This is a genomic window from Pseudomonas sp. 14P_5.3_Bac1, assembly GCF_025466135.1.
GTDB lineage: Bacteria > Pseudomonadota > Gammaproteobacteria > Pseudomonadales > Pseudomonadaceae > Aquipseudomonas.
The window spans coordinates 1-52,736 of record NZ_JANLOF010000017.1 but is presented as its reverse complement, the minus strand read 5'-3'; the positions used below and the strand labels follow the sequence as shown (position 1 = coordinate 52,736).

The window sequence follows — 52,736 nt, the reverse complement described above, 5'->3', positions numbered from 1 at the left end:
GGTCACGGCGTTTGGCAGCAGGCCGAAAATCACGTCCGACGGCGCGGTATCGGTTACCAGTACCGGCTTACCCAGGGTGCCCGGCAGACCGCCGTAGATTACGACGCCAGCTTCTTCATAGATCTTGTTGGTGATGGCTTCGTCGACGATGTCGAAGTAGGCGCTGGAGTGCATGACCCACAGAGCAATACGGCCGAACTTGTCGCCGAACTTGCGCATACCGCGAGTCAGCGTCTTCTTCCCATCGGTTTCGATGTTAGCCGAGACCACCATGTCAGCGTTGGAGCCGATGGCCGCACGCAGGCCAGCAGTTGCGTACTGGATGAAGCCTTCCAGGGTCGCATCAGCAACGTCGGCACCGACGATCTGGGAGAACTCCTCGACCGGACGACCGCGGCGCTTGAACGCCTCTTCGGTGGTCTGGTACGGGCCGTACTTCCAGGGAGCTTTGACGCCGACAGCTTCGCCGGCGCTGATCTTCTTAGCAGTTACCTTGCCGTCGGAGTTGACGTCGCGATGCTCCAGAGAGCCGTTCAGCTTGTAAAGCGCGCGCTTGCGGAAGTCGCCTTCGATCAGCTCGTTGTCCAGCACCATCGCGCCGTTGGACGATGCGTTGAACACGTCCAGGTTGTCCTGGACACGCTCCAGGTATGCGGTTTGCGCCTCATCGTTGTAGATGATCAGGTCGCTGTTAACGGTTGTAGCCATGGGTCAATCCCCTTACTTGGGCAATGCGAGATATGCGGTTTGGCCGTGCTTGCGCTGGAAGTCGCGCTTCTGCTCGGAGGTCATTTCGGAGCGCTTGAATGCAGCCTTGCCGCCACCCCCGCCCGGGGCAAATGTCCCTGAAGCCCTTGGCCACAGATGAGGTGCGCTTTCGCGCAGAGATTCCGCCCATTCGAGCGGAGTCAAAGGGGTTTTGCCGTCTTTACCGAGGATGACCTGACCGGATTCATCAACGGCGACTGCATCGCCATCTTCGTTAAGGGTGAACACGCCTTTGGCGCGCAGAATGATGTCGTCTGTTGCTTCCGGCAGAGCGCCGGCCTTCAGTGCCGCACCGCGTACCGAGTCACCCAGAACCTTGCCCTGGAACTTGGCAGCAAAGGATTCGGCCTTCTCGGCGCGCTCGCTGATGGTCTTCAACTGCTTGTCGTAGTCGCTACGCAGGCGCTCGGTGCGGCGGTTGAATACCTCGTCCACCTTGCCCTCGGTCAGCAGCTTGGTTTCTTCGTCCTGCCCGGCGCGACTGAGCAGGCCTTTGACGGCGTCGATATCGATGCCTTCAAACTGGGTTTCGAACTGGGTCAGCTTGCCGGAGGTTCCTTCAGCTTGCCCAGCAGTTCCGAGTTCTTGGTTTTCAAACCGGAAACGGATGCTTCAACGGCAGTCGCGATAGCGGCCTTAATTGCCGGGTTTTCCAGGTCGATTTCGTTTTCTTCTGCCACGTTGATGCACCCCTTAGGTATGTTTAGCCCGCTTTGCAGGAATAAAAAAACCCGCCGAAGCGGGTTGTTTGAATTTTGGTTTTCAATACCAGTGCGTCATGTAATAAAAATCTGCATTTGAATAATCGTTAATGAACTCCAATAAATGCTCAGCTCTGCTGTGAAGTTTACCCAGGGAGTTTGCACAATCGATTCCCGACCCTCCAACAATCAATGGTTTCGCCTCCGTATAAAATATCTGTTCAATTTCCGGGATTGAAAAAATTGCATTTAGAACCTTGTCCACCTCGGCGTATGAATTACCGCGAAGTGAAAGCACAAATTCATCAAGCTCAGACAAGGCCAAGTGAAACTCAGCGTCGGTGTCCTGCTCCCTATCACTGATACCGACCTCCAACAAACTACATAAAATACGGCATAGGCAATCTGATTCTTCATCCGTGAGACTTGAGAGCATCTGACTCTTCCCTGAATATGCGAGCTATCAGGTTACCAATCCAGCACGTTCAAACGCCAGAGGCTCAAGCTCTTTCATCTGCGCCAGAGTCAGCGGAGCAAAGTTGCGATCAAGCTGCAGCTCGGCGAAGCGCTCGACGGTCAACCCGCCCTCCCTGAACAGCTTGGCCCGGACAGGACCGATGGCAACGTCCTGGAACGAAGCCGGCTGCTGCTGGAGCCAGTGATAGTAATCAAGGTCGGCACTCACCTGCTGGCCGCCGTCTGCACCTACCGAGGCACGCGTTGCGCCCTTGGCGAACATCGCGCTGAGCTTGGTCAACAGAATGAAGGTGGTGCGGCAGTTAGGGTGGAAAGGCGGCCTTGGGCCGGAGTCCACCGGAAACTTACGCTTGTCCATTGAGCGGCATTGCTGGCTGGTCTTGCTGTCCAGCGTGGCCACCATCTGGATCTGTTCCACGATATCCGTATTGGCCTTGGCGACCTCCATGCGCGCCTGGGACGACACATGCTGAATCGCGGTGCGCACGACCGTGCTGGCATTGCGGTTGGTAGTGGCCAGGATGCCGTCTTTGTATCCTGCCGCTTTGGTGCCGCGAATGTTGCGGATGATCTGGAAGTTCGTCTGACCTTCGAAGAAGCCCTGCCGGATGGTGCCGGTAACTCGTTCACGCTCTGCACCGGTCCAACCCTTGATGAAGGCCTTCAGCAGCTTCCCGCCGCCTGTGCCGCGCACGCTGAGCGGATTCGTCAGCACTGCGGTGCGGATTACAGCGGCCGTCGGAGCGACCACATCCAGCGACACGCCAACCGGCGCCGACCTGGCAAGGCTGGTCGCCTCAAATTCGGCCTCGTAGTTGGCGATGTCCACCAGGTCGAGGTTCAGTTGCGCGCTGTAGCGGTCGAAGATGCCCAGCAGCAGGCTATCCACCTCCTTCAGCAGCGCTTCCAGACGCTTGACGTTGTACTCGGTCAGGTCCGACTGGGTCAGCCGATCCCGTATAGACCGGTCAATCTCCTTAAGGAAAGGAGCAAATTTGCCCACCTCCCCCGCCTTCAGCTTTTCGAGAAAGACCGCGTGCCGGATCGTGGCATCAAGTACTGCCGGATTTACCGCCATTTGGTTTGTCCTCGTCGTCTAAGCCCAGGCCGTCGCCCTGCTCTTCCAGTTCGCCGTCGATCTGCAGGTCAGTACGCTCTGGTGCGATCAAGCCGAGCTTGCGCAGGTATGCCCGAAGGTCAGCTTTCGCAAAGCCGCCGTTCTGCCACAAGCCAACCAAGGCTGTGATCATCTGTGGATCAGCCGAGAGCTCTACGAACTCTTGGTTGACCTGGTAGGCGACCTTCTTGTCAGCGATGCCCATGTAGGCACAGCACCACATGATCGCCCTCGTGTATGCCTCGCTGACGTTCGCCACGCAGCCGGCGAGCACCGAAGTGGACGCCGATTGGTCGCCGCGGGCCTCGGTCGCCGTCTTGGACGACAGAGACGCAACCACCATCCGCGCGCCCAGCTCAATCATCATCTGGTTCTTGTCGGCCATGGCCTCCTTGACCAGAGTGTTCGGCAATGGCTGCGCGTAACCGAACTGGCCGCCGGCCGGCAGCATCATTGGCGCCCTGGAGCCGACGTAAACGCCGTTTTTCTCCATCCAGTCGCGCCATTGCTCATCCAAACCACTGATCCACGGCTGGGCCTGGCCGCACCAGAACACACTGTCTTCGTAGTCAGCGCTGTTCCGGTAATGGCCCAGGTTGATCATCGCGATGTCGTACAGCGGTGACTCGTCGATGCTTGGGTCGTTGTTCTGCGCGCCGACGAAGGTGAATGGGATCTCCTTGAGGCGACCGGTTACGCCTTCGGGCTTGAACTCGTCGATGACCGCAAGCGGCCCGCCACCTTTCGGACCGGACCGGCGCCAGACGCGGCAAACAAAGCCGTCATCCTCAAGCGCCAGCTCCCGGTACTGCTCAGCCGTCTTGTAGCCGAAGCCGTCAGGAATCTCCGGCGACTCGCGCAGGACCACCAGCGTTAGCACGCTGTGACCGTTCACCATGCCCGTGCGCCAGTTGATTATGTCTTCAGCGCAGTAAGACAGGATCACCGAATGCCCGCCGATGCCGTCGTCCTGGTGATAGTCGACGTACAGACCGTGGCGACCAGCTTCAAGCACCTTTTCAAGCGTGCCCTGGGAGTGTTGATAGATGCTCACTCCGGAGCCGTTGGCGTTGTCTTGCAGGTATTCCAGCTTCTTCGGCACCGTGAGCGTGGGGTCTTTATGGAAGGCCAGGCCCAGCAGCCCGTTACGGGTGTGCCCGGTGGCGTTCTTGAACACCGCTCGCTCGCGGTAAGCCCGATTCCGGTCTTCGTTCTCCGGGGACTTATCGTGTGTGTTGATGTACGGCAGTCGGTCGACAACCCGGTGCTGACCGGCGCAGACGTCGCGGACGGTAGCCCAGCGATCCAGCACTGCCGTGTATTCCGCCCGCTTGAAGGAGATGTCGGTGCTCATCGGGCGTATCCCATTTTGATAGAAGTGACGATCGCTTTGATCGGATAGCGTTTGGCGATGAAGTAGCCGGCGGCGTCGTTCATATGGTCGTGACCCTTTTTCGGATCTTTGTCCGGCTCGCCCTTGTCGGTGTAGGTCTGTCGCTCCAGGCACAAGGTGAGCTGAGGGCACTGGTCGATGTTGACCTTCATTCTTCGCTCGCCGTAGGCATTCAGGAACATGGCGTTCACCGAGTTCACGCGGTCTTTCACGCCAGGGTTTGTGGAGTCGACGATCACCGTAAATTTTGCTTTCTTCAACAGCGACAAGTCTGACTCGCTCGCGTTCTTGCTGCTGGTGTTCTGCCCGCTGGCGTCGGGATAGACCGCCACCGAGTGCCCAGGGAACCGTGTCTGGATTTTCTCGATCATCTCCGGCGTGTCCCGAACACCGTGAAACTCATCCAGGGCCATCGGCAGATCGTTACGCACGACATAGACGACAGCGGCCATTTTCATGACGTTGAAGTCCATACCGATGTGCAGCGCTTCGCCTGGCTTGATTCGCTCGCTGGTTCGGCACTCATCGCGATTGAATGTGTAGTAGACGACGCCCGCGTAGTTCTCGAAGCCAGCTTCGTACTCTTGCCGGAAGGTACGCGGGTCCATCTTCCGGCGAGCCGCTTCCAACTCTTCAGGGGGGACGTTACCGCCCTGCAATGACGTGTACTGCCAGCTCTTGTGATCCGGCTCGCCACCTGGCTTGCCATCCAGATACGTGTCGTAACAGTGGTTGAAGCCCTTCGGCGTGCCAATACGCAGCGCGTGGCCGCCCTTTCGCACCCCGACATCCGGAATCGTGTACTGGCAGGTCGAAAGCATCGGCCTCAGTACCTCTTCCCACGCGGCCCACGGGCAGTCCGCCCATTCATCCACCAGGACGAAGAACAGACCGGAGCCACGCAGGTTGTCGTAGTTGTCGAGTCCCACCACGCGCATGACGTGGCCGGACTTGAGTGTGATTGAGCATTCAGTCTCATTCGGGCGGTGTGCACGCCATGCTTCGGGGATAGCCTGCTTCAGCCGACGCCAGAACACGCGCTTGGCCTGCTTGAAGGTCGGCGCGCCGTACCAGATCTCATCCTCAACGCTCACGCCCCACTCAGCAGCCAGACGTGCGGCGCGGCGCATCTCGGCCTTGCCCAAGAACGTCTTGCCGAACCGGCGACCACACACCGCATCGCGGAATCGAGCCTCAGGCTGAAATCCCCAGCAGTAAATGTTCGCCTGCTTGGGGGTCAGCTTGACCGGAGGATCAAAGGTGCGGGGAAGTCGGGACATTCTCATCAGGCTCCAGGGTGTACTCAGCAACGGCGTGCTGCTGGTCCGCATGGGAGCCAAGTGGCTTTTCAGGTTCGAGGCGGCGATTCACGTAGACGTCGCCTACCTCTTTGGCGGCTTGCTCGTACAACTGAGCGGTCAGCGCCAGGTTGCGCATGTTCTCGGCCTTCTCAGCCATTCGCCCCAGGCCACGTAGCCGGAAGGCGCGGTTGGCAATCGGGATCTCTGCGGTCTCTTCTCGGAACCGCTTCCTGGTGTCGTGGAAAAGGGTCACCCACTTCACCGCCAGACCCTTACCTGCGGACTTGGTTGGGTCGTGCGTCTCCACCTGCTGGCGGCTCACCACAACCCCGTATTCGTTCTTGACGGCTTCCACCACCTGGGATGGGGTGTCAAAGCACGCCAGCGCCTGAACGATGAAGCTCTTCACCTCATTTTTCAGGGCTGCCATAAATTCTCATCCGTCTAGAGCCTGTCAAGAATCAGGCCGATCTGAGCAGACAGGTTCCGCAGGCCCTCGATATGTTCAATTTCCCCACCTCGGCAGGACTATTTGCAGCATCCACCAATGCTTGAACGTCAGGGCTCGCACCATAGCGGCGAACGACTCCGACGAACTCTTCAACGTCGTGGCCCTGCAGCTTGATCTTCGGTGCGCCGTCTTGGGTAAATGCTGGCTGACCGTACTTGTCGGTCGCGTGAGCCAAGTGATAAAGCTCGTGTTCTATCAGTGCGCAGAACTCAAGATCGCTACACTGGGCGCAGTAGTCAGCCGCCAGGGTGATGATGAAAGCCGGCACTTCGCCAAACCAATCACGCATCTGTTGCTCCATCCGGGCTTTCTGCCAACCGCCGGCGCGGAACGCTACCTGTTCGGCCTGGCCAAGAACTGTGAGTCCCTGTTTCTTGAAGCTCGACGACGCCCACATGACACGGATATCTGCATCCAGCAAATGGGCATGGTCTTCGTTGTAAAGGCTGCCGGTGTCGGCAAGTATCTCGGCTTGTAGCCAGTCCCATACCTGCGGCGCTGGTGTTAGGCGAATTAGGAAGTCTGGCAGATCGGCCAGATGAAGCGCTGAGGGAGGGGGTCTCGGCCAACTCAAAATCACACCTTTCCAAACTTGAAATAATTAGCTAATACCTGCAAATATGTGACTCGCATAGCTAAGGAGCAGCAAATGGTGATGTCATGCCATGACCCCCGAAGACTCGTTAAGCATATTGAAAATGCATACCCTGATGCCAGTCGGTCTGCGGTCAATGCGGTCGGAGCCCTACAGTTTGTATTTCCTGATGGCATGGTAATCAACATCTATCCAAAGGGAACCATTCACTTCCAAGGGAAATCCAGCGCCATTCGGGCGAAAGTGGAAGCTCAAATCTCATTTATTAACAGACGATAGCGAGCAGTATCGGTGTTGATTCACCGCTGGCTACTTCAAAGTCACAATCGATCAGGCCGTTTTAGTGGGCAATGGTATCCATTGAGATACCATCTCATAGGCCTGCATGGTGACCATGGAGCAATCCAATGATCAAGCCTTTAGCAACGCTGGTAGACAACGCTGCCGGGGCATCGGCAATAGCCTTGTCGATAGCGCTTACCGCAGAATTGATATCCGGGATCACTGGCGTACTGTGAAGCAGTCGGATGAGGTTGCTCAGTTGCAAAGCCTCGCGCCACGTTTGGGCGCATTCGAAAAATGTGGCGCGTGGGGTACGGCGTACCGTTAGCCGCTCGTCACACCAATTAAACTTTCTGAGCGCCAGTGCCGACATATATTTAGGTGCAAATAAAAAATTTGGAGCGCTAGTGAATAAAGAAGAAATTGAACGAGAGCTTGCCCATGCCGCAAATAATTACAGGCAGCTGGCAAGTACCCTCGCAATGATCAAAGGCACTCCACTTGCTCAAGATCCATCTTTCATAGACCAAATTGAGCACCTCAAAGGTGCAATGATTGCTCTTCAAGCGCAAGTTCGCCGGCTGAGCGTCCTCGATGGAGCAATGCATAGTCCTGCTCGAAAAGGGAAGCACGCGCTGCACCTCGTCAAGCGATAAACGTATAGAGCGATGTCGCACTCACTTACTCTTGCTTATGACGATCTGAGCGTTCATCTAGCCTGCTCAGGCGTCCAGCAACCTAATCTGCTTAACTCAGTAAGCAGTGCACCCGCAGTACGCCATCACTGGGGTGCTCGGTTTAGGACTTCGTCCGCTTTGTCGGCAGCTTTGGCAGCAGTCGTCGCAGCCTTCGTGGCTTGGTCGGCGGCGGTACCGGTTTGGCGGCTCAGCTGTTCTAGGCGCTTGTCGCGCTCAGTCATGGCGGTGTCGTAGGCTTTTCGCATGTCGGTCACTTGGCTGCTCTGCTTATCAGCGAGCGACCAGTATGCGGCTTGGTAACCCAGTACTGCCCCACCACCCACCAGCACTACAGCAATGGACCAAACTTCAGCCCGGCGCCACCAGCGGCGTGCGATAAATTCCAATGCGCATCTGTCCATTAGGCGATTCCTCCCAGCTTGGTGCGAAGGCGGGTGATCTCATCGCTCTGCTGCGTCACGCGGTCAGTGAGTTGAGCTACCTGGCTGGTGAGCGCCTCGATCTTACCTTCCATGCGCCCAACGGCAGCTGCCAGGTCATTCCGCTCCTTCGCGAATTGATCGGCGCGGGCCTCGGCTTCTTTGCGAGCGGCGCGCTCCTGGTTCAGCAACTCGTTTAGTCGCTTCAGTGTGCCGATATCGGCGCTGTCCATTGCTCGGTCAGTCGCATCCTTAGAAAGAAACCGGCGCAGCCATAGCAGGCCGCCCAGTACCACGGTGGCACTACCGCCCAGCCAGGTAGCTGTGCCTGGGCCTAGGTCAGTAGGGTCCATCTTCACTCCAAACCGCATTTATTCCCATTCTGGGATTCAATAATTGCATGTTCCGCATCATTCAGAAGCGGAGACAAAAAGATATTTCCACACAAAAAATCAGATAATTCCTACATCAATTTTACTTCGGATAGGGAATATTGACGTCGAAATGAGTAATTGAGCAGAGAGGATCGCCTTTTGTTAGTCATTACTAGAACTCCCAATAAGCGCTTGCGTATAGGCGACGAAATCCAAATCAACGTGGCTAAGGTCGTTGAAGATACGGTGTATTTAGCCCTCAGCGCACCCGAACGCATATCAATCAAAGCGGAGAGTGGTATTCACGACGATGAAATACCCAAGCGTCCGAACGGCGCAGTAGAACTTGCTTGAAACGGGGTTAGCAAGCTGCACTCCCTGCTCAGAGCGAGGGGTGGCAGGGCCGAAAATGAAAAAGCCCAGCGCGACGGCTGGGCTCTATTACGCAGGAAGATAGACGATCATGGAGTACAGTAAGCAATCTTGCCGCCTGCACCAACAGCTATAAACTTGCCGTTGCCGTAGGCGACGCTCCGGATATCGGTTCCTGCGAAAGTGTTGGCTTGCTGAACCCAGCCGATCCCATCCTCGGAAACGGCTGTCTTGCCGCCGTCGCCGACAGCTACATACTTGCCATTACCGTAAGCAATGTCGCGGATGATGGTTCCACCGAAACTGGTATCTTCAACAGCAGTCCAGCTAAGCCCATCGGATGAATATGCAATCTTGCCATCCGCACCTACGATAAACATTTTCCCGTTGCAAAGCTTCATGGAAAGGATGGTGCTAGTGCCGAAGGTGCTGGTTCTGGGCGTGAATGTTTGCGGGTTATCCGTCGCAATCTTCACAGCGCTAAGCAGCTTCCCATTCGATCCCGCAACCAACACAAAACTGCCAATGACGTTGACGCAGTACACAGTCTCGCTAGAAGTGAAGGTCGTAGTACGCTCCACCTGGCCTGACCAATCGCCATAACGGGAAAAAACTTTACCGCTAGACCCGACCAGTATCCAGGTGTAGTTGTTGCCGGAAGTTGGCTGATAAAACACAATGCCTTACAGGTCTCCGGACGCACGAACAGTTGCCGTAAGGTCTGTCCAAACCCTTTCAGGGCGTGCTGCGTCGCCGTTGATCAGATTGCCGGATTGAGAAAGGGCTTGAAGCGCTACCCCAATACCGTTCCAGTACAGCTCGTTGAGGACCTTTCCGCTGTCAGAAGTGACGGCGCCCTTAAGCTTGGTCCACGCTGTACCAGTTGCGCCTCCGCTGACAACCTGAGTGGTTGTGGTAAGACCGTTGCCACCAACCGCATAAAACTTGCCTTGCGCAAAAACCACGCGCCTAAGCATGCCGGTGTTATCCACCGGTTGTACTTGAGTCCAAAGATCTTGCAAGGTTTGAGACGCTGAGTTTGCGTTTTCCATTTTAAACTCCGTTACTGAGCTGATTTAAGTTCAGGCCTCTATATTGGGCGTATGGCGCTCATGGGCGATTGCTCGAGGCTCGCGGCCTTCACATGATTCAGCGTCCCACATCGGGAACATTTGATCTGGAGCTCTGTAAACCCACCCATTCGGGCGAGAAGTCTTTTGCAGTCACCGCATCTGAATTCTTTCAACATCTGCAAATTCCTTTTGCTGAATCGCCCTTCCGTGGGCAATAAAAACCCCGCTCTAGGCGGGGCTTCATAAAAACTTTAGTCGCTTGATTTTTGAGGGACTGGAGCCTCGTCAATGCTGATGCAGTGCCCAATGTCCGTTATTTTCTTCAGCGCAAGTTCGGCTGTTGAATAAGCTCCGAACATTCGGCCCTGATAAAAAACAAGCCACGCAACTGAATATTCGCGTTGCCAGCCTGCCCTACGTTCAACCTCTTGAACCGTTCCGCCAAGTCGTCGAGATGCGTCTGTGCCATGCCACGCAAAACCATGACGCTGTCCCAACTTATAGTCGGAAGCTCTATTTCCAACCTTGCACAAACTGAGCGCAATAAAAAGCCCGACATATGAGCCGGGCTCCGCAGTGTAAACTCTTAACGCGCAAGATCGATAGGATGAACAAATCATCTCTCATTTTCTCACTCAGTGCAACATTTTTTGGGTATCAGAATTTTGCATGTAGCTCCGCCGATTAAAACCTATCCAGGGCTCTCCAAATTTCTGCCAACACCCTTTCGAACGGCAAAACAGTAGTATCCGGGGCATGCGCATACGTGTGATTGGGTCTAACCTATTGGAGCGATAGGTAAAAGGAGTCGTAGGCCTACAGGGGATCTGATACCGTTTAGCCATATGGTCGTGATACACGAGGTTAGTCATGGACGTAAATACCCACTTTCCTGAGTACGAAGCAGAACGCTTAAAACGCGTTGAGACCCTCTGCCCGCAAAGTGAACAAGACGACGAAGTCTTCGAAAAAATGATTTCAATGACTTCAGAATACTTCAATGCACCCATCGCCCTGATTTCTATCGTCGAAAAGCACCGCCAATGGTTCAGAGCGCGGATCGGGATTGACCAGCAAACTACACCTCGGGACGTTTCGTTCTGCGCACACTCTCTACGCGACAGGAAGGCGTTAGAGGTTTTGGATGCGCAGGATGATGAGCGTTTCAAAGATAACCCCATGGTCACCGGCGCGCCCTTCATTCGCTATTACGCTAGCGCGCCACTTCTCACAAGTGATGGTTTCTCTCTGGGTAGCCTATGCATAATAGATACTTCACCTCGAGAACCAATGAGCAAACGAGATGCAGCGATGCTCGTTTATTTCGCTCAACTCGTTGTCTTGCGGATTATCGGTTTACGTTCCCGTAATTTTATTGATCAGCCTACCGGCCTTTTCAACCGACTAAGACTGGAGGAAGATATTCGACTAGCAAGTTCTAGTGGTATTCAGCACGATCTATTTGCTGTGGACGTCATATCTCCAAAATTTTTGAATGACGTAGTAAAAGCACTTGGCTACAGCTTTTCTCAAAATTTAATGCTAAACGTTAAGGATAGACTTCAGTCTTTATTACCTAAGAATTCTCTTTTGTACAAAATCAGTCCAACGCGTTTTGGGTTTCTCTTAGAAGGTGGCCAGCCGGTGGAAGGTCTCTGCCTTGAGATTCTTTCAAATTTTGACGAACCGGTTGATTGTCAAGGAATCCCAATACTCATGCAGACAGGTATTGGAGTATTGAGAATCGCCGATGCAGAAGAGAGGGACTGGTTACGGTTAGTGGTAGGGGCAGCTGATGACGCCAGGGTCCGAAACTTGGGCTGGGCGACGTATCAACCTGAATTGGACGCAGCTCAGCAGCGAGCGTTTGCCTTACTGAGCTCCCTGTCTGATGCAGTTCGCTCTGAAGATCAGCTGAGCTTGGTTTTCCAGCCAAAAGTCACATTACCTACTCTAGCATGTGAAAATGTTGAAGCATTGATTAGGTGGAATCACCCTACACTCGGGCCTATCAGTCCCGCAGAATTTATCCCACTTGCAGAGAAAACTGCGCTGATGCATTCAATTACCCTCTGGGTACTTGACGCCGTAGTTGACCAAGCTAAGGAGTGGTTCGGCAAGGGTATTGAATTACGAATTTCCATGAATGTCACTGTCAGTGATCTTGAGAGCTCTAAGTTCTTAAATAACGTTACAGAATACATAAACAACGGCGCCCTTCTGCCGCAAAATCTAGAGCTTGAATTCACGGAAAGCATGCTCATGTCAGACCCGAAGACAGTTATTGAGCAGCTTGAGCGCGCCCGCGCGTTAGGCATTGAAATTTCCGTGGACGACTTCGGCACTGGCTACAGCAACTGGACATATCTAAGGCAACTGCCTGTGAGTACGGTTAAATTAGACCAATCACTAATCAGCAACCTCAACACCAACGAAAAAGATAAACGGCTAGTTAAGACACTCATCGAGCTTGCTAGAGGATTAGGCTATAGAGTCGTAGCAGAGGGCGTCGAAACCCAAAGCATTCTGGACCTAATCACGCTCTGGGGGTGTTCAGAGGCTCAGGGATACCTGATAACAAAACCCCTGAAAGCGGAACCATTAGAAAAATGGCTGGCGCAAGGTGGTTTCAGCGCGGCATGTGATGGGACTAGAACGCCAGGCACCGAGTCCTTGTAGTCCATCAAAACCTGTCGGCGGGAAGCTTGTTATCACCTCCCGCCCCTCTCAAAGCTGATGTCGTACAGCTCATCTGTCCAGTTCATTGCTGCGGCAATTACGATGCCATGACGTTCTCCATAAGCCCCTCGGCGTCAAGGATCTCTTGAGCGACCATCAGCGCCTCATTCAGCTGGCCATCCAAAGAATTTCGTATGGATGAACGCCAACGATACCGAGTTGAATCTGGCTTGCCGTCATTGTCCCAATTGGCAATGTCATACCAGGCCGCAGGGAGCACCGTGGCGGAACGCTTGCCTTCGGCACCGGCCACCTGTGGAATCGCCCAAGTCAGGACTGCACATTCACGGAAGCGCTTCGGCGCCGGCGTCTTTACCGAGTTGAGCAACTCCAAAATAGCGCCGTGTTTTCGCTCCTGGTGCGTCGAGTACTTCGCCACGAGTACGCGCCAATGCGCCGGGGTGAGCGCCTTGTGCAGCCGGCCGAACACCCAGCAGTCTTGGAGAAACGCCGCCTCCTTGCCGACGATCTCCCCCTTCTGCTTGGCGCACTGCACCTTGGGCTCGAAGTCGCAGCCGCCGGCGGAACCGATAGTCTCGGCCGCAAGGGCGCGCACTACTGCTGAAACAACGTTGCGATAGGTCATGCGGCTTCCCCTTTTTTCAGCTCTCTGGTCTTTGCCCGGTAGTCGGCGGTCATCGCCTTCAACTCTTCGACGGTGTACTTCTTGGCCTCATGAGGACCTTCCAGCCACTCCAGAGCCTCGGCGCCGATACGCTTCACCAACTCAATCCGGTAATTCACGATGTTCCCGGAAAGCCGGGTATTGCACGGCGAACACTGGCGGTGGCAGTTCATCGGCTCGAAGCGCAGCGCCGGATTACTCCCCACCGTCCGATAATGGCCTGCGTCATACTTGCCCTGGTGGTGCCGGCCGCAGCTGACGCACGGCAGCGCCGCATCACGGGCGCGCACCCAGGCGTTGAAGGCCTGCTGTGTGTCCTTGAGGTGATCCGCCCTGCTCTTCAGCTTCTCCTTCCGGACCTTGATCTCGCGGCGCCCTACTTCTGCCAAGGCTTTCCCAGCGATCGCTCGGCCCTTCTCGGATTTGCCGTATGCGATAGCGCACTCGATCTCCCCGCACACAGCCTGCGATTCTCTGGAGCGCGTGAACATTACTCGGCACTCTGGGCAGCGTTTGCGCCGCGGTCCGCCGGACGTGAGCGGGGTCTTGCGCTGTAGTGGGGTGCGCTTCATGCGGCCTCCTTGAATGCTTCGAACTCCGCCATTTCGGTCAGGCGCTCTTCCGTGAGCGTCGGCCAGTCATGCAGCACCAGGTACGCGCAGCACTGGCGCCAAAAATCTTGGAATGTCTCCTCCCCCATCGAATCGTAGGAAAGGCTGCGGGGTGTTTTGCGGGTGAGCTGGCCCAGCCCAGGGATGTCGAACGCTTCCTCGTCGCAGTACACGCCAGACTCCAACTGCAGAGCCTTGATCGCGTCGTGGGACTGCTTGCCGGAGAACCGATCGATGTTCTGGCTCAGCACCCGACCAAGGCCGTGAACTAAGCCGTTGAACCGTGGATTGCGCGGTTGCTTGAGGTCGGCGCGGATCTTCGTGTTTATCCGGAAATCCCGCTCGCGAAGGATTGACCGGTCAGCATCGGAGGAAGGCACGAACGCGGCGACATCCTTGCCCGTGGCCGGATCGACGAGGCGGCGCAGGACCAGGTACACAGGCATTGGGCGGGGTTTCGCTGGCTTGGTCATTGCACTGCCCTCTTCTCTTCCAGATCCTGCGCCTGCTTGATCAACAGCGCGCGGCGATCCGCCAACTCATTGGCAGCGTCAATCCGCATTTCGAGCTTGCGCTCTTCGCTGGCCTTCCGCATTTCCAGCATTGAGTTCTTCACGATCTCGAGCTTTGCGCGCAGCAGCGGCTTTGGCCGGGTGACGGTGCCTGTGAGCAGTCCCGCAATCGCACGGCCATCCTCGGTAACTGGAACAATGCTCAGGTCAGCCAAGTACTTCTGGCCGTGCTCTTGGGGAATGCGCTTCAGCTCCATCGCCTTGGTCACAGCCTGCACACGCCGGTTAGCGTCGAAGCCCACGGATACGTGCCAGTTGACCGGCTTCGCATCTTCGCGAGCCTGGCCCACGAACCGCTGGTAAGCGTCGATGAACGCCATGCGCGCGCCGATTTTGTCGCCGCCATCCAAGATGGGTTTCGCGGCTGCCAGGGCCAGCTGGATCTCGTCGGTCAGCACTACAGTTTCAAATTCATCGTTGGTGGTCATGGCGATGGCCCAGGCCTCGTCCTTGCCCGGGCGCCCGTCGGAGGACTGGACGCGTTTCAGGATGTCGGCCATCGCCAGCTTGCCCTTCACCTCGAAGCGGCAAGCCTTCAGTGCGCCTTTCACGACAGGCACCGGATACGCACAGAGGTCTTCAGCCATCATCGCGGCAGTGCCCGGGTTCATTTCCTGGCCCATGGCCTCGGCGGTGGCGCAGATGGCGGCGGCCAGCCCGGCAACCTGCTGGTCATTCATTTCAAAGGTATTCATTGCGGTCACCTGCTTGGCGTTTGGCCAGGACCATCTGGGCGGCCTGCTCCGCTGCGGAGTGGTTCGCCTCAGTTCGCTCCATCTGGCGGGCGGTGGTGCCGTTGATGCGCTGCCCGGTCACCCACTGGGTGTGATAGCTCTCGGCGTTGGCCAGCAGCTCGTTGAGGCTGTGGCACTTGCGCAGCACAGCGGCATCGCTGGTTTTCAGGAAGTGGGCGGCGACGTGGTGGGCGACATCGGCGCCGAGGCGGTCGACCAGTTGGCCGAGCTGGCCGCCGACTTTGGCGTTCCATACCGGCCAGGCGCCGTAGCGCTTGCGGTAAGCCATCGCGTAGTTCGCCCAGACCTTGAAGGTTTTGCAGGTCTGGTCTTTGGGGCCCGGCATGTCGGCGGGAATCTCGACCCGGGGAGTATCGGTGCGGTCAACCACCAGCACCAAGCCACGGGACTGAGCCGGCAGAACCGCGGCGGGAGCCGGGGGTGTAATTGGTTCAATGACGGGTTCCATGACTGGTTCAAGAGAGTTACTGATTCTGGGTGCAGCTGCTGCACTACCCCCTGGTGCAGGAGATTCACTAGGGGGTGAACCTGCTGCACTACCCGGGTGAATCTTCTGCGCTACCCCTGGTGCAGGAGGTGCACCACCCCCGTCGAGGGTCAGGAAGTAAACGTTCGACGAATTCCCCTTTGGGCCACCCTTCCGGATTTCCTTGCGCAAAAGTCCCGCCTCACACAGGGCGGTGATGTGGTTCATAACAGAGCGCTTGCTGATCTCGCACTGATCGGCGATGTGCTGATAGGACGGCCAGCACTCGCCTACGTCGCTGGCGTTGTCGGCCAACTTGATCAGCACCAGCTTACGCAGTGGATTACCGACGCGAAGTTTCATCGCGGCGACCATAAGGCCCATGCTCATGCTGCACCTCCGGCGAACGCGCGGAAATCAATCGTCCGCACGCCCTTCCAGCTATTGCAGGACATGCAAAGGGTCTGGAGGTTGCCCAAAGAAGCCTCTCCACCTTGGCTCTCAGGTAAGACTTGATCAGCCCTCAAGCGCATCAGCACCGAACAGCCGCAGCGCAGGCAAGCGTGACCATCGCGAGCGAATATTTGCGCGCGCAGTCCAGAAGGGACGGGTTTCTTTTTCGTCCGGCGCCGAGGCAGGAGTACGGTAGGCTGGAGGGCGGTGACGTGGCCCATGCGATTCGGATTCCACTCCAGCGCCTTTACTTGGTTAATCGTGACGGTGTATTGCATGTCAAGCCGCCAGCTCAACTGAATGAGGGCTAATGCGCGCCACGTTTTCAGATTGCGAAAAGCGTGGCGCGAGATTGTTGAGGCTATTGATCGATTGGCTTGTGCTATGCATATAATTGGCCTCACAGTGTGTTAACAAACCAGCCGACCTCGACCGTCGGCTTTTTTGTGCCTGGGTTTCAGATCCGCTTAATTCATAGTGCGAACCCGATGGGCACCGATTTCCGCGCATGCGCGGGAATTCAGGAAACAGATTTCAAATTTCGTTGTGCCGAAGCGAGCAATTGCTCCGCGCGGCGCCCCAGCTCCCCCGCCTTCGCCTCAACCTGGCGGCACTGCTTGGCGAACGCTGGCAGATGCGGCAGGTCTTGCTCGCACATCACCTGGTCATCAAACACTTCACTGCCGGTGTCGATCACATCGCCCAGCGCGCGGATCAGCGCACCGAAGCTTTTGTTCGCGCATTGGTCGCTAGTCATCTGACGGGCGCCGGTCAGACCGTGGCGGCTTGCCAGCTCGTTTACGCAGTGGTCGCGGAATTCAGGCTCAAGGGCGTTGACCCATGACTCTTCCAGCCAGGACGGCATTTCTTGGTCTCCGGACAGCCAGCGCTGTACACGCTTGAGCCAGCGGCCGGTCGCCTTCACAAACTCATTTACGTCGGCGGTCAGTTCCGCAGAGTTGAAGTCAGGAACGTCTTTCTTCTGGGCGCGCTCCGGGATCGACAGGTGCAACTCGCGGCTCAAAGCCTGGGCGAAGTCGTCCTGGCTCAGACTGGTGCGTGCAATCTGGTTTGCAGCGTGGGCGACCAAAACCTGATCACGGGTTTGTATGGTGTGTCTGGAACTGGACGTTTGCATGGGGCCTGCTCTCTTCTAATCTGGCTTCAATGGAACGGCGGACTGGGATGTCAGGCGGCAGAAGCAAGCTCTGGCCAGATCAAATTCCAATCAGCGGGGCGTAACGACCGGCGACTTAGGGCGCCTGCCGATTCACGCTCAAGCGAAACCGCAAGCGCAGCGGAGGCTTGCTTGTTCCCGTAGGCAATTTGTTTCAGGTAGCCGCGAGAGGTCCCGGTGCGCTCGACGGCATCGTCGGAGGCGCTTTTGAGCCACTCCAAAAGCTGGGTGTGCTTAGTTCGCATCACGGTTCTCCTCTGTGACGCGCAATTATTACCGCACGGTAACCACTTAATCAATACCTAATGGTCATTTACCAATGAGTAATGACCCGTAGAGAATCGCAAGATGGATATTCGCGAAGTGCGCAGGCACAACCTAAAAAAGCTGATGGACACCGAATACGGAGTTGGCGCTCGCGGCGCACAGTCGCGCCTCGCAGAAAAGCTAAAGAAGCCTCAGAACTTCATCTCCAGATGTCTTTTTGAGCGGAAAAAAAACGGCGCAAAAACCATTGGAGAGGACTTCGCACGGGAAATAGAAAGCGAATTCGGCCTCGCCAGATACGCGCTAGATGCACCGATTGGTGAAGGCCACGCCACGGAGAGCAGCGCGATTCCTATTGATACGCGAAGAAAGTCTCAGGACGCCAACTTCATAACCATCCCCCAGCTCGATGTAGCTGGCTCGATGGGGGCCGGAAGAGTGCCGCCTGACCATATTGAGGTGATCAGAGATATTACCGTTCACCTTGACTGGCTTAAGACTCAGGGTTTGTCGTATTCCAAGCTAGAGAACCTGGCCATCATCGATGGCGATGGTGACAGCATGGAGGGCACGTTCCGTAATGGCGACGCCCTGCTAGTAGATCGCGGCATAACCGAGATCCGAACCGATGCGATCTATGTCTTCACGCTTGAGGGCGAGCTTTTCATTAAGAGGCTTCAGCGCCTGACAGGCGGCTCCCTGCGCATGATTTCAGACAACCCTGTGTACCCAGCAATCATGATCGAGGGGGATATGCTCGCCAAAGTGCATATCCAGGCTCGCGTTCTGCTTGCCTGGAATGCTCGCAAGCTATAACGACCACAAGGAGGTGGTGAATGGGTATGAGATTTCAAAAGCGGATTCAAATACTCCCCTGGGTTTGGCTAAACATCAGCAAGTCCGGCTTCAGCTTTTCGTTTGGTCCGCCAGGGCTGATCATCAACAAGAGCAAGAAGGGAGTGAGGGTCACTACCGGCCTTCCAGGGACAGGCCTATCAGCTAGCCATCTGATCAAAGGCGAGCCCGCCAACGAGCAGGAACATGAGCGAGCCCTGGCGGAGGCGCTGGCGAGCGCTGATCAAACAATAGCTGATCTAGATGTTCTTCTTTCCGAATGCAGATTCGGTGGCTGGCTGGAAAACTACCTGGATCCTGACAGCTACGCTGCTGACCCTATGTACGGCAGAGCGGTTATTGCTGCCCTAACAGGGAAGCACCTAAGCGCAGCTTTTGTTGCTCGCCATCTGAATGTGGGCATTGCTCGCGGCAAAAAGCTCGTCGAATTGATGGAGGCTGATGGAATTGTTCCAGAGGAGCCTGGCTCGATTAGCCCGAAGTCGCCGCTGGATATTGTGGCACTTAGAGAGTCTTTTGATAGGTACGAGGCGGAATCTGGTGAATGGCAGTCCGCGCACTGAGTTTGGAGCCCTAAATGTCTGAATCGCCCCGGGTTTCGTAGACACCTCCATGCCTTAAAATGAGGCCAATCAGGAGGTGCCATGAGCAACCCGCGTTATCCCGAAGAATTCAAAATCCAAGCAGTCAAATCAAGTGACCGAAAAGAAGCTGCCTGTCGCTGAGGTAGCGGCCCGTCTCGGCGTGTCGACGAATAGCCTCTATGCCTGGATAAAGCGCTACAGCAAACCTCAAGAAGAACGGCAGCAGGATGATGATCAGCACGCTGAGCTACGTCGTCTGCGAGCGGAACTCAAGCGGGTGACTGAGGAGCGAGACATATTAAAAAAGGCCGCCGCGTACTTTGCCAAGGAGTGCGGTTGAAGTACGCCTTTATCAAACAGCACGAGGGCGACTATTCGATTCGACGGCTTTGCATGACGCTGAAAGTCCATTCCTGTGGGTATTACGCCTGGTTGTCTGAGCCGCAATCTGCACGCGCCAAAGACGGCCAGCGACTGCTGGGTTTGATCAAGCATTCCTGGCTGGAGAGCGGCGGCGTTTATGGCTATCGCAAAATCCACGACGATCTGCGCGAGGTCGGAGAGGATTGTGGTCGTCATCGTGTGGCGAGGCTGATGCGTCTTGAAGGTCTGCGTTCTCAGACAGGTTATCGACGCCCCCCTGGAAAGTACGGCGGTAAGCCAGCGGTCGTCTCACCCAATTTGCTGAAGCGCCAGTTCGATGTTGTGGAACCCAACAAGGTTTGGGTAACCGACATCACGTACATTCGTACGTATGAAGGCTGGTTGTATTTGGCGGTGGTACTGCATCTGTATTCTCGGCAGGTCGTTGGCTGGTCAATGAAGTCGCAGATGACCAGTGATTTGGCTATTGATGCGTTGTTGATGGCGGTTTGGAGGCGTAAACCGAAGCAAGAGGTGATGGTTCATTCCGACCAAGGCAGCCAGTACAGCAGCTCCGATTGGCGCAGCTTTTTGGAGGCAAACAATTTGATTGCCAGCATGAGCCGCCGAGGCAACTGTCATGACAACGCCGTGGCGGAGAGCTTTTTCCAGCTTCTGAAACGGGAACGAATCAAGCGAAAAATCTACATCACGCTGGAAGATGCTCGGAGTGATGTGTTTGATTACATCGAGATGTTCTACAACGTAAAACGCCGCCATGGTTTCAACAATCAGCTGTCACCGGTAGAGTTTGAAAAGCGTTACGCAATGAGCTTGCACGGTGTCTAGAGAATCCGGGGGCGATTCAACCAGCGCACCGCCGCTGATGTCAGACAAGCAACTGGCCCAGGCGATCGCAACTTCCCTCTGACAGCCACTTCCTAGCCGTCCACGGCGCCGGCCTTCTTGTATCTGCCTTGCCCTTCAGCAATCTGGCGATCAGCGGCCATTACTCCGCATTCCCATGCACTAAAATCGAACTGAGCTATGGAGGGAATGCCCATGGAAAAGTCGAAAACCGCAGAAGAGATTAGAGCGCTTCTGCTCTCGCAGCGTCCTGACCTGAAAGACGAGCTTGCGAAGATTTCAGACCTTGAGCTTCTGCAGTGCTTGCTCCGAGCTTACCAATGCGCGATTGATATTAAACAAGCGGACTTGGTGGAGGTCGAGAAGCGCCTGGACGAGGTTGCGAGGGCGCTGTTCTCCCCGGTGCCACACTGACATCACCGCCCCTACGGCATCAGCCCTACCAATCTGAATTCGCAGCCCGCCACCGAGCGGGCTTTTTTGTGGGCGCCACAAATTAATTACCATACGGTATTGACTTGATTTATTACCACCCGGTAATGTTCACCCATCGCAGCGACTCACAGCCACTGCGAAGGGCATCACAGCCCGCCGCTCTTTAACAACATGCGCCATACACGATTACCGGCGAATCGCTGGGAGGTCAGCCCCGGCTATCACCTGTGGGGCGAGAGGAAGTCAGGTGAACAAAACGCGCTGCCACTACTGGTGACCGGCGACAGACAGGCCCGAAAGCCTGCCAACGATGGGATACCCCATACGGCTGTCGAGGTGTTGACCGAACTGGCGAATGACCTGGTAAGCGGCGCGGGAAGCACCCACAGATTTACTGATGCCGCTTCGATGAGGCGGCATTGGAAATCAACGGAGGGCAACTCGATGTTCAACATGGCAACCATGGCGGCTGACGAATGCCGCGAAGACTCGTCTGCACTGGCTTATCGCGACTGGCTGAACAGGGCTGGAAATGTGCTCGGGCATTACGTCGCTGAGGGCTCGCAGGAAGAAAGCGACCTTTTCGATTTGTATTCGGATGGCTGCATGCCGCGCGAGGCGGTGACTGAATTGCGTGCGCAACAGGCACTGACTGCTGCGTGACGGACATTTTCACTGATGCCCATCCAGAGCGGTGGGCATCGGGAAAATAACCGGAGCATGACCATGAACAAAGAACAGATTTACGACGCTCAGATCAGCCCGCTCATGCGGCAGGTCATCGCGATCTGTAAGGAACACGGCATCGCGATGATGGCGAGCTTTTCCATTGGCCACGATGGCGACGGCCCGAACGGTGAAGACTGCTCGAATTTGACGTGCAACACGCTGCTGCCTGATGGAGCTGGCGAGCCATACCCTGTTTTTGCACAGGCGAACGCATTGATCCGCCGTAATGGACGGCCGGCTCCGCTGACGTTCACCGCGGAACACGGCGACGGCTCCAAGACCATGACGGCAGTTATCTGAACAACCAGCGCGACGATAGCCTGTCGTTAAATGCCCGGTCACCTGCATGACAAAATTTTCGTACTTTATGGAGCCAATACAATCTAGTAGCTTAGAACTGAAATCCTAAACGTGAAACGGCATACCGCCGCTGCATGATGAACACCTTAAGGTCTCGTAGAATGAGTGTGACAAAAAATTGGCTGAGTCTGTCCTTTGCGCTTTTGTGGCGCGCGTTTCTATTGTTCCAAATTTTCGGTTTGGTATTTGGTGTACTGCTTGGAAAACTCCTACTGCCTAGCTCATTCGTCATATTGATTAAGCCTACAATTTTGTACGGATCATTAGCTCTGGTAGTAGTTATCGCTGAAGCCGGTTTCAAGCTCAATCTACTTCAATGCATTTTCGGAAAACGTTTAAATCTGTCAAAACCACAATGGCGCATGTGTGCACTTTCACTGGCGTTGCTTTTCGCAACTATGGCAGTGTTGAACGTTGCGGTCGCTTTTTCCACGCCATTTGATTTGTGGCTTCACTACAAAGTTTTCGGCAGTCCGGTGATATTTGTGGCTGGCATATTCGCTATTTCTTGGATTGCCATCAGCACGACCAGCATTCACTAGTAATAGCACCTCCCCTAGTGGTGGCTGACTGCTCTGAACAGGGCCTCAGCTCCACCATTCCTACAGCAATGCATTGAGGACTCCCTGTCCTCTCATATCAATCCGATTTTTCGGATTCCCACCTCTACCCGTCAGCACTCCTCCCCCGCGCCCATCGGCAACCAGCGGGAGGCATGAGTGTTGACGAATACAGGTGAACAACCCGCCACCTTGGAGGTGACCATGCACCACAGCATCCAATCACGCCGCGAAATTGTCGACGGTTTGCGTCAGCGCTCTCGTATCGCCACTGCCGACTTCTACCGGCTGATTGGGCGGCCGGAGCCCGTGGTCCACTTCAGGATGACAGTGAAGCCGGCGGGACGTGACTTCTTCCATGTGGTTGATACCCGGACCGATAAAGTGATGGGTTTCCGCCGCGATCACAACGAAGCCTGCGCCCTCGCCCGGAGCCTGGAGACTCGCCATGCCAACCAGCTACGCGGATAGCGCCCAGGCCAGGGAATCCGACAGGCGCTGGGATTTACCGAATTTCGGGAAGAAACAGCACGTCGACATGTTCCACGAGTACACGGCTGACGAGCTTGCTGAGCGCGAGGCTCGGCGAATCAAAAATCGCGCTAGCCTCAAGCTGCGCATAGGTGCCGCCATGGCTCATATGGAGCTTATCTGCCCGCCAGTAGGTAGTGTTGAATGAACGTAGCACAGAGAGACCATCAGATAGCCGTGGCCTGGATAGACGCCGAGATCGAAAACCTTCTCCACGACGTAGGAAAGCCCAACGCGAGTGCGGCCGCAAGGTCATGCATCACCCTGGCGTTCATGCTGCGTGCCATCGACGAAGCTGAGCACCGCCATTACCAAGCGTGTATCGACAAGATCTTTGCCGACTACAACACCTCGCGTGCTTCCGCCGCATAACTCCAATCACTCCCACTACTTTCAATGCTGCGCCTGGCGCGGCGAGGGATCGTCATGTCCAAAAATACCAACCAAGCACCCGCACAAGAATCGCTTGAAGCGAGCAAAACCAATGAATCCAAGAAGTCCGTTGCCCCCGCTGTCGCCGTCACCGACATCGCGGAGTATCGGCCGCACGAGGAGCAAATCGTTCGCCTAGAGACAACCTACGGGAAACTGGTGGTTGACTGCTCGACCAGCGAAGGCTTGGCGAATGCAAAGGAGGTTCGCGTCGATATACGCGACGTGCGTTATGCCCTGGCCAACACCACCAAAACGGCACTGGCTCCCTACCAGCAGGCGGTTAAAGACGCCCAGGCTCGCGTCAACCAAGTAAAGGAGTTCGGCGAGACGCTGAAAGATCGAGTCTTGGCAGTCGAGACTCCTGTTGACGAAGCAATCAAGGCCGAAGAAAAACGCGTAGCTGATGCCAAGGCAGAGCGCGAGCGTATCGAAGCGGAGCGTGTCGAAGCCATCCGGGCCAAGATTACCCGCTTCAGCTCTGTCGCTGCCGCATACGCAAGCCGCAGCGCTACGGACGTCGCAAGCGTTCTTCAAAGTGTCAAAGACTCGGTGATTCTTCCCGAAGAATACGGCGAATTTGAAGCCGAAGGCACCATTGCTCGCGATAACGCCATTGAGCAGCTTGAAACGCTTCACAGGGCTGCAGTTGACCGTGAAGAGGCTGCCGCCAAGCTGATGGCCCAGCAGAAAGAGCTCGACGAGCTGCGCGAGAAGCAACGTATCGCCGACGTTGAGGCTGAGGAGCTGCGCATACAGCGCGCCGAAGAAGACCGTCAGCGCTTGAAGAAACAGCAGGACGAGCTGGACCAGCAGCGCCGTGACATGGAAGCGCAGCAGCGCCAGCAGCGTGAACGTGACGCGCAGTATCAGCGCGACCAGGAAGAGCTGGCCCGTCTGCGCGCCCAGGCTGCTGCGCCCGCTCCAGCAGTAGCTGTCGTTGCGGCCCCAGTGATTACTGACCCAGCACAAGCGTTTGTAGCGGCAGCTGATCCGGCCCCAGCGGTGGACGAACTCGCTGACTCGAGCATTCCAAGCGCCAGCGAAGTGATCGAGGTCGTAGCCATGGCCTTCTGCGTCACCAATGACGAGGCCTCTGCCTGGCTGCGTGCCATGTCGTTCTAAAGAACCCTGAAGCCACCCCGGAGGCCGACCAAAGTCGTCGGCTATGGAGTTAGCAATGAACGCCCAAACCCAAATTTCTACCGTACCAATGGACACCAGCCCGACAGGGCTGATCCTCAACCGCGACAGCATGCAGTCGATGACTGAGCTCGCGGGCATCATGGCTGGGGGCAAAACCACCCTGCCGAAACACTTTCACGGCAATACTGCCGACTGCATGGCAGTGATCATGCAGTCCATGCAGTGGGGAATGAACCCATTCCAAGTCGCGCAGAAGACCTTCATCGTCAACGGTGGCCAACTGAGCTATGAAGCCCAGCTGGTCAACGCGGTCATCACGACGCGAGCCCCGACCATTGATCGAATCCATTACGAGTGGTTTGGCGACTGGGACAAGATCATTGGCAATTTCCGCGAGATTGAGAGCAAAAAACAAACGGATGACCACGGGCAACCGAAGAAGTACCGCGTCCCAAACTGGAACATAAATGACGAGAAAGGGTTGGGCGTCCGCGTTTGGGCTACGTTCGTGGGCGAGGATACCCCGCGCGAACTGACCACTTTGATGACTCAGGCACGAACCCGGAACTCGACGCTGTGGGCAGACGATCCGAAGCAGCAGATCGCCTACCTGGCCCTCAAAAAATGGGCTCGCCTGTACTGCCCTGACGTGATCCTTGGCGTATACACCCGCGAAGAACTGGACGACGGCTATACGCTGCCAGAAACAGACGTTACCCCGAGAACTACCAGCGAAAAGCCTGCTGACGTAGGTGCCGCCTCAGTACCCCAGGGCGACACTACAGAAGCGACTTCCGACCTTTTCGAACAGCTGAAAAAAATCGCTCAAGAGCAGGGCATTGAAGGCTATGAAAAAGCTTGGAAAGCACTGAAACCACAACAGCGCGGCGCCATTGGCGTGACCCGTCACGGCGAACTGAAGGCCATTGCACAAACCATCGACGCCGAGTTCACAACTGTCAGTGATAGCGCCGAAGCTGCCGCCGGCGTCGATAGTCAGGACGGTGCTCAATGAACGCCTCTGTAGACCTCCAGCGCACCGAGCAGTGGCATCAGGATCGCAGCGGGCGACTCACCGCCAGCCGATTCAAGGATGTTATTGCATGGGGCGACCGTGACAAACACGGCAAACGCAAGCCGCTTGCGGCCCGCACCACCTACATGCGCGAGTTGGCTTTTGAGCGCCTGGCAAACCGATCGAAACATTCGGTCAGCAGCAAGTCGATGGCCTGGGGAACCGAGGTTGAGCAGTCGAGCCACGACTTCTACGAAATCCTGACTGGTAATAGCGTCATCAAGTCGGGCTTCGTCGTTCATCCAAAATACGACTGGCTGGGCTGTTCGCCGGACGGCTTGATTGGCGAGGACGGGGGTCTTGAGTCGAAATGCCCATTCAATGAGGCCGTCCACGTCCGCACCTGGCTCGAAGGCATGCCCGAGGAACATAAGCCGCAGGTTCAGGGCTGCATGTTCGTCACGGGCCGAGAGTGGTGGGATTTCCTATCGTTCGATCCACGCCAGGATGAAGACTGCCGGCTGTATATCGAGACCATCGAGCGCGATGAGGAGTACATCACGATGCTTCATCAGGAGCTCGTCCAGTTCAATCTGGAGCTTGGCAGGATGGTTGATGAAGTAGCGGACAAAGCCCGGGCGCAAGCCCATCGCCTAGGAGCCTGATCATGATCAGTAACCTGAAATCAGACATCGAGTTTCGGCACGAGAAAGCGCTGGAGCTTTCCAGTCAGGTCCGTCAGCACCTGGCCGCCGGCGGCAAGTTCACAATCGGCAAGAGCCCGGCGATCAATCCAGCCCCGGCGAAGCGTTCGGAATTCGTCGATCCGACAACCATCCTCAAGCGCCGCAAGCCGCTCATCACCCGGGCCGAGCGTGAAGCGCTGCGCAAACTCGCGGAGGCATTATGAGCAAACGCAAGCCCCATAACCTGCAGGCGCGCATCGCCCGGTCGTGCCGCTCGCTGCTGGCATCCAACCACGTCGCAGTGGTCAACATCGACCCCAGCGGCCGACAGGGCATGATCAATTACAAATCGCTGAAGAACATCGCACCAGGGAAGATTGGCCAGGCCGTCTGCGGTATCCCCCACCGGTGGACGATCTATCTCAGCGCGCTTTGCATCGACGCCCGCGGTGACCGGTACAACAAATCGGTGGAGGTAGCGCCCGATGGCGTCTACCTCTCCGATCATCTGGAAGACGTGATCGAGCATTGCTACAAGAAGCTGCGCGACGAGGCCAATCAAAGCCAGATGGTAGCGTCGGGCTGGATTGCCATTCCTGAAGCGATGTCGCTGGACGAGGCCCACGCGGCGCGCATCTTCGAAGCAGTCGGCGCCTGGCACCAGGTGAAGGTCGATTCATGCGCCGCATAGCCCGCCCCCAGCAACGCAAACGTCAAACCTGGCTCGCACTGCCGGCCAGCGGAATAGAAGAGGTAGGCCATGGCAGCCGGACAGAAGGAGCGAACCGCCAAGCTTGCCGAGAAACGGCAGGAGCTGGGCGAGCAGGAATTGCGGCACACGGTACCGTACGGCACCCGGCAGATGCTCGACGAGTTGATGCTCTGGCATGAGATTGAGGAAATCGGCGAGGCGATGCAGCTGCTGGTGTTGAATGGCGGGGCCGAAGAACTGCCGCCGGCGCCTCCGAAGATCAAAGGGCCTTCCGACATCATCCGGCATTACTTCCGCCAGGGAATGCGTGACCGACTGGAAGCGCTCACCTTCGGACTTGGAGAGACGAAAGTTCGAACTACCGTTTGGCGACTGATTGCACATGCCCACTCATTGGGGGCCGAAAGGTCCGCCTTGTACTTCAAAATTGTGCGCCACGATTTCGAGATATCTGAAAACGTGGCGCACAAACTACTACAGGCCGGATTCGCTGAGTCGCTACAAAGAAACGCCGAAGACGATGGTGACGATTAGCCCACATTACTCACTACAACAGTAAAGGCAGGCGAAAAGCTTTTGCTTATACTGAGCGACGACCAGCTCTGATAAAGGCGCGGCTCCAGAGCGCCACGACACCGATTATGAACGGTGGCCAGACGATCAAGGCGCCCTCGTGGATGTCGCAGATGTCTTCTAAATCTATTTTATTGGAAATACCGAGCGATAGGATCAGGATGCCCAAGACCAGCGCAAGCCAACCAATCATCCGCAACGTTTTCTCCAACAAATCGATTTGCGCTTCGTGCATGCGAATCCTTGGTCTGGTCCTATGCCGGTCATCCGTAATGATCCGTATCAACAATATCATCCCAGCAACGCCCTATCGCGCGATCTATTCTGAATAATCGCCAATCTCGTCTGTATATGTCGCCAGATCGACGATCTGCCGCAAACAAATGACGATATCCAGTTTTTATGGTCCTCGGGTAGTCCAATCCATTTGAGCATCATTCGAGCATCCTCCTCGATAGCTGCGAGCGCAACAATATCGCTTTGCAGTCTCATGCATGCCTCCTGCCAGGGTGCAATGTACATAGAGACAAATAGTCCACAAACCTAAATCACGCCAGCTGCGAGGCAGACGAACGCTTGGAGATAACGCATGAGCAACTACATGTAAAGGAACGCCGCATTGCCCTGAGTAGCCATTGCCATCTACTGGGATGTAAACGTACGCCCTAAAATGCGCAGCTCGCCAATCTGAGTCAAGTCCGCCAAATGGGCTCCGATGATGCCCTCCAGCAGCTGCGGCTATCACGTAGGCTTGACGCTCAGCGCCACTAGTGAACTGTGTGTCCGCTAGTGGCGCCTAGAAGAGTACGGATACCGCGCTCCTCTCCAGCGCCACGGTTGCCAAGGCACCTCCAAGGAGGGTCGGCCCGAATAGGTTGTCTAGGACGAGCGCCTGAGCGCGCGGTGGCGCGGTGGAAAGAGCATTGCCCCCAATATCATCGGTCAGGAGAATGTATGGGAGCGTCGTACATGAACTCCGACGCACTTTGCGTAAGCAGCGTTTCTCACCTAGAACTGGACGGCGCGATCTATTTCAACCTGAGTTTCCGGTTTGAGGGTGGCATCGAGCAGATTAAGTGTGCTGCCAAGATCCTCGGCAGCGAGTTTGAAGTAGGGATTATTTAACCGAGCGTTTCTGGACGAACTGGTCGACGATTTCTCTCCCGCGCAAAGCGGCTGCCGCGAGACTTTTTAACATGGCCTTGTCAGCAAAACAAATTCGCACACCGTCTGCTGTTAAGACTTCAATCCGCAACTCCGTCAGAACAAGATCGCAATCGGCAACGCAAGCTAAGTCAACCTTGGCCGTCGTGCCATCAGGGTATGCGAGATCAATAGGCCATTCTCGATCTACTAGAACCAAGTCACTCCCCTCAATACGGCCACATGCTGCTCATGCATAATCCTCGTAATATCAAGGAATTACGCCAATTGAATTTGATCATCTAGCTGATTGTGCTCTACGGCTTCGTGCTGATGACCTCTGAATTCCCATAGGAGCTGAAAGTAGATTAGCGCCGACTCAACGTCGGTCCGGCTCTCAAACTGCTCTGCATGTTTAGGATCGGCACAAAGACGCCTATTTCCATCACCACTTTTCGCTTCGCTGTAAAACACTTCGCCACTAGGGCTCGTGATTTTCAAAATCCATCTCATACCACCTCCCCGTTCGTGAGCGTCAGTCACTCATCTCTAACTGCTTCAACAGAGACTAACTTTGGTTAAGCGAGGTTCCCCCTGTGTCCGCACAAAAAAATAAACACTCCTTCGATTTCAAAACCCAACACAGACTCGGGTAAGGCCTACCACATCGTGGAGCGCTGCACCGGCAAGGTGAAGGGCTTCCGCTGGACCTGGAAGGAAGCAAGCAACCTGGCTCAGGCGCTGGAATCGCGAGCCGATGGCGTCAAGGTGACGCTCTCAGGTGGTGCGCAATGATCGGCGTGCCAATGCCCAATCCGCGGGATGCAATCATCGACGACCTGAACCGGCAGTTGGACGCCTTCTTCGGTGCCGGCAAGTCCGCTCAGGTAATCCCGAATGGCGTGGGTGTCGACGGCCCATTCAACGGCACCACGGCGCACCACGAACGCCTGCGGAAAGAACGCGACAAGTTGGCCCCGGCGATGCGCGCCGAAGCAGCCAAGGGCGTGGTCGCCAGCGTGGCAGCAAAGAACCTGGGCATGTACATCAAGCGCGTCACGCTGATCGCCCAGGAGAACGGCTTCAAGTTCGTAGACACCCCATGAAGCGCATCAGCAACCAGGTGCGACAGCGCCGGCGCCAGGCATGGCTTGATTTGCCAGCACATGAAATCGAAGAGGTAGGCCATGGCCTAGGAAGAGCAACAGTCGACGGCGGAGGCGCTGAAGCAGCGCCGCAAGCGCAGGAAGACAGCGGCAAAGGACGCTGCCTTGGGCGTCGAAAAATTTACGGTTGAGGTCGCAGGAGTATTTAAGAAAGACCTGAAGCGCCTGATGATGCAGCACGACTTCAACAATCAGCAGGAAGTGTTTCAGAACCTGCTGCGCAACGTGATCGCCGCCGACTTCGAAACGGCGGCGCAGATGCTCAAGTGTGTCACGACACCTTTTGTTGTTACTGAGGAGGCGTCGCAAATCATCAGGGCCGCCGGGCTGCTGCAATTGGCAAAAGACCCTGATGAACCTGGTGACGAGCTCACACTGCCTCAGAATGTAGAAAGCATTTCCCCTTAGACGTAGGAATTACGAGAATACAGCTCAATTACTTGAAGAAACTCGCTGGGCCTTTCGGAAGAACTTCTTCATTGAGAATCTTATCACTTATTTTTTTAATCTTCCCTTTAACCATCTCTTGAGCGTGCTCTAAAAGCTCAATAAACCACAACTCCTTATCTTTGCTATGCCAAGCTAAATCTGGTTGATTAATTTCTGTATAAAGGTTAATCGGAATATCTTTCCCATGCTTCACTTTTTCCGGAATAACTAATGCAATACGTGCAAATTCAAGCCGCATAGCCCCGCTGTGCGCTGCGAAATTATGACGATATGCAATTGCCTGATCGTGAATAGCTCTATACTTTTCTTCTAACTGGTTACGTTCGAGCTTTACAGGTCTTCCATCACATTTAGAAAAACACTTACCATAAAAAGTCAGGGATGCAACAAACAGACCTTTAATAATATTAAATTTCTCCCTATCGCGATTAACACTAAACCCACCATCTTTCTTACTATCAAAATCACCAACTAGCTCCTTAATTTTACGAAGCCAAACCAGCGCACTCCTAATATCTTTCTCTATCAACGCGTATCCGGCCATATGCTCGCCAAGCCTTGATTTGATATAAACACTTTTACATGGTTTATTTTTATACTTATAAATCCTGTGAAATTTACCAGTACTTTTATCTACATAATCTACAGAACTCCAATCGCTTGGCATTTTTTTTATATTTACAGCGATCAAGCCTGCGAGCTTCATTTGGACGACATCCCTTCTTTCCGTTTTGACACATCAGACACGAACCCCAACCAAATTGCCACCACCGGTCCCGGAGGGCGGCGCCTGACTGGAGACAATCCAATGCAAATTCAACGCGAAGGTCGCGTGTCGTTCGGCGAGGCGCGCCTGGCTGTGTGGGAGGAAGGTATTCCTCGCGAGTGGGACGCCAAGGTGATCTGGGAGCGCAAGTTCAAGCGCGAAGTGTTCAAGCGGATCATTCAAACGCTCAATCGTATCGGATGGACCGTCGGCGAGCAGACCCACATCTTCACTGGCAACAATTCACGCCATTGCGTGAAAGGCGATCTGCAAGCCGACCTCAAGATCTGCGGGCGCAGCATTGAACTGGAGTTCTTCCAGGCCGTGAACACGCCGGATCGCGCTGATCATAGCGGGCGGTACCAAAGCGACAAAGAGAAGCACATGCCGTACCTGGCTCGCCTGGAAATGCAGCGTACCCGCACGCGCATTCGTGACTATCTGTGCAACGTCTTCACGGGCTACACGTTCAAGTCGTCAGATCGGAAGTGCGGTTTAGGCGGATTGACCAACATCGAGTGGATCAATGCCGACTATGTAAGCAAGCGCCGCTTCGGTCCGCCAGACATTCCCGCTGCCGATTACAACTCGGTATCAGGCGACAAGAAAACCATTCAGCATGGCTCGAAGGTTTGGACGACTGACCGCAAAGGCCGCTGGTACCAGGGCACCGCGTTCGTGAACATCAACAACATGTGGTGGGTGTCTTACGGCAAATACGGATACACCAACAAGGCGTGCTTTGAGCTATTTGTTGACCGGCCGGCAGACATCAGGACCAAGAAAAACGAGCGTGCCCGCCGCCAGCGCTTGGAAGACATGATCGCCAGAGCAGTGGCCGGGATGAACTATCGGCGGGCCGAGGTTTTGCGCGAGGTTCTTTTCCCTGAGCCTGAGCCATTGTTCATGATCCTCAACATGAAAGACGGGGTCTATTTCCGTCCCAATTACAGCGGATATACCAGTGACACGATCAGGGCTGGCAAGTACACCCGCGCGGAGCTGAAGCCTTATCTGGGCGACGCTGACGAAAAAGACGACCTGAAGGCCGTGCCGATTTCTCAGGCCGCTTGATCCGGTTCCATGCCGGTCACCCGTAATACCCCATATCAACGAACCGTGCCAGCCGCGCACTATCGCGCCAATGGCTCCGAATACTCGTCGATCTGGTTTCTGTAGCTCGCAAGATCGATTATCTGTCGCAAGCAGATCAAGACTTCAAGCTTCTGCTTGTCGTCGGGAATGCCTATCCGCTTCAGCATCGCGCGTGCGTCTTCGTCGATTGCTGAGAGTGCATCGATATCGCTTTGCAGTCTCATATCGGCCTCCTGCCAGGTTGAACTACGCAGATACCAATAGCCCACAAACTCATTTCACGCCAGCTGGCGAGGATCCCCTATGCCCGATATCACCTACGGCTCTGTGTGCAGCGGCATTGAAGCCGCGACACAGGCCTGGCACCCACTGGGCATGCGCGCCGCATGGTTCGCCGAGATTGAGCCGTTCCCCTCTGCGGTCCTGGCCCACCACTACGCCGACGTGCCGAACCACGGCGACATGACCAAGCTGCCAGCGCTGGTGCTGGCCGGAAAGATCCCGGCGCCGGACATGCTGGTCGGCGGCACTCCATGCCAGGCCTTTTCAGTTGCCGGTATGCGCGAAGGCCTTACCGACCCGCGCGGCGCCCTAACCATCAAATACGTGGAGCTTGCAGATGCAGTTGACTATGTTCGCGCCGGCCAGCGAAAGCCCGCCAGCGTTATCGTCTGGGAGAACGTCCCCGGCGTCCTCAGCGACAAAGGGAACGCCTTCGGATGCTTTCTTGGCGCGCTTGCTGGGGAAGACTGCGAGCTGCAGCCTCCAGGGAAAAAATGGCAGGACGCTGGTTGTGTGTATGGACCCAAAAGAACAATCGCGTGGCGGGTCCTGGACGCCCAATATTTCGGCCTGGCCCAACGACGCCGTCGTGTGTTCGTTGTCGCAAGTGCTCGAGACGGGTTCGATCCCGCCGAGGTACTTTTTGAGCGAGAAGGCGTGCGCCGGGATAATGCGCCGCGCCGAGGCCAGGGGCAGGACGTTACCGGAACAGCTCCTTTCGGCTCTGCGCTCCAGTGCGGAGAAGGATGTGAGTACGTCTTCCCCGAGCAGCTAGGCGCCTATGGCTGCCCGAACTGCGAGGGTGACTTTGGTCCAGCCGTATCGATGTTCGGCGGTATCCCGGCTTTTGGCGCCGGGCGCATGACCGGCTCTATCGAGAAGGCAGGCACCCTTACCCACCACGAAGGCCGCAACGATCTGGACAGCGAGACGTTTTTTGTCCAAGACAAGCCGGTCTCTGCTCTGACCGCCAACGGCGTAGGCACATGCGGCGCTGATGACAGCCAGGCGCAGGCCGGGCACTTGATCGCAGGCACACTCAACGCCAATGGCAAGGCGGCTGGTAGCGCGACAAACCAGGATGCCCAGTCGGGCCTGCTGGTGGTGCATGGCACGCAAGACCCTGGGGTCAGTGACCGTCTTGCCTTTGCCTTGGGCCGAAACAACGGAGCGGAAAACGCGGTGCTGGCATTCTCCTGCAAGGATCATGGCGCCGACGCAGGGGTGATTGCCCCTACCCTGCGCGCAATGAATCACTCAGGCAGCCACGCCAACGCCGGCGGCCAGGTCGCCGTATGCATCACTGGAGATATCACGCACACGCTGAAAGCCGAAGGGTTCGACGCTAGCGAGGACGGTACCGGGCGTGGGCAGCCACTCGTTCCAGCCTACTCGACCAAGCTTCACCACACGGCGGCTCTTGGGGCTGGCAAGTGGTACGAGGAATACACAGCCTCTCTGGACGCATGCAGCCCGCCGCCAGCCCTGCTTGCGCCCACCCAGGTTAGGCGCCTGGTCCCAGTCGAGTGCGAGCGCCTCCAAGGCATGGCCGACGACTACACCCTGATCCCCTGGCGCGGCAAGCCAGCCAGCGAATGCCCGGACGGCCCACGCTACAAGGCAATCGGCAACAGCAAGGCCGTCACCGTGGTTCGCTGGATCGGCCGGCGGCTTCTTAAACAGCTTCACTCATAGCCGCCTTTCATGTTGCGGATAATGGGGTGTGCATCACTTCGCCGGTAGACCCGCAACTTCAATCCGCCGGAGCAGGTAATCACTGAGTATTTTTCGGCGGGTGACTGTTTCTCAGCGATAACTTCTGAGCAGTCCCAGCCATAGGTATTTAAAGCATGCCAAGCCAGATCAGCCTTACTCAGATTTCGGCTGCTGTGAGCGTTGGAGAGATCGTAATTGAACTTTGAATCGTCCGCCTTCGTAGCCTCGACTGTCCGACTTACTGGAGCCGGTACAGGTACAGCCTTAGTCTCAGCCGTCACATAGGTCGAGCTACTAGATGTATGAGCGTTGTTTTTGCTTTCGAGAGCGCCCTTTCCAACGAGTACTGCCAACCCAACAGCCAAAAGAATCCCTACAGTCCTTCTCTCCATCTCTGCGGATCTCGTCCTGAAGATTGTGATCATCTCAGCTCGCGCTGCTACCCGTCCATAAATTGAAAATCTGAACCCACCCCACCGCCCGGGCATGACCCGGCCAGGACTCCCCGTGAAACGGATTTACCTCAGCGGCCCCATGACCGGCCTGCCCGGCCTCAACTTCGCGGCCGTCCACGCCATGACCACCAACCTGCGCGCCGGCGGCCACACCGTCACCAACCCCGCCGAACTGAACCCCGACGGCGGCACCTGGAACGACTGCATGCGCCGCGACATTGCCGCCCTGATGGACTGCGACACTGTGGCCACCCTGCCCGGCTGGGAGCATTCAAAGGGCGCTCGCCTGGAAGTCCTGATCGCCGAACGCCTCGGCATGACGGTTGTGAATGCCCATGATCTGGTAACGAGGGAGGCTGTATGAGCGACGTGAAGAAGTGGTACATCGGGGCGTTCGGAGGGGAGGCACAAGCAAGACCTTGCTCTCCCGCCGAATTCGAGATCATCCACGCCAGCGAGGGCCGGCTCTTTGTTCTCGCTGAAAACTACGACAGCGCCGTGCAATGCTTTCTTACTGCTGCCGAGCGCTGCGTTGCCGCTGAACGCCGGGAGAAAGAACTGCAACAGCACCTGACCGCAGCGGATGAGCAGATTGACCTGCTGTCCCCTCGCCATACCGAACAACCAGAAGGCAAGCGCGAGCGCTTTGAAAAATGGGTGATGGCAACCAAGCACCCGGTCTACGGCTTCCTCGATGGTCGATCCCTGGCCCGAGGCGATGATCGCACGGGTTACGCCGACGAGTATGTGCAGGGCCTGTGGGTGGCGTATCTGGCGTTTGGCGTCGAGCAGTTCGCTCCGGTATCGGTGGTGCCCATTCTGGAGGATCGCGAAACCCTAATCGGGTACGGTCGAAGTAGCGGCCTCGACGAAGCCTCGACGCTTTGCGCTCGCCTGGCATACGCCGCCTATTACCCGCCGGGCACACGCTTCAAGGCATTCACACCGAAGGCACAGAAAGCCCTGGGCGATCTACTGATCAAGGCGGCCAACGAGATTGCATCGCTGCCCGGCGGGCCTTACGAGCGCTTCAAGGCGCGGCAGGCAAAGACGGCCGAGTCAGCCAAATCCCGATAGGAGTACATCCGTACTCCTCTCGCGAAACGTGCATATTTCAAGACATCGCCTGCTGACTAATGGCGACTTTCCGAAGCTGCCGGGGCAGTCCTTAGAAAATCTTTCCAAGCCTCATAGGCGTAATGATGCTTCTGAGCAGACTCGAGCCACTCCGGCCCGGTCATCTGCCCAGCCGACACCAACATCATCATTTTGCTAGTGGCGGCATCGAGTTCTACGAGCAGCTCGTGGTATTTGAATCGAACGTCTTCCATACCGCTTTCCTCAAAGGCTCATCCAAGTGGGCCTCATAACGGATCTGATTAATTTGGGATCCAAAAGAGTGACAAGTCACTCGCTCCAAAGATCCACATCAGCTGATAAGCGGTTGAATTCGAAGCTAGAACGACCTTTGACGTCGCTCTTTTGGGGGAGAAGCAAGGTTGGGTACGGACTGCGTAGCTCTCTCGCGAGCAAAATCCAAGCCCCAGACCAGAGCCTGAGACATGGTCTGCGCCGGGCGATCAAGAAAACTATCTTCAAAAATCATCATTCCAGTCTGTCCGTAAACACCAACGAATAACTGGGTCTGATTGGTCTTTGACAGTCGGACTTGGATGTTCAGCAAGATGCCAGATGGAAGACGCTCATCGTGATTGCGGCAATGCAATTCAGGATCAGCCCAATTCCAGTAGATCTGACCGCGGGTACGCATGGTCCGGCCTCATTAGATGTGTGTCGCTCAAGATTACACCAACGCCGGTGGATAGCTACGCGTGGCGCCGAAGGTTCCGCATATCCGACCAAAGGTCATTAACTAATCCCTCCCCCTCACAATCAGCCGCTATAGCGGCAAGGACGAAGTCATGCCTGAAGAAATCAAATTGATCCTGCCAGCCCCGGTCGTGCGCGACGAATACGGCATGTTCGCTCACCCCGATATGCCCGACTTCGACGAGGGCGACGGTGATAAGTGCAAGGCCTGGATCGCTACACAGGGCTTGCAGGTGAAGATGGTGAGCCTCGAATACCACAGCGACGAAGCGGTCTCTGAGCGCTATTTCGAAGCAGGCGACCCGGACTGCAGCTACTGGGAGCCGGATCGGCCCGATGGCGAAGCCTGGTTCTGCCTGGCCATTCACGACACCGACGACGGTCCGGTCTGCTGGTGGGCGCGCCGTGAGGTGGCGCCATGATCGCCACCCTCTGGTTCGCCTACGTCTTCATCTACAAGGGGCCGAGGCCATGAAACGCGCGCCGCGATTGTCGCCCGCGCAATTGAAAGTGCTCGGTGTCGCAGTGAGCAGTCTTCCGAATTTCTACAAATCGTCGCACACGCGCACTACCGGAAAGCTTGAAGACCTTGGCTTGCTGAAATGGTGCGGATCGGCTGGAACATCGGCATATGGATCTCTTTTCCAAGCGACCGAGCAAGGGAAAGCGGTATGGGCGGCTCAGACCACATCGCCCTAACCCAAACCCCCTACATGCCTGCCGGTGAGCGGCGGGCGAGGTATGCACGCATGTTTATTTGCGCAGAAACGAAGATCGGGAAGTGCAAATCGCTCGGCGACCAAGTGCGAGTGTGCGCGCTTCGTCGTGGCGGCGGTTGGAGGCAGGCCCGCGAGGACTTGGCGAAACAGGCGGAACGGTGGTTTGGGCATGAGCCGGTGACCACCAAGCAAGACTGGCAAGCCATTCGCGCCGAAGTCTTCCGAACCGACTAACCCACCTTCTACCGCCCAGCGCGGCGCACTACAGCTTTGAATAAGAGCTCGCTCAAGCCAGATGCAAGTCCCCCGGTAAGGCTGCAGTTTGTAAACACTGGTTGAGCGAACAGCCAAAAAAGTAGCACGACGCACCCACTCCGCCATATAAAAATTTTACTAAGCCGCCCAGCGCGGCAAGGACACTACATGTTCGCATTCAAACTCACCCTGATCCTGCTGGGCGCTTTGCTGTACCTGGTCGGCAGCGGCTGCTGGCTCTTCTGGATCGGCCCATGCCTTCTGGAGGACGGTGAAAAGGCCGACATCCTCTACGCCTTCGCCGGCACCTGCGCCTGGCTGCTGATCACCTTCGGTTTCATCGTTCACATCATCAAGACGGTGCGGCCCACTGCGGCCGGCGGGAGGTAGATATGTCAGCGGCAGAACAACTGAACGATGGCGTCACCGGTGACAAGGTTCCCGAGGCGCAAATGGCCGAAATCCTCGGCACCACTATTGCGGCGCTGCGCTCAAAGCGAGCCAGGAACCAGATACCTCTTGGCGTCTGGAATAAGCATGGCAGCAGGATCATCTACAGCATCAGGAGATATTACGAATGGCTCGAAAGTCAGTGGGTCTGCCCGCAGGAATGGACCTCCACCACGGATCGATCCGCATCCGATTTATGTGGAACGGCAGCCGGCGCAGTGAAACGCTCCCCTATCCCGCGACACAGAAAGGAATCAAATCAGCCTCACAGGTTGTTGATCAGGTAAAGGGGCTGATCAAGCTGGGGTTGCTCGACGACGACAAGTACGCCGAGCTATTCCCCAGTTCCAGCAACGTCGCCGGCGGGAAGATCAACTTCGGCGAGTACGCTCAGCTCTGGCTGGATAGCCGCGAGGTAGTGGCCGGCACGAAGGGGAATTACAAGGGAGCGCTAAACAGGTACTGGATGCCTGGGCTGGCCCTGGTGCGGATCGACCTGATCACCACCACGCTGCTCCGCCGGGTTATGGCTTCCAGGGAGTGGAAGTCGCCAGGGGTGAAGCGCAACGCGATCTCGAAGCTGTCGACAATACTGAACTCCGCTGTGTCTGAGGAGTTGATCCCAAAGAACCCGGCGGCGATCCTGGAGCTGCCCAAGCGTATTAAGAAGGAAATCGACCCGTTCACCCTAGACGAGGCAAACCAGATCATCGCCAAAATGTACGAGCACAGTCACTGGTCCAGTACGATCTATGCGGCATTTTTTGAGTTTGTTTTTTTTACGGGGATGCGCCTATCCGAAGCCCTGGCGATGCGCTGGGATGCGGTTGACGAAGAGAAGAGGACGGCCCACGTATGTCGCGGGATCGCCTTGGGGGAAGTGGTGGAGCGCACGAAAACCGGCGGAGACCGATTCGTTTTGTTGAATGACCGGGCCATGCACGCCCTGCAATTTGCCAGGGAGTACGCGGAGCGTCGGAAAAAAGGCAAAGGGAAAGTGCTGGAAACGCCCTTCATTTTCCCGCCGTCAAAGAACTCGGAGTACGTGAAACAGACATCTGACCTGCACAAGCAGTGGATTCCGACTTTGAACGCTCTGAATATCCGTCGTCGGCCGCCATACAACTGTCGTCACACCTATGCGACAATATGCATTATGTCTGGCATGAACCCCGCCTTCATCTCCCAGCAGCTCGGCCATAGTGTGCAGATGCTGCTCTCGACTTATGCGCGTTGGATCAACTCAAGCTCGGACTGGAGCGAAATGGAAAAGCTCCAGATTGGTCCCAAATTGGTCCCAGCTCAAATAAGCGCACCCTAAGCTATTGATAGGTAAAGTAATTGATCTCCACAGCTAACATCACCATGCAGTTCGGCGCCAAGCCGCTCTTCGAGAATGTCTCGGTCAAATTCGGCGCCGGCAACCGTTATGGTTTGATCGGTGCCAACGGTTGCGGCAAGTCGACCTTCATGAAAATCCTTGGCGGCGACCTGGATCCGTCCGGCGGCCAGGTCATGCTCGAGCCGAACGTACGCCTGGGTAAGCTGCGCCAGGACCAGTTCGCCTACGAAGAATTCACCGTGCTCGACACCGTGATCATGGGTCACGAAGAGCTGTGGAAGGTCAAGGCTGAGCGCGACCGCATCTACTCGCTGCCGGAAATGAGCGAAGACGACGGCATGGCCGTGGCCGAACTGGAAACCGAGTTCGCTGAAATGGACGGCTACACCGCCGAATCCCGCGCCGGCGAGCTGCTGCTGGGCCTGGGCATTCCATTGGAGCAACACTTCGGCCCGATGAGCGAAGTGTCGCCAGGCTGGAAACTGCGCGTATTGCTGGCCCAGGCGCTGTTCTCCGATCCTGAAGTGCTGTTGCTCGACGAACCGACCAACCACTTGGACATCAACACCATCCGCTGGCTGGAAAACATCCTGACCCAGCGCTCCAGCCTGATGATCATCATCTCTCACGACCGTCACTTCCTGAACAGCGTGTGCACCCACATGGCTGACCTGGACTACGGCGAGCTGCGCCTGTTCCCGGGCAACTACGACGAGTACATGACCGTGGCGACCCAGTCCCGCGAGCAACTGCTGTCGGACAACGCCAAGAAGAAAGCCCAGATTTCCGAGCTGCAATCGTTCGTCAGCCGCTTCTCGGCCAACGCCTCGAAAGCCAAGCAGGCCACTTCCCGTGCCAAGGCGATCGACAAGATCCAGCTGGCCGAGGTCAAGCCTTCGAGCCGCGTGAGCCCGTTCATCCGTTTCGATCAGAACAAGAAGCTGCACCGCCAGGCGGTAATGGTCGAAAAAATGGCCAAGGGTTTCGACGGCAAGCCGCTGTTCAAAGACTTCAGCTTCCAGGTTGAAGCGGGCGAGCGTGTTGCGATCATCGGCCCGAACGGTATCGGCAAGACCACCCTGCTGCGCACCCTGGTCAATGAATTGACCCCGGACGCCGGCAGCATCAAGTGGACCGACGCCGCCGAGCTGGGCTACTACGCTCAGGATCACGCGCACGACTTCGAAGACGACGTCACCCTGTTCGACTGGATGGGTCAGTGGACGCAGGGCGAGCAAATGATTCGCGGCACCTTGGGCCGCATGCTGTTCTCCAACGACGAGATTCTCAAGTCGGTCAAGGTGATTTCCGGTGGTGAGCAAGGCCGCATGTTGTTCGGCAAGCTGATTCTGCAAAAGCCGAACGTGCTGATCATGGACGAACCGACCAACCACTTGGACATGGAATCCATCGAAGCGCTGAACCTGGCGCTGGAAAACTACCCGGGCACGCTGATCTTCGTCAGCCACGACCGTGAGTTCGTATCGTCCCTGGCCACCCGCATCATCGAGCTGAGCGCCAACGGCGTGATCGACTTCAGCGGCACCTACGACGACTACCTGCGCAGCCAAGGCGTGGTGTTCTAAGTAACGCCACTGTAGTGAGCTGGCTTACCCTGTGAGCTGGCTTGTTGTGGCGAGCAGGCTTGCCCTGCGTTGGGCTGCGAAGCGGCCCTAAAATCAGACACCGCGTTCTGCCTGGCAGAACGCGGTGTTTTTTATTGGGGCTGCTGCGCAGCCCAACGCAGGGCAAGCCTGCTCGCCACAAGCAGCCCGCTCACCACAATAAACCCAGCCATCAAACAAACTAGTTAGCCTGCTTCCTTTTCCGCCAAGCCCTTGCCATCATGCCGTCACCGCCCGCCCGCGAACGAGTGACCATGCCTGCCACCGCCCCCAGTTCACTGTCGATCACCCTGCAGATCGTCTCCATCGTCTTCTACACCTTCATCGCCTTTATCTGCATCGGCCTGCCGATCGCGGTGATCCCAGGTTATGTGCATGAAAACCTGGGTTTCAGCGCGGTGGTGGCCGGGGTCACCATCGGTTCGCAGTACCTGGCCACCCTGCTCAGCCGGCCGATGGCTGGACGCATGTCCGACAATGTCGGCACCAAGCGGGCGATTGTGCTGGGCCTGGCCGGTATTCTGGTCAGCGGTGTGCTGACGTTTTTTGCGACGCTGGTCGAGAGCCTGCCTGCGCTGAGCCTGGGCATCCTGATCGTCGGCCGGCTGTTGCTTGGCGTGGCTCAAGGGCTGATAGGCGTGGGCACCATCAGTTGGTGCATGGGCGCGGTGGGCGTTGAACACACGGCGCGCTCGATTTCGTGGAATGGCATTGCCTCCTACGGCGCCATTGCGATTGGCGCGCCGCTGGGGGTGGTGATGGTGGCGGATTATGGCTACACCAGCCTTGGCATCGCTTTGACGGTGCTGGCGGCGCTGGGTCTGGTGCTGATCCGCAATAAGCCTTCGGTGCCGGTGGTACGCGGCGAACGACTGCCCTTTTGGGCGGTGTTCGGGCGCATTGCGCCATTTGGCACCAGCCTGTGCCTGGCGTCGATCGGCTACGGCACGCTGACCACCTTTATTACCCTGTATTACCTCAATCGCGGCTGGGCCGGGGCAGCGTATTGCCTGACGGTATTTGGCGCGTGTTTTATCCTGTCGCGCCTGGTGTTTATCTCCGCCATCAGCCGTTTTGGCGGGTTCAGTGCGGCGATTGCTTGCATGACCATCGAAACCCTGGGCCTGAAGCTGCTGTGGCTGGCGCCCTCAACCGGGGTTGCGCTGATCGGTGCCGGGCTCACGGGTTTTGGCTTGTCGCTGGTGTACCCGGCGCTGGGCGTCGAAGCCATCAAGCAGGTGCCCAACAGCAGCCGTGGCGCCGGCTTGAGTGCGTATGCGGTGTTTTTTGATCTGGCCCTGGCGATTGCCGGGCCATTGATGGGCGCCGTGGCCCTGAACCTCGGCTACGGCTGGATCTTCTTTTGCGCCGCGCTGTTATCGGTCACGGCGCTGGGGCTGACCGTGTTGCTCAAGCGCCGCGCTTACTGATCGGCGGTCTGCATACCGGCGCGGGTCGCTTGGCCCAGCGTGTGGGAGAAGAAGCGCCCCGCTTCTGAAATCAGGTCGCGGTGGATGCCTTCGCGGTCGACGCCATCGGCATCCGTGCAGATCGCCGGCATCGCCACCAATTGGTCGCTGTCACACGGCGCCATGAACACGAAATGCCCGGCGCCCGCCAACAGTTTGAAATCCGGCGGCTCCGGCAGTTTGCGCGCCAGGGCAGCGGCGTTCTTGTCCACCGCCACCAGTTTGTCGCCGTCGCCGCTGTAAAGCAGCACGGGCACATGCACATCCGCCAGGGTATGGCGGCCAAACATCAGGCTCAACGGCGCCATCAGCATCAAGGCATGAATGCGCGGGTCGGCCTGTGGCTGCAAGTCGTCGCGATCCACCACCAGTTCGCCTTTGGTGGTGCACGCGTCGCGGTCTTCCGGGCGTTCCTGGCAATAACGGCGCAGGCGGTCGAAGTCCGGCTTGGCGCCGGCCAGGATCAACGCCGTTTCGCCGCCGGCGGAGTAACCGATCACGCCCACCTGATCGACGTTGACGAACGGCGACAGCATCGGGTCGCCGAGGGTGGCGGTGATCGCTTCGGAGATCTGAATCGGCCGGCCGTACAGGTTGCTCACGGTGCCCAGGCGGCTGTGATCCTTGTAGTTGTCGCCAGGGTGCAATACGGCCACCACCACAAAGCCCTTGCGCGCCAAAGACGTGGCCAGGTCGTGCAGGGCCAGTGGCGTACCGGTGTTGCCGTGGGACAGCATCAGCATCGGGAAGCGGCCGATGGCGACCTTGGAGTCTTCGGTGGCGGCGACGTGATAGGCGCCCAACGCAGTGCTGTGTTCATCGTCGGTCGACGGATAAAACGCGATGGCCTTCATCGGCTGCTGGTCCAGCGGGTCGAGAAAGGTCATGCGATGGAAGCCCACACTCCAATGCGGGTGCGGCGCTGGGGCGGCGTGCACTGAAATCAGGCCACCGAGCAGGGAGAGAACCAAAACAGCACAAAGACGCATCATGGGGATGTCCACCTTTGCTGCGCGACCACGTTCAACACCCGCGGCAGATCTATATGAAAAGTCCATGGTTCAAGGCGCTCACGGCGGGTGATAAACCCATGCGTGCATAACCTGGGCCAAAGTAGTGACAGCGGGTAAACGAAAAAACTCCGTACTCCGGTCGTTTTGAGGCGATCAGAATACAGAGTTTAGGCGCCAGACTTCAGATTGGAACCGAGCAGACGCGAAATTTACACAAGCCTTACGCGGCGGCGAACAATTGTTCGTTGATCACGGCGTTGGCGTCGCTCAGGGCTTTGCTGCGCACTTCTTCACCGTAGGCCAGGCCTTGGGCGCGGACGAACTCGATGTCGGTGATGCCAAGGAAGCCAAACACCAGCTTCAAATAGTCTTCGTGGCCGACGTTGCTTGCCTGACCGGCGTGCAGACCGCCCGCAGTCGAGACGATGATCAGCTTCTTGCCACCGCACAGGCCTTCAGGGCCGGCTTCGGTGTAACGGAAGGTCTGGCCGGCGACGGCGATGCGGTCGATCCAGGCCTTGAGCTGGGAAGGCACCGAGAAGTTGTACATCGGCGCACCGATCACCACCGCGTCGGCGGCGATGAATTCAGCCAGCGACGACGCGCTCAGTTCAGCCTCGTGCTGTTGTACCGCGTCGCGCAATTCAGCCGCGGTGCCCAGGGCGCCCAGGGTCAGGCCCGAAAAGTGGCTGATGCCTTCGCTTGCCAGGTCACGGTAAGTCACTTCCACACCCGGCTCAGCCGCTTGCCAGGCCTTGACCACACCAGCGCTGAGCTGACGCGAAGCCGAGTTGTCGCCGAGGATGCTGGAATCGATATGCAACAGTTTCATGCGGGATCTCCAAGTGAGGATCGCGGCTAGGCGATCGAATGAGGTTGATCCTACACATGAACCCAATAAACGATTAGCCAGCTTAAATGCGATTGTTCGTCCTGCCAGCAGGACAATCCTTTCACCGCCAACATTCAATCCAACAAGGTTCTTGCCTGAAGCGCTGACGCACTAGATTTCGCCCGCGCTTCGCTTCATTCTCGCCGGCAGATCCGACAGCCACCGGCCACGCCATGCACCCACCCTCTCCCGTCCTGACCAAGAGCCTGACCCTGATCCTCGCCATCTGCTGCGGGTTTTCGGTCGCCACGATTTACTACAACCAGGCCATGCTGCCGCTGATCGCCAATACCTTTGCGGTGTCCACCGCGCACGTTGGGCAGATCGCCATGCTCACGCAACTGGGCTATGCCTGCGGCCTGCTGCTGTTCGTACCGCTGGGCGACCGGATCAGCCGACGCACATTGATCCTGGCCGTGCTGTGCCTGAACTTCATCAGCCTGCTGGCCTCGGCCACGGCGCCGTCTTATACCTGGCTGCTGGTGGCGAGCGGGCTGCTGGGGCTGTCGGGTATCAGCGCGCAGGTGATCATTCCCGCCGCTTCCGACCTCAGTACCCTCGAACAGAAAGGCGCGGTGCTGGGCCTGATGGTCAGCGGCTTGTCGGCCGGTGGCTTGCTGGCCAGGACCGTCAGCGGCGTGGTCAGCGGCTGGCTGGGCTGGCGCGGCATGTTTGCCGTGGCCGCGGCGCTGGATGTGCTGCTGTTTATGGCAATCCTGACGCGCATGCCGGTGTCGATCTCCACCAGCAAACTCGCGTATGGCGCCTTGCTCAAATCCCTCTGGGGTCTGGCCAGGCAATACCCGACCCTGCGCCAATCGGCGCTCAAGGGCGCTCTGGTATTCGGTGCATTGAATGTGTTCTGGGGCTCGATGGCCGCCTTGCTGGCCTTGCCGCCGTATGGCTTTTCGAGTGCCCAGGCAGGCCTTGTGGGGCTGTCGGCCATCGTCGGCATCCTCTGCGCCTCGACCATTGGCCAGCAAACCCGGCGCCATGGGCGCTTGCTCGAACGCGCCGGCATCAGCACGGTGCTGGTGGCGTTTATCCTGATCTACAGCCTTGGGCTGAGCGGCTGGTGGTGGCCCATCCTGATCGCGGCAACCTTCCTCGACCTGGGTAACCGGACCAACCAACTGGCCAACCAGACCCGCGTATTGGCGCTGGAACCCTCAGCCACCAGCCGCCTGAACACCGTGTTCATGGTGGTCTACTTTATCGGCGGCGCCCTGGGTTCGGCGGCGGGCGCTTTCGCCTCGCAGCACTACGGCTGGCAGGGACAAGCCCTCACCGGCGCGGCCTTTGCCGGGCTGGCCTTGCTGATGACCCTGTTCAGTGGGACGACACATAAATCGACGCCGACGTAGGCGCCGGCAATGCATAGGTGCGCTTCATCCACTGGATCTCTGCCTGCGGCGTGCGCCCGAAAAAGCGTTTGAACTCACGGCTGAACTGCGACGCGCTTTCATAGCCGACCCTGGAGCACGCCGTGGCGGCGGTGATGTCGTTGCGCAACATCAATAAGCGCGCCTGGTGCAGGCGCGTGGACTTGAGGTATTGCATCGGTGAGGTGTCCGTGACCGTGCGAAAGTGCGCGTGAAAACTCGGCACACTCATCCTGGCTTCCGCCGCCAGGGCCTCCACGTCCAGGTGCTGGTGGTAGCAGCCGTGAATCTTGCGGATCGCCCGCGCGACCTTGCCGAACTGGCCCTGCTGGTTGAGCGCGGCGCGCATCGAGCCGCCCTGCGCGCCCGTGAGGATGCGGTAGTAGATTTCGCGCACCAGCGACGGGCCGAGGAGCTGCGCGTCCATCGGCACACGCATCACTTCGAGAAAACGCAGCAACGACTCGCTGAGCGGCTCATCCATGGGCGATGAATACATGCCGCGGGGCTTGGCCTCAACCAGGTCAGGGAAGTCATCCAGCGCCACCATCCATTCGGCGGCCAGGGTAAAATCCAGCCGCAGGTACACCGCCAGCATGGGCTCTTCTTCACTGGCCTCGGTTTCCATGGTGAACGGCACAGGCACCGAGACCACCAGGTAATGCTGCGCGTCATACAGGTAAATGTCTTCCCCCAGAAAGCCGCGCTTGCACCCCTGGCAGACAATCACAATGCCGGGATCGTAGAGCACCGGAACCCGATGCAAAGGCCGGTTGGAACGCAAAAAGCGCACGTCATCCAACGCGGTCAGGTTATAGCCTTCGACAGGCGCCAGGGTGCCCATCAGCTCGATGATTCGTTGGGTGCGGCCCATGGTGCAAGGCTCCTGGTGAAAACCGCACGTTACTGTGCAATCGTCGCCGTGGCTATGCACTCATAGGAATAGGCAATCAGCAGATTGGTTTGGATATTCGCTCAAACCGCCCGTTTCCGTAGCCTGAAACAACACGTTCAGCCCTCGGAGATGCCCTCATGCTAATCGTCTACAACCCCGCCACCGGTGAAGAAATCGGCCGCGTTGCCAAGAACACCTCGGCTGAAGTCAAAGCGGCGGTCGAGCGCACCTGCGCGGCTTTCCCGGAATGGTCTTCCAAGCTCGCCAAGGAGCGCAGCGAGATCCTGCGCCGCTGGCACGACGCCGTTAAGGCCGACAAGGAAGCCTTCGCCGAACTGCTGTGCCGCGAAAACGGCAAGTGCCTCACCGAAGCCCGTGGCGAAATCGACTACGGCCTGGGTTTTATCGAGTGGTACGCCGAAGAAGCCAAGCGCGTGTATGGCGACACCCTGCCCACCCACGACCGCAACGCCAACGTGGTGGTGACCAAGGAAGCGGTCGGCCCTGTTGCGGCGATCACCCCGTGGAACTTCCCGTTCATGATGATCACGCGCAAAGTCGCCACAGCCTTGGCGGCGGGTTGCACCATGGTCATCAAGCCTGCCGAAGACACGCCGCTCACGGCCTTCAAGCTGCTGGAATACGCGCGCAAGGCCGGTATCGAACCCGGCGTGCTGGAAGTGGTGGTCGGCGATCCCAAGGAGATCGGCCTGATCTTCACCGCCGACCCGCGCATTCGCAAAATCACCTTTACCGGCTCCACCGCTGTCGGCAAATTGCTTGCGGCGCAATGCGCGGCCACCCTCAAGAAAATGACCCTGGAACTGGGCGGCAACGCGCCGTTTATCGTGTTCCAGGACGCCAACTTGGATGAGGCCGTCAAGGGCCTGGTCAGCGCCAAACTGCGCAACAGCGGCCAGGTGTGCATCTCGCCGAACCGGATTTTTGTGCAGCACAACATCCTCGAGGACTTCGTCCAACGGGTGCAGGCGGCCGTTGCCAAAATCGATGTCGATCAAGGCCTGCGTGAAGACTTTGTGGTCGGGCCGCTGGTCAATCAACTGGGTTTTGACAAAGTCGTGCGCCTGGTGGAAGGCGCCAAAGCCGCCGGCGCCAACGTGCTGATGGGCGGCAAGCCCCACGCCAGGGGCGGGTTGTTCTACGAACCCACCGTGGTGACCGGTTTGCGCGACGACTCACCGCTGGCCACTGAGGAAATCTTCGGGCCGGTGTTCGCCATCTACTCATTCAAGGATGAAGAGGAAGTCATCGCGCGCGCCAACCAGACCGAGTTTGGCCTGGTGGCGTATGCCTACACCAGCGCGCTGGGGCGTTCGTTGCGGCTGTCGCGCCAACTGGAAGCGGGAATGGTCATCCTCAATTCGGGTTCGGTCGGCACCGCGTCGGTTCCCTTTGGCGGCATCAAGCAATCCGGCTATGGCCGTGAGGGCAGCTACTACGGAATCGAAGAGTACGTGCATGTGAAGTATGTGCTGATGGCGGGCGCGCAGTTCTAAGCGCTTAATCAGGTCCAACGCGAGCAGCCACACGGCGCTCGCTTTTTTTGTAGTGGATTTGCCCTCGCCAGACGCGGATAGTTCGTCCCACTGACAGGACAATAGGTTGACCATGCAAGACCTCAACGACCTCTACTATTTCGCCAAAGTCGTCGAGGCCGGCGGCTTTGCGGCGGCGGGCCGGCTACTGGGGATTCCCAAGTCACGGCTGTCACGGCGTATTGCCGAGCTGGAAGAACGCCTCGGCGCGCGCCTGTTGCAGCGCACCACCCGCCAATTGACCCTCACTGCGGTCGGCGAGCGTTATTTGCGCCATTGCCAGGCCATGCTGCTGGAAGCGGAAATGGCCGACGAGGCCGTGGCCAGTATGTTCAGCGAACCGCGCGGGCGCCTGCGGGTCAGTTGCCCGGTGGGCATGGCCCAGCACATGATGCCGGGCATGGTTGCCGGTTTTCTCGCCGCCCACCCGCTGGTACAGCTGGAGATGACGCTGGTGAACCGCCGTGTCGACCTGGTGGCTGAGGGCATCGACGTGGCCCTGCGCGTGCGCGAGTCGGGCGATGAAGACCCGCTGCTGGTGACCAAGCGCCTGCGCCAGGCCCAGACCCTGCTGGTGGCCAGCCCTGAATTCATCCAGGGTCGGCACATCGACAGCCTCGAAGACCTCAAACAGCTACCGGTGCTCGGCGCCCTGGAGGCCGACCGCCTGGTCCACCTGCGCCTGATCGACCCGCAAGGCAACGCCCAGGACCTCGCGCTGGAAGCCCGCCTGGGCATCGACGACTTCATCGTGCGCAAGGCCTGTGCCCTCAAGGGCCTGGGCTTCACGGTCTTGCCGATGATGTACTGCGAAGAGGAATTGGCCAGCGGCCAATTGGTGCAGCTGCTGCCGCATTGGTCGTCACCGGGCGGCTGGTTGCAGGCGGTGTACCCGCATCGCCGTGGCGTGCTGCCGGCCATTCGTGCCTGGATCGACTACCTGGAAGAAGCCTTCAAGGACTGCGGAGACCGCTTGCTATGAAAATGACTGAAGCACACGTCGCCGCCTTCTGCCTGAGCCTGCCCGGCGCGCGGGAAGACTACAAATGGGGCGGCGTGCGGGTGTTCTCGATTGCTGGCAACAAGATGTTCGCCCTGCAGAACCTGCGGGGCGAATCGCTGGCGTTCAAGGTCGACAAGGACCTGTTCCTCGGCCACGTCGACCGCCCCGGCATTCATCCGGCGCCTTATCTGGCGCGGGCACAGTGGATCATCATGAACACGCCCTACCCGCTGGGCGCCGAGGAACTGCGTGGCCTGTTGCAGCGTTCTCACCAGTTGGTGGTGAGCAAACTGCCCAAGCGCACGCAGATCGGGCTGTTGCTAGAAGATTGAAAGCAGCGTGCCGCCCAGGAATAACTGGTCGAGCCAGAACACCTCGTGCAGCAACACGATGACCCAGAACAGCACCTGGTACGACACTTTGCGCGTCTTGTGCCGGAACACCTGCTGGGCGATCAACGCCCCGGGCCATCCGCCGGCCAGTTCCACGGCGTGCAGGATGTTTTCGCGAACGCGCGGGCCTGCTGTCTGAGCCTTGCGCTTGTCACCCCAGTAGAGAAAAAACGCCACCACGCTGACCACACCATAGGCGGCCAGCGGAATCACGGTCTCACCGCGATGCCACACCAGCGCCGCCCCCAGCAGCGGCGCGGCGCACAGCAGCACAAAGAGCAGCGCCTTGAGGCGCGGATGCTGAATGTTCATGGTTTGACCGCCGACCAGTCGATCCAGCCGAACTGCCAGGTCGCCAGAATCAGCACGCCGAACGCGATGCGATACCAGGCAAACGCCGCATAGCTGTGGCTGGCGATGAACTTGAGCAAGGCCTTGACCGCGATCATCGCAAAGATGAACGAGGTGACGAACCCGATGGCAAACACCGGCAGGTCATCGGGCTGGAACAAGTGACGGTACTTGTAGCCCGAATACAGGGCCGCGCCGACCATGGTTGGCATCGCCAGGAAAAACGAAAACTCGGTGGCGGTCTTGCGTGACAGGCCGAACAACAGGCCGCCAATGATGGTGGCGCCGGAGCGTGAGGTGCCGGGAATCATCGCCAGGCACTGCGCCAGGCCGACCTTGAGCGCGTCTTTCCAGGTGATCTGGTCCACGGTGTCAGCATGCACCGCATGGTCGCGGCGCTCGGCCCACAACATGATCACGCCACCCACGACCAGGGCGGTGGCCACCGTGATCGGGTTGAACAGGTAATGCTTGATCAGGTCGGCAAAAATAACCCCCAGCACGATGGCCGGCACCACCGCGATGATCAGGTTAGCCGTGAAACGCCGGGCACTGGGCTGGGTCGGCAAGCCGATGACCACGTCGAGGATCTTGCGCCGAAACTCCCAGACCACCGCCAGGATCGCGCCCAATTGAATAATGATATTGAACGCATCAAAGCGTTCGCCGCCGAAGCCGATCAAGTCGGCGACGATGATCTGGTGCCCGGTGCTGGATATGGGCAGGAACTCTGTCAGCCCCTCCACCACGCCAAGAATCAATGCCTGTATGGCGGTCCAAAAATCCATGTATCCCCCAAAGGTCATGCCTGTCGGCATGCCTTGACTGTCTTTTTAATAGTTCACTGACGACAAGCGCACTCAAGTTCCGCTGCTGATTTTCAACATCGGCCTGCAAAAATTTCGTGAAAAATCAGGGAGTACTCAGGTTTTTCAATTACAGGCCGAAAGCCTATCAGACAAGCCGGAAATGTCGATGCGGCGCCCACAATTATAAAAAGCATGGAGTGACAGGACGATGAACAGTTTGCGCAGCATGTCGATCAGCCGCCGCCTCTGGCTGATCCTGATAGTCGCCGTGTTGATGCTGCTGACGTTGGGGCTGTTGATGCTCAAGCAGATCCACGGCGACCTTTACCAGGCCAAACGCCAGCAGACCCAGCACGTGGTGCAGACCGCCAGCGGGGTGCTGGCCTATTACCAGAACCTTGAGAAAACCGGCGTGCTCAGCCGTGAAGCCGCGCAGCAACAGGCCCTGAGCGCGGTGCGTGGCCTGCGCTACGACCACGACGATTACTTCTGGATCAACGACCTGACGCCCGTGATGATCATGCACGCGGCCAACCCCAAGCTGGATGGCCAGAACCTCTCGGCGATCCGCGACCCGGACGGCTTTGCGGTGTTCAACGAATTCGTGACCCTGGCCAAGGCCAAGGGCGCTGGCATCGTCAACTATCGCTGGCCCAAACCCGGCGCCGAAGCGCCCGTGGAAAAAACCTCGTACATCCAGCTGTTCGAACCCTGGGGCTGGATTATCGGCTCCGGCGTGTACGTGGATGATGTGCAGGCCGAGTTCACGGGCCAGGTGTGGAAGGCCTCGCTGATTGGCCTGGGCATCGCCCTGCTGATGGCCGTGTTGGTCACTTTGATTGCGCGCAGCATCGTGACGCCGTTGCAGGCGGCGGTAAACGCCATGGCCAATATCGCCAGTGGCGAAAGCGACCTGACGCGCAGCCTCGACACCCACGGGCGTGACGAAGTCACCCAGCTGTCTCGGCACTTCAACAGCTTTACCGCCAAGCTGCGCCAGGTGGTTGGCCAGTTGCAGGTGTGCGCCAACGCGTTGGGCCAGTCGTCCACGGACTTGGGCAACAACGCCAGCCAGGCGCATGACCGCAGCCAGCAGCAGTCGCAGCAGATGGAATTGGTGGCGACGGCGATCAATGAAGTGACTTATGGCGTGCAGGACGTGGCAAAAAACGCCGAACATGCGGCCAGTGAGATGCGCGATGCCCAGGCCCAGGCGCAGCAGGGCCAGGTGAATATCGACGGTAGTTTGCAGCAGATCGACCAGCTCTCCGGCACCATCAGCCAGGCCGTGGAGGTGATTCGCACCTTGTCCAGCGAGAGCACGCAGATTGGTGGTGTGCTGGAAGTGATCCGCTCCATCGCTGACCAGACCAACCTGCTGGCGCTTAACGCGGCCATTGAGGCCGCGCGTGCCGGAGAACAGGGCCGTGGGTTTGCGGTGGTCGCCGATGAAGTGCGCTTGCTGGCTCAGCGTACGCAAAAATCCACTGCTGAAATCCAAGTGATGATTGAGCGTCTGCAGGGTCACTCGGAAGCGGCGGTCAAGGTGATCAGTGACAGCCATAGCGCTTCGCAGTTGACGATTGAACAGGCTGGGCAGGCCGGTGCGAGTCTTACCGCCATTGGCCAGGCGTTGCGTAACCTCAACGGGCTGAATGCCTCGATTGCCAGCGCGACCTTGCAACAGGCGCATGTGGTGGAGGATATCAACCAGAACGTCACCCAGGCGGCCGGGTTGTCGCACAGCACTGCGCTGGCGGCGGAGCAATCCAGCGTGGCGAGTGCGCATTTGCGTGGGTTGAGTGAGGAGTTGGACGGGTTGCTGCGGCAGTTCAAGGTTTAGCTTTTTTTTGAGGAGGGTGTGTACATATCCGTTGTTTGGGTGATGGCTGCGTTTGGTTCCGCCCTTACGGCGGGTCACTTTTGAAAAGCGCAAAAGTAACCAAAACGCTCTTGCCCCACCACTCGGCACCTCGCTTAGGCTCGGTGTGCCCTCACGCAGGCATTACGGAGCGGGCCGCCGCGACGGGGCGTCCCTGCCCCGTCGCGGCTAAACCGGCGTCCTGCCGGTTTACCCGCTCCGTAC

At 57.5% G+C, this 52,736-nt stretch carries 65 protein-coding genes and 2 pseudogenes (1 of these 67 running past the window's edge); 36 read left to right on the top strand and 31 right to left on the bottom strand.

What is annotated here, in order from left to right; all coding sequences use genetic code 11:
- From NTD89_RS04295 to NTD89_RS04260, 8 genes and pseudogenes are all read right to left on the bottom strand, one after another.
- A protein-coding gene (locus tag NTD89_RS04295; RefSeq protein WP_106578029.1) for a major capsid protein crosses the window boundary here: on the bottom strand, positions 1-708 show its 5' portion. 258 nt of this gene lie to the left of the window's left edge; only the first 708 of its 966 coding nucleotides appear in the window; it begins with the start codon at positions 706-708; its stop codon lies beyond the left edge, outside the window.
- Positions 709-720: 12 nt separating this feature from the next.
- Positions 721-1,448, bottom strand: a pseudogene (locus NTD89_RS04290) (hypothetical protein).
- Between the two features lie 82 nt (positions 1,449-1,530).
- Positions 1,531-1,905: a hypothetical protein gene (locus NTD89_RS04285; RefSeq protein ID WP_106578027.1), complete on the bottom strand. Its 375-nt coding sequence runs from the start codon at positions 1,903-1,905 to the stop codon at positions 1,531-1,533.
- Between the two features lie 27 nt (positions 1,906-1,932).
- Entirely contained in the window at positions 1,933-3,024 is a 1,092-nt protein-coding gene (locus tag NTD89_RS04280; protein WP_106578026.1) for a minor capsid protein, read from the bottom strand.
- Positions 2,999-4,417 (bottom strand): DUF4055 domain-containing protein, encoded by a 1,419-nt coding sequence (locus NTD89_RS04275; RefSeq protein WP_106578025.1) that lies wholly within the window; start codon positions 4,415-4,417, stop codon positions 2,999-3,001. Before NTD89_RS04275 ends, NTD89_RS04280 begins: the two co-directional genes overlap by 26 nt.
- Positions 4,414-5,736: a terminase gene (locus tag NTD89_RS04270; RefSeq protein ID WP_106578024.1), complete on the bottom strand. Its 1,323-nt coding sequence runs from the start codon at positions 5,734-5,736 to the stop codon at positions 4,414-4,416. The genes NTD89_RS04275 and NTD89_RS04270 overlap by 4 nt, the downstream gene beginning before the upstream one ends.
- Positions 5,711-6,187, bottom strand: coding sequence for a DUF2280 domain-containing protein (locus tag NTD89_RS04265; RefSeq protein WP_119739709.1), 477 nt, complete (start codon positions 6,185-6,187; stop codon positions 5,711-5,713). Before NTD89_RS04265 ends, NTD89_RS04270 begins: the two co-directional genes overlap by 26 nt.
- A gap of 31 nt (positions 6,188-6,218) precedes the next feature.
- Positions 6,219-6,842 carry a putative metallopeptidase gene (locus NTD89_RS04260; RefSeq protein ID WP_262206559.1) on the bottom strand — a complete coding sequence of 208 codons (624 nt, stop codon included), beginning with the start codon at positions 6,840-6,842 and terminating at the stop codon, positions 6,219-6,221.
- Between the two features lie 710 nt (positions 6,843-7,552).
- On the opposite strand from NTD89_RS04260, the gene NTD89_RS04255 reads away from it, so the two are divergent.
- A complete protein-coding gene (locus tag NTD89_RS04255) occupies positions 7,553-7,801 on the top strand; it encodes a hypothetical protein (RefSeq protein WP_124417350.1) in 249 nt (82 codons plus the stop codon).
- A 125-nt stretch (positions 7,802-7,926) separates the two neighbouring features.
- Here NTD89_RS04255 and NTD89_RS04250 read toward each other — a convergent pair whose 3' ends face one another.
- Positions 7,927-8,244 (bottom strand): hypothetical protein, encoded by a 318-nt coding sequence (locus tag NTD89_RS04250; RefSeq protein WP_262206558.1) that lies wholly within the window; start codon positions 8,242-8,244, stop codon positions 7,927-7,929.
- The gene (locus NTD89_RS04245) at positions 8,244-8,615 is read right to left on the bottom strand and encodes a chemotaxis protein (RefSeq protein WP_025856073.1); all 372 of its coding nucleotides are present in this window, start codon (positions 8,613-8,615) and stop codon (positions 8,244-8,246) included. Before NTD89_RS04245 ends, NTD89_RS04250 begins: the two co-directional genes overlap by 1 nt.
- Before the next feature lie 159 nt (positions 8,616-8,774).
- Between NTD89_RS04245 and NTD89_RS29455 the strand changes: the two genes are divergently transcribed.
- The gene (locus NTD89_RS29455) at positions 8,775-8,990 is read left to right on the top strand and encodes a carbon storage regulator (protein WP_106578020.1); all 216 of its coding nucleotides are present in this window, start codon (positions 8,775-8,777) and stop codon (positions 8,988-8,990) included.
- A 107-nt stretch (positions 8,991-9,097) separates the two neighbouring features.
- Here NTD89_RS29455 and NTD89_RS04240 read toward each other — a convergent pair whose 3' ends face one another.
- The 3 genes from NTD89_RS04240 to NTD89_RS04230 are packed head-to-tail and all read right to left on the bottom strand — an operon-like array spanning position 9,098 to position 10,257.
- Positions 9,098-9,685 carry a hypothetical protein gene (locus NTD89_RS04240; RefSeq protein ID WP_262206557.1) on the bottom strand — a complete coding sequence of 196 codons (588 nt, stop codon included), beginning with the start codon at positions 9,683-9,685 and terminating at the stop codon, positions 9,098-9,100.
- A gap of 6 nt (positions 9,686-9,691) precedes the next feature.
- Entirely contained in the window at positions 9,692-10,060 is a 369-nt protein-coding gene (locus NTD89_RS04235) for a hypothetical protein (RefSeq protein WP_262206556.1), read from the bottom strand.
- A gap of 38 nt (positions 10,061-10,098) precedes the next feature.
- Positions 10,099-10,257, bottom strand: coding sequence for a zinc finger domain-containing protein (locus tag NTD89_RS04230; protein WP_119739704.1), 159 nt, complete (start codon positions 10,255-10,257; stop codon positions 10,099-10,101).
- 694 nt (positions 10,258-10,951) lie between these two features.
- Here NTD89_RS04230 and NTD89_RS04225 point away from each other — a divergent pair.
- Positions 10,952-12,760: a GGDEF and EAL domain-containing protein gene (locus NTD89_RS04225; RefSeq protein ID WP_214246973.1), complete on the top strand. Its 1,809-nt coding sequence runs from the start codon at positions 10,952-10,954 to the stop codon at positions 12,758-12,760.
- Positions 12,761-12,857: 97 nt separating this feature from the next.
- Here the strand turns inward: NTD89_RS04225 and NTD89_RS04220 are convergent, their stop codons facing one another.
- The 8 genes from NTD89_RS04220 to NTD89_RS04185 all read right to left on the bottom strand — a co-directional run bounded on the left by NTD89_RS04220 (position 12,858) and on the right by NTD89_RS04185 (position 17,724).
- Positions 12,858-13,406, bottom strand: a complete 549-nt coding sequence (locus NTD89_RS04220; protein ID WP_262206555.1) for a hypothetical protein — start codon at positions 13,404-13,406, stop codon at positions 12,858-12,860.
- On the bottom strand, positions 13,403-14,017 hold the full coding sequence (locus NTD89_RS04215; RefSeq protein WP_262206554.1) for a recombination protein NinG: 615 nt from the start codon (positions 14,015-14,017) through the stop codon (positions 13,403-13,405). The genes NTD89_RS04220 and NTD89_RS04215 overlap by 4 nt, the downstream gene beginning before the upstream one ends.
- A complete protein-coding gene (locus NTD89_RS04210) occupies positions 14,014-14,529 on the bottom strand; it encodes a hypothetical protein (protein WP_262206553.1) in 516 nt (171 codons plus the stop codon). Before NTD89_RS04210 ends, NTD89_RS04215 begins: the two co-directional genes overlap by 4 nt.
- Positions 14,526-15,323, bottom strand: a complete 798-nt coding sequence (locus tag NTD89_RS04205) for a hypothetical protein (RefSeq protein WP_262206552.1) — start codon at positions 15,321-15,323, stop codon at positions 14,526-14,528. Before NTD89_RS04205 ends, NTD89_RS04210 begins: the two co-directional genes overlap by 4 nt.
- On the bottom strand, positions 15,310-16,239 hold the full coding sequence (locus NTD89_RS04200; protein ID WP_124417342.1) for a helix-turn-helix domain-containing protein: 930 nt from the start codon (positions 16,237-16,239) through the stop codon (positions 15,310-15,312). Before NTD89_RS04200 ends, NTD89_RS04205 begins: the two co-directional genes overlap by 14 nt.
- Entirely contained in the window at positions 16,236-16,580 is a 345-nt protein-coding gene (locus tag NTD89_RS04195; protein ID WP_177416152.1) for an HNH endonuclease, read from the bottom strand. Before NTD89_RS04195 ends, NTD89_RS04200 begins: the two co-directional genes overlap by 4 nt.
- A gap of 242 nt (positions 16,581-16,822) precedes the next feature.
- A complete protein-coding gene (locus NTD89_RS04190; protein ID WP_124417341.1) occupies positions 16,823-17,440 on the bottom strand; it encodes a hypothetical protein in 618 nt (205 codons plus the stop codon).
- A gap of 50 nt (positions 17,441-17,490) precedes the next feature.
- Positions 17,491-17,724, bottom strand: a complete 234-nt coding sequence (locus NTD89_RS04185; RefSeq protein ID WP_073842711.1) for a hypothetical protein — start codon at positions 17,722-17,724, stop codon at positions 17,491-17,493.
- Between the two features lie 103 nt (positions 17,725-17,827).
- Here NTD89_RS04185 and NTD89_RS04180 point away from each other — a divergent pair, with 103 nt between their 5' ends.
- From NTD89_RS04180 to NTD89_RS04105, 16 genes and pseudogenes are all read left to right on the top strand, one after another.
- Positions 17,828-18,562 carry a helix-turn-helix transcriptional regulator gene (locus tag NTD89_RS04180; protein ID WP_124417340.1) on the top strand — a complete coding sequence of 245 codons (735 nt, stop codon included), beginning with the start codon at positions 17,828-17,830 and terminating at the stop codon, positions 18,560-18,562.
- Positions 18,563-18,582: 20 nt separating this feature from the next.
- On the top strand, positions 18,583-19,164 hold the full coding sequence (locus NTD89_RS04175) for a DUF4236 domain-containing protein (protein WP_124417339.1): 582 nt from the start codon (positions 18,583-18,585) through the stop codon (positions 19,162-19,164).
- Positions 19,165-19,245: 81 nt separating this feature from the next.
- Positions 19,246-20,397, top strand: a pseudogene (locus tag NTD89_RS04170) (IS3 family transposase).
- A gap of 213 nt (positions 20,398-20,610) precedes the next feature.
- Positions 20,611-20,829 (top strand): hypothetical protein, encoded by a 219-nt coding sequence (locus NTD89_RS04165; protein WP_124417338.1) that lies wholly within the window; start codon positions 20,611-20,613, stop codon positions 20,827-20,829.
- A gap of 192 nt (positions 20,830-21,021) precedes the next feature.
- Positions 21,022-21,513 (top strand): hypothetical protein, encoded by a 492-nt coding sequence (locus NTD89_RS04160; protein ID WP_256660680.1) that lies wholly within the window; start codon positions 21,022-21,024, stop codon positions 21,511-21,513.
- A gap of 63 nt (positions 21,514-21,576) precedes the next feature.
- Positions 21,577-21,879 (top strand): hypothetical protein, encoded by a 303-nt coding sequence (locus NTD89_RS04155; protein ID WP_124417337.1) that lies wholly within the window; start codon positions 21,577-21,579, stop codon positions 21,877-21,879.
- A gap of 161 nt (positions 21,880-22,040) precedes the next feature.
- Positions 22,041-22,481 (top strand): septation protein IspZ, encoded by a 441-nt coding sequence (locus NTD89_RS04150; RefSeq protein WP_262206551.1) that lies wholly within the window; start codon positions 22,041-22,043, stop codon positions 22,479-22,481.
- Between the two features lie 222 nt (positions 22,482-22,703).
- The gene (locus NTD89_RS04145; protein WP_124417335.1) at positions 22,704-22,970 is read left to right on the top strand and encodes a hypothetical protein; all 267 of its coding nucleotides are present in this window, start codon (positions 22,704-22,706) and stop codon (positions 22,968-22,970) included.
- On the top strand, positions 22,948-23,178 hold the full coding sequence (locus tag NTD89_RS04140; protein WP_124417334.1) for a hypothetical protein: 231 nt from the start codon (positions 22,948-22,950) through the stop codon (positions 23,176-23,178). The genes NTD89_RS04145 and NTD89_RS04140 overlap by 23 nt, the downstream gene beginning before the upstream one ends.
- A complete protein-coding gene (locus NTD89_RS04135) occupies positions 23,175-23,402 on the top strand; it encodes a hypothetical protein (protein ID WP_262206550.1) in 228 nt (75 codons plus the stop codon). Before NTD89_RS04140 ends, NTD89_RS04135 begins: the two co-directional genes overlap by 4 nt.
- Before the next feature lie 54 nt (positions 23,403-23,456).
- Positions 23,457-24,587, top strand: coding sequence for a hypothetical protein (locus tag NTD89_RS04130; RefSeq protein ID WP_262206549.1), 1,131 nt, complete (start codon positions 23,457-23,459; stop codon positions 24,585-24,587).
- Between the two features lie 55 nt (positions 24,588-24,642).
- On the top strand, positions 24,643-25,623 hold the full coding sequence (locus NTD89_RS04125) for a RecT family recombinase (protein ID WP_124417331.1): 981 nt from the start codon (positions 24,643-24,645) through the stop codon (positions 25,621-25,623).
- Complete coding sequence (locus tag NTD89_RS04120; protein WP_124417330.1) at positions 25,620-26,288, top strand: lambda exonuclease family protein; 669 nt, start codon at positions 25,620-25,622, stop codon at positions 26,286-26,288. The genes NTD89_RS04125 and NTD89_RS04120 overlap by 4 nt, the downstream gene beginning before the upstream one ends.
- Before the next feature lie 2 nt (positions 26,289-26,290).
- Positions 26,291-26,533, top strand: coding sequence for a hypothetical protein (locus NTD89_RS04115; protein WP_124417329.1), 243 nt, complete (start codon positions 26,291-26,293; stop codon positions 26,531-26,533).
- Positions 26,530-27,000 carry a hypothetical protein gene (locus NTD89_RS04110; RefSeq protein WP_124417328.1) on the top strand — a complete coding sequence of 157 codons (471 nt, stop codon included), beginning with the start codon at positions 26,530-26,532 and terminating at the stop codon, positions 26,998-27,000. The genes NTD89_RS04115 and NTD89_RS04110 overlap by 4 nt, the downstream gene beginning before the upstream one ends.
- 69 nt (positions 27,001-27,069) lie before the next feature.
- The gene (locus NTD89_RS04105; protein ID WP_124417327.1) at positions 27,070-27,555 is read left to right on the top strand and encodes a hypothetical protein; all 486 of its coding nucleotides are present in this window, start codon (positions 27,070-27,072) and stop codon (positions 27,553-27,555) included.
- A gap of 46 nt (positions 27,556-27,601) precedes the next feature.
- Here NTD89_RS04105 and NTD89_RS04100 read toward each other — a convergent pair whose 3' ends face one another.
- Entirely contained in the window at positions 27,602-27,829 is a 228-nt protein-coding gene (locus NTD89_RS04100) for a hypothetical protein (protein ID WP_124417326.1), read from the bottom strand.
- 734 nt (positions 27,830-28,563) lie between these two features.
- Here NTD89_RS04100 and NTD89_RS04095 point away from each other — a divergent pair.
- The 3 genes from NTD89_RS04095 (at position 28,564) to NTD89_RS04085 (ending at position 30,311) form a co-directional block, all read left to right on the top strand.
- Positions 28,564-28,719, top strand: coding sequence for a hypothetical protein (locus NTD89_RS04095; protein WP_164487929.1), 156 nt, complete (start codon positions 28,564-28,566; stop codon positions 28,717-28,719).
- A gap of 809 nt (positions 28,720-29,528) precedes the next feature.
- On the top strand, positions 29,529-29,843 hold the full coding sequence (locus NTD89_RS04090; RefSeq protein ID WP_262206548.1) for a hypothetical protein: 315 nt from the start codon (positions 29,529-29,531) through the stop codon (positions 29,841-29,843).
- A gap of 165 nt (positions 29,844-30,008) precedes the next feature.
- Positions 30,009-30,311: a hypothetical protein gene (locus NTD89_RS04085; protein WP_315975602.1), complete on the top strand. Its 303-nt coding sequence runs from the start codon at positions 30,009-30,011 to the stop codon at positions 30,309-30,311.
- A 28-nt stretch (positions 30,312-30,339) separates the two neighbouring features.
- On the opposite strand, the gene NTD89_RS04080 is transcribed toward NTD89_RS04085, so the two are convergent.
- Positions 30,340-31,059 carry a hypothetical protein gene (locus NTD89_RS04080; protein ID WP_262206547.1) on the bottom strand — a complete coding sequence of 240 codons (720 nt, stop codon included), beginning with the start codon at positions 31,057-31,059 and terminating at the stop codon, positions 30,340-30,342.
- 102 nt (positions 31,060-31,161) lie between these two features.
- Here NTD89_RS04080 and NTD89_RS04075 point away from each other — a divergent pair, with 102 nt between their 5' ends.
- Complete coding sequence (locus tag NTD89_RS04075; RefSeq protein WP_262206546.1) at positions 31,162-32,193, top strand: hypothetical protein; 1,032 nt, start codon at positions 31,162-31,164, stop codon at positions 32,191-32,193.
- 59 nt (positions 32,194-32,252) lie between these two features.
- On the opposite strand, the gene NTD89_RS04070 is transcribed toward NTD89_RS04075, so the two are convergent.
- Positions 32,253-32,438, bottom strand: coding sequence for a hypothetical protein (locus tag NTD89_RS04070; protein WP_262206545.1), 186 nt, complete (start codon positions 32,436-32,438; stop codon positions 32,253-32,255).
- Positions 32,439-32,517: 79 nt separating this feature from the next.
- On the opposite strand from NTD89_RS04070, the gene NTD89_RS04065 reads away from it, so the two are divergent.
- The 3 genes from NTD89_RS04065 to NTD89_RS04055 all read left to right on the top strand — a co-directional run bounded on the left by NTD89_RS04065 (position 32,518) and on the right by NTD89_RS04055 (position 35,744).
- A complete protein-coding gene (locus NTD89_RS04065) occupies positions 32,518-34,191 on the top strand; it encodes a DNA cytosine methyltransferase (protein WP_262206544.1) in 1,674 nt (557 codons plus the stop codon).
- 528 nt (positions 34,192-34,719) lie between these two features.
- On the top strand, positions 34,720-35,031 hold the full coding sequence (locus tag NTD89_RS04060) for a DUF4406 domain-containing protein (protein WP_262206543.1): 312 nt from the start codon (positions 34,720-34,722) through the stop codon (positions 35,029-35,031).
- Positions 35,028-35,744: a hypothetical protein gene (locus NTD89_RS04055; protein WP_262206542.1), complete on the top strand. Its 717-nt coding sequence runs from the start codon at positions 35,028-35,030 to the stop codon at positions 35,742-35,744. Before NTD89_RS04060 ends, NTD89_RS04055 begins: the two co-directional genes overlap by 4 nt.
- A gap of 56 nt (positions 35,745-35,800) precedes the next feature.
- On the opposite strand, the gene NTD89_RS04050 is transcribed toward NTD89_RS04055, so the two are convergent.
- Positions 35,801-35,998, bottom strand: coding sequence for a hypothetical protein (locus tag NTD89_RS04050; protein ID WP_106577987.1), 198 nt, complete (start codon positions 35,996-35,998; stop codon positions 35,801-35,803).
- Between the two features lie 125 nt (positions 35,999-36,123).
- Positions 36,124-36,438 carry a hypothetical protein gene (locus tag NTD89_RS04045; protein WP_106577986.1) on the bottom strand — a complete coding sequence of 105 codons (315 nt, stop codon included), beginning with the start codon at positions 36,436-36,438 and terminating at the stop codon, positions 36,124-36,126.
- Between the two features lie 151 nt (positions 36,439-36,589).
- Here NTD89_RS04045 and NTD89_RS04040 point away from each other — a divergent pair, with 151 nt between their 5' ends.
- From NTD89_RS04040 to NTD89_RS04020, 5 genes are all read left to right on the top strand, one after another.
- Entirely contained in the window at positions 36,590-36,919 is a 330-nt protein-coding gene (locus tag NTD89_RS04040) for a hypothetical protein (RefSeq protein WP_262206541.1), read from the top strand.
- A gap of 720 nt (positions 36,920-37,639) precedes the next feature.
- Positions 37,640-37,861 carry a hypothetical protein gene (locus NTD89_RS04035; protein ID WP_262206540.1) on the top strand — a complete coding sequence of 74 codons (222 nt, stop codon included), beginning with the start codon at positions 37,640-37,642 and terminating at the stop codon, positions 37,859-37,861.
- Between the two features lie 187 nt (positions 37,862-38,048).
- On the top strand, positions 38,049-39,242 hold the full coding sequence (locus tag NTD89_RS04030; protein ID WP_262206539.1) for a site-specific integrase: 1,194 nt from the start codon (positions 38,049-38,051) through the stop codon (positions 39,240-39,242).
- 20 nt (positions 39,243-39,262) lie between these two features.
- Positions 39,263-40,849 carry an ABC-F family ATPase gene (locus NTD89_RS04025; RefSeq protein ID WP_106577981.1) on the top strand — a complete coding sequence of 529 codons (1,587 nt, stop codon included), beginning with the start codon at positions 39,263-39,265 and terminating at the stop codon, positions 40,847-40,849.
- Between the two features lie 293 nt (positions 40,850-41,142).
- Positions 41,143-42,318, top strand: a complete 1,176-nt coding sequence (locus NTD89_RS04020; protein WP_262206538.1) for an MFS transporter — start codon at positions 41,143-41,145, stop codon at positions 42,316-42,318.
- Here NTD89_RS04020 and NTD89_RS04015 read toward each other — a convergent pair.
- A complete protein-coding gene (locus NTD89_RS04015; protein WP_242197017.1) occupies positions 42,312-43,349 on the bottom strand; it encodes an alpha/beta hydrolase family protein in 1,038 nt (345 codons plus the stop codon). The two genes, NTD89_RS04020 and NTD89_RS04015, sit on opposite strands and share 7 nt — an antisense overlap.
- Before the next feature lie 241 nt (positions 43,350-43,590).
- Positions 43,591-44,202 carry an FMN-dependent NADH-azoreductase gene (locus tag NTD89_RS04010; RefSeq protein ID WP_106577978.1) on the bottom strand — a complete coding sequence of 204 codons (612 nt, stop codon included), beginning with the start codon at positions 44,200-44,202 and terminating at the stop codon, positions 43,591-43,593.
- A 233-nt stretch (positions 44,203-44,435) separates the two neighbouring features.
- Here NTD89_RS04010 and NTD89_RS04005 point away from each other — a divergent pair, with 233 nt between their 5' ends.
- Entirely contained in the window at positions 44,436-45,626 is a 1,191-nt protein-coding gene (locus NTD89_RS04005; RefSeq protein WP_262206537.1) for an MFS transporter, read from the top strand.
- On the opposite strand, the gene NTD89_RS04000 is transcribed toward NTD89_RS04005, so the two are convergent.
- Positions 45,592-46,518, bottom strand: coding sequence for an AraC family transcriptional regulator (locus NTD89_RS04000; protein WP_262206536.1), 927 nt, complete (start codon positions 46,516-46,518; stop codon positions 45,592-45,594). The two genes, NTD89_RS04005 and NTD89_RS04000, sit on opposite strands and share 35 nt — an antisense overlap.
- A 158-nt stretch (positions 46,519-46,676) precedes the next feature.
- Between NTD89_RS04000 and NTD89_RS03995 the strand changes: the two genes are divergently transcribed.
- The 3 genes from NTD89_RS03995 to NTD89_RS03985 all read left to right on the top strand — a co-directional run bounded on the left by NTD89_RS03995 (position 46,677) and on the right by NTD89_RS03985 (position 49,430).
- The gene (locus NTD89_RS03995) at positions 46,677-48,056 is read left to right on the top strand and encodes an NAD-dependent succinate-semialdehyde dehydrogenase (RefSeq protein ID WP_262206535.1); all 1,380 of its coding nucleotides are present in this window, start codon (positions 46,677-46,679) and stop codon (positions 48,054-48,056) included.
- A gap of 112 nt (positions 48,057-48,168) precedes the next feature.
- The gene (locus NTD89_RS03990) at positions 48,169-49,077 is read left to right on the top strand and encodes a LysR substrate-binding domain-containing protein (protein WP_262206563.1); all 909 of its coding nucleotides are present in this window, start codon (positions 48,169-48,171) and stop codon (positions 49,075-49,077) included.
- A complete protein-coding gene (locus NTD89_RS03985; protein ID WP_242197027.1) occupies positions 49,074-49,430 on the top strand; it encodes an MmcQ/YjbR family DNA-binding protein in 357 nt (118 codons plus the stop codon). Before NTD89_RS03990 ends, NTD89_RS03985 begins: the two co-directional genes overlap by 4 nt.
- On the opposite strand, the gene NTD89_RS03980 is transcribed toward NTD89_RS03985, so the two are convergent.
- Positions 49,419-49,802, bottom strand: a complete 384-nt coding sequence (locus tag NTD89_RS03980) for a DUF1294 domain-containing protein (protein ID WP_145160426.1) — start codon at positions 49,800-49,802, stop codon at positions 49,419-49,421. The two genes, NTD89_RS03985 and NTD89_RS03980, sit on opposite strands and share 12 nt — an antisense overlap.
- A complete protein-coding gene (locus NTD89_RS03975) occupies positions 49,799-50,629 on the bottom strand; it encodes an undecaprenyl-diphosphate phosphatase (protein WP_145160424.1) in 831 nt (276 codons plus the stop codon). The genes NTD89_RS03980 and NTD89_RS03975 overlap by 4 nt, the downstream gene beginning before the upstream one ends.
- Before the next feature lie 229 nt (positions 50,630-50,858).
- Here NTD89_RS03975 and NTD89_RS03970 point away from each other — a divergent pair, with 229 nt between their 5' ends.
- Positions 50,859-52,493 (top strand): methyl-accepting chemotaxis protein, encoded by a 1,635-nt coding sequence (locus NTD89_RS03970; RefSeq protein ID WP_262206534.1) that lies wholly within the window; start codon positions 50,859-50,861, stop codon positions 52,491-52,493.
- Positions 52,494-52,736: the final 243 nt, after the last annotated feature.

Excerpts from the sequence above, each read along its gene's own strand:
- NTD89_RS04075 (WP_262206546.1), top strand. The coding sequence starts at position 31,162 with ATGCAAATTCAACGCGAAGGTCGCGTGTCGTTCGGCGAGGCGCGCCTG.
- NTD89_RS04150 (WP_262206551.1), top strand. The coding sequence starts at position 22,041 with ATGAGTGTGACAAAAAATTGGCTGAGTCTGTCCTTTGCGCTTTTGTGG.
- NTD89_RS03985 (WP_242197027.1), top strand. The coding sequence starts at position 49,074 with ATGAAAATGACTGAAGCACACGTCGCCGCCTTCTGCCTGAGCCTGCCC.
- NTD89_RS04145 (WP_124417335.1), top strand. The coding sequence starts at position 22,704 with ATGCACCACAGCATCCAATCACGCCGCGAAATTGTCGACGGTTTGCGT.
- NTD89_RS04095 (WP_164487929.1), top strand. The coding sequence starts at position 28,564 with ATGAACTCCGACGCACTTTGCGTAAGCAGCGTTTCTCACCTAGAACTG.
- NTD89_RS04200 (WP_124417342.1), bottom strand. The coding sequence starts at position 16,239 with ATGAGCATGGGCCTTATGGTCGCCGCGATGAAACTTCGCGTCGGTAAT.
- NTD89_RS04080 (WP_262206547.1), bottom strand. The coding sequence starts at position 31,059 with ATGAAGCTCGCAGGCTTGATCGCTGTAAATATAAAAAAAATGCCAAGC.
- NTD89_RS04020 (WP_262206538.1), top strand. The coding sequence starts at position 41,143 with ATGCCTGCCACCGCCCCCAGTTCACTGTCGATCACCCTGCAGATCGTC.
- NTD89_RS04005 (WP_262206537.1), top strand. The coding sequence starts at position 44,436 with ATGCACCCACCCTCTCCCGTCCTGACCAAGAGCCTGACCCTGATCCTC.
- NTD89_RS04010 (WP_106577978.1), bottom strand. The coding sequence starts at position 44,202 with ATGAAACTGTTGCATATCGATTCCAGCATCCTCGGCGACAACTCGGCT.
- NTD89_RS04175 (WP_124417339.1), top strand. The coding sequence starts at position 18,583 with ATGGGTATGAGATTTCAAAAGCGGATTCAAATACTCCCCTGGGTTTGG.
- NTD89_RS04110 (WP_124417328.1), top strand. The coding sequence starts at position 26,530 with ATGAGCAAACGCAAGCCCCATAACCTGCAGGCGCGCATCGCCCGGTCG.
- NTD89_RS03975 (WP_145160424.1), bottom strand. The coding sequence starts at position 50,629 with ATGGATTTTTGGACCGCCATACAGGCATTGATTCTTGGCGTGGTGGAG.
- NTD89_RS04265 (WP_119739709.1), bottom strand. The coding sequence starts at position 6,187 with ATGGCAGCCCTGAAAAATGAGGTGAAGAGCTTCATCGTTCAGGCGCTG.
- NTD89_RS04070 (WP_262206545.1), bottom strand. The coding sequence starts at position 32,438 with ATGAGACTGCAAAGCGATATCGATGCACTCTCAGCAATCGACGAAGAC.
- NTD89_RS04045 (WP_106577986.1), bottom strand. The coding sequence starts at position 36,438 with ATGCGTACCCGCGGTCAGATCTACTGGAATTGGGCTGATCCTGAATTG.
- NTD89_RS04120 (WP_124417330.1), top strand. The coding sequence starts at position 25,620 with ATGAACGCCTCTGTAGACCTCCAGCGCACCGAGCAGTGGCATCAGGAT.
- NTD89_RS04125 (WP_124417331.1), top strand. The coding sequence starts at position 24,643 with ATGAACGCCCAAACCCAAATTTCTACCGTACCAATGGACACCAGCCCG.
- NTD89_RS03980 (WP_145160426.1), bottom strand. The coding sequence starts at position 49,802 with ATGAACATTCAGCATCCGCGCCTCAAGGCGCTGCTCTTTGTGCTGCTG.
- NTD89_RS04065 (WP_262206544.1), top strand. The coding sequence starts at position 32,518 with ATGCCCGATATCACCTACGGCTCTGTGTGCAGCGGCATTGAAGCCGCG.
- NTD89_RS04180 (WP_124417340.1), top strand. The coding sequence starts at position 17,828 with ATGGATATTCGCGAAGTGCGCAGGCACAACCTAAAAAAGCTGATGGAC.
- NTD89_RS04090 (WP_262206548.1), top strand. The coding sequence starts at position 29,529 with ATGATCGGCGTGCCAATGCCCAATCCGCGGGATGCAATCATCGACGAC.
- NTD89_RS04250 (WP_262206558.1), bottom strand. The coding sequence starts at position 8,244 with ATGGACAGATGCGCATTGGAATTTATCGCACGCCGCTGGTGGCGCCGG.
- NTD89_RS04230 (WP_119739704.1), bottom strand. The coding sequence starts at position 10,257 with ATGTTGAAAGAATTCAGATGCGGTGACTGCAAAAGACTTCTCGCCCGA.
- NTD89_RS04130 (WP_262206549.1), top strand. The coding sequence starts at position 23,457 with ATGTCCAAAAATACCAACCAAGCACCCGCACAAGAATCGCTTGAAGCG.
- NTD89_RS04160 (WP_256660680.1), top strand. The coding sequence starts at position 21,022 with ATGCGCCATACACGATTACCGGCGAATCGCTGGGAGGTCAGCCCCGGC.
- NTD89_RS04155 (WP_124417337.1), top strand. The coding sequence starts at position 21,577 with ATGAACAAAGAACAGATTTACGACGCTCAGATCAGCCCGCTCATGCGG.
- NTD89_RS04225 (WP_214246973.1), top strand. The coding sequence starts at position 10,952 with ATGGACGTAAATACCCACTTTCCTGAGTACGAAGCAGAACGCTTAAAA.
- NTD89_RS04220 (WP_262206555.1), bottom strand. The coding sequence starts at position 13,406 with ATGACCTATCGCAACGTTGTTTCAGCAGTAGTGCGCGCCCTTGCGGCC.
- NTD89_RS04050 (WP_106577987.1), bottom strand. The coding sequence starts at position 35,998 with ATGGAAGACGTTCGATTCAAATACCACGAGCTGCTCGTAGAACTCGAT.
- NTD89_RS03970 (WP_262206534.1), top strand. The coding sequence starts at position 50,859 with ATGAACAGTTTGCGCAGCATGTCGATCAGCCGCCGCCTCTGGCTGATC.
- NTD89_RS04190 (WP_124417341.1), bottom strand. The coding sequence starts at position 17,440 with ATGCAAACGTCCAGTTCCAGACACACCATACAAACCCGTGATCAGGTT.
- NTD89_RS04000 (WP_262206536.1), bottom strand. The coding sequence starts at position 46,518 with ATGGGCCGCACCCAACGAATCATCGAGCTGATGGGCACCCTGGCGCCT.
- NTD89_RS04210 (WP_262206553.1), bottom strand. The coding sequence starts at position 14,529 with ATGACCAAGCCAGCGAAACCCCGCCCAATGCCTGTGTACCTGGTCCTG.
- NTD89_RS04030 (WP_262206539.1), top strand. The coding sequence starts at position 38,049 with ATGGCTCGAAAGTCAGTGGGTCTGCCCGCAGGAATGGACCTCCACCAC.
- NTD89_RS04235 (WP_262206556.1), bottom strand. The coding sequence starts at position 10,060 with ATGGAAAACGCAAACTCAGCGTCTCAAACCTTGCAAGATCTTTGGACT.
- NTD89_RS04270 (WP_106578024.1), bottom strand. The coding sequence starts at position 5,736 with ATGTCCCGACTTCCCCGCACCTTTGATCCTCCGGTCAAGCTGACCCCC.
- NTD89_RS04275 (WP_106578025.1), bottom strand. The coding sequence starts at position 4,417 with ATGAGCACCGACATCTCCTTCAAGCGGGCGGAATACACGGCAGTGCTG.
- NTD89_RS04185 (WP_073842711.1), bottom strand. The coding sequence starts at position 17,724 with ATGCGAACTAAGCACACCCAGCTTTTGGAGTGGCTCAAAAGCGCCTCC.
- NTD89_RS04280 (WP_106578026.1), bottom strand. The coding sequence starts at position 3,024 with ATGGCGGTAAATCCGGCAGTACTTGATGCCACGATCCGGCACGCGGTC.
- NTD89_RS04135 (WP_262206550.1), top strand. The coding sequence starts at position 23,175 with ATGAACGTAGCACAGAGAGACCATCAGATAGCCGTGGCCTGGATAGAC.
- NTD89_RS04055 (WP_262206542.1), top strand. The coding sequence starts at position 35,028 with ATGAGCGACGTGAAGAAGTGGTACATCGGGGCGTTCGGAGGGGAGGCA.
- NTD89_RS04040 (WP_262206541.1), top strand. The coding sequence starts at position 36,590 with ATGCCTGAAGAAATCAAATTGATCCTGCCAGCCCCGGTCGTGCGCGAC.
- NTD89_RS04015 (WP_242197017.1), bottom strand. The coding sequence starts at position 43,349 with ATGATGCGTCTTTGTGCTGTTTTGGTTCTCTCCCTGCTCGGTGGCCTG.
- NTD89_RS04140 (WP_124417334.1), top strand. The coding sequence starts at position 22,948 with ATGCCAACCAGCTACGCGGATAGCGCCCAGGCCAGGGAATCCGACAGG.
- NTD89_RS04195 (WP_177416152.1), bottom strand. The coding sequence starts at position 16,580 with ATGCAATACACCGTCACGATTAACCAAGTAAAGGCGCTGGAGTGGAAT.
- NTD89_RS04105 (WP_124417327.1), top strand. The coding sequence starts at position 27,070 with ATGGCAGCCGGACAGAAGGAGCGAACCGCCAAGCTTGCCGAGAAACGG.
- NTD89_RS04285 (WP_106578027.1), bottom strand. The coding sequence starts at position 1,905 with ATGCTCTCAAGTCTCACGGATGAAGAATCAGATTGCCTATGCCGTATT.
- NTD89_RS03990 (WP_262206563.1), top strand. The coding sequence starts at position 48,169 with ATGCAAGACCTCAACGACCTCTACTATTTCGCCAAAGTCGTCGAGGCC.
- NTD89_RS04245 (WP_025856073.1), bottom strand. The coding sequence starts at position 8,615 with ATGGACCCTACTGACCTAGGCCCAGGCACAGCTACCTGGCTGGGCGGT.
- NTD89_RS03995 (WP_262206535.1), top strand. The coding sequence starts at position 46,677 with ATGCTAATCGTCTACAACCCCGCCACCGGTGAAGAAATCGGCCGCGTT.
- NTD89_RS04215 (WP_262206554.1), bottom strand. The coding sequence starts at position 14,017 with ATGAAGCGCACCCCACTACAGCGCAAGACCCCGCTCACGTCCGGCGGA.
- NTD89_RS04115 (WP_124417329.1), top strand. The coding sequence starts at position 26,291 with ATGATCAGTAACCTGAAATCAGACATCGAGTTTCGGCACGAGAAAGCG.
- NTD89_RS04205 (WP_262206552.1), bottom strand. The coding sequence starts at position 15,323 with ATGAATACCTTTGAAATGAATGACCAGCAGGTTGCCGGGCTGGCCGCC.
- NTD89_RS04165 (WP_124417338.1), top strand. The coding sequence starts at position 20,611 with ATGGAAAAGTCGAAAACCGCAGAAGAGATTAGAGCGCTTCTGCTCTCG.
- NTD89_RS04035 (WP_262206540.1), top strand. The coding sequence starts at position 37,640 with ATGTTCGCATTCAAACTCACCCTGATCCTGCTGGGCGCTTTGCTGTAC.
- NTD89_RS04100 (WP_124417326.1), bottom strand. The coding sequence starts at position 27,829 with ATGCACGAAGCGCAAATCGATTTGTTGGAGAAAACGTTGCGGATGATT.